The sequence below is a fragment of the Rhodococcus sp. BE178 genome, from assembly GCF_050433545.1.
In the GTDB taxonomy this organism is placed as follows: Bacteria; Actinomycetota; Actinomycetes; order Mycobacteriales; family Mycobacteriaceae; genus Prescottella.
The window spans coordinates 112,343-161,976 of the sequence record NZ_JBNPXA010000015.1 but is presented as its reverse complement, the minus strand read 5'-3'; the positions used below and the strand labels follow the sequence as shown (position 1 = coordinate 161,976).

47 protein-coding genes and 3 tRNA genes (1 of these 50 cut by a window edge) are annotated in these 49,634 nt (G+C 68.1%); 13 read left to right on the top strand and 37 right to left on the bottom strand.

The window, feature by feature from the left end; translation table 11 throughout:
* Window positions 1–338: HNH endonuclease (locus tag J2X34_RS23090; protein WP_429519885.1), on the top strand; the 338-nt coding region annotated here is incomplete at its 5' end.
* A 40-nt stretch (window positions 339–378) separates the two neighbouring features.
* Here the strand turns inward: J2X34_RS23090 and J2X34_RS23085 are convergent.
* The 9 genes from J2X34_RS23085 to J2X34_RS23045 all read right to left on the bottom strand — a co-directional run bounded on the left by J2X34_RS23085 (window position 379) and on the right by J2X34_RS23045 (window position 11,036).
* Window positions 379–813, bottom strand: a complete 435-nt coding sequence (locus tag J2X34_RS23085; protein ID WP_174911599.1) for an OsmC family protein — start codon at window positions 811–813, stop codon at window positions 379–381.
* Window positions 806–2,248 (bottom strand): alanine/glycine:cation symporter family protein, encoded by a 1,443-nt coding sequence (locus J2X34_RS23080; protein WP_429519884.1) that lies wholly within the window; start codon window positions 2,246–2,248, stop codon window positions 806–808. The genes J2X34_RS23085 and J2X34_RS23080 overlap by 8 nt, the downstream gene beginning before the upstream one ends.
* Window positions 2,249–2,305: 57 nt before the next feature.
* Window positions 2,306–2,986, bottom strand: a complete 681-nt coding sequence (locus J2X34_RS23075) for a response regulator (protein ID WP_114722475.1) — start codon at window positions 2,984–2,986, stop codon at window positions 2,306–2,308.
* Window positions 2,983–5,562: a DUF4118 domain-containing protein gene (locus J2X34_RS23070; protein ID WP_429519883.1), complete on the bottom strand. Its 2,580-nt coding sequence runs from the start codon at window positions 5,560–5,562 to the stop codon at window positions 2,983–2,985. The genes J2X34_RS23075 and J2X34_RS23070 overlap by 4 nt, the downstream gene beginning before the upstream one ends.
* A 7-nt stretch (window positions 5,563–5,569) precedes the next feature.
* Window positions 5,570–6,220, bottom strand: a complete 651-nt coding sequence (locus J2X34_RS23065) for a potassium-transporting ATPase subunit C (RefSeq protein ID WP_174911608.1) — start codon at window positions 6,218–6,220, stop codon at window positions 5,570–5,572.
* Between the two features lie 7 nt (window positions 6,221–6,227).
* Complete coding sequence (gene kdpB, locus J2X34_RS23060; RefSeq protein WP_114722478.1) at window positions 6,228–8,336, bottom strand: potassium-transporting ATPase subunit KdpB; 2,109 nt, start codon at window positions 8,334–8,336, stop codon at window positions 6,228–6,230.
* Window positions 8,337–8,350: 14 nt separating this feature from the next.
* Complete coding sequence (gene kdpA / locus J2X34_RS23055) at window positions 8,351–10,051, bottom strand: potassium-transporting ATPase subunit KdpA (RefSeq protein ID WP_114722479.1); 1,701 nt, start codon at window positions 10,049–10,051, stop codon at window positions 8,351–8,353.
* 21 nt (window positions 10,052–10,072) lie between these two features.
* On the bottom strand, window positions 10,073–10,171 hold the full coding sequence (kdpF, locus tag J2X34_RS23050) for a K(+)-transporting ATPase subunit F (protein ID WP_114722480.1): 99 nt from the start codon (window positions 10,169–10,171) through the stop codon (window positions 10,073–10,075).
* Between the two features lie 226 nt (window positions 10,172–10,397).
* The gene (locus tag J2X34_RS23045) at window positions 10,398–11,036 is read right to left on the bottom strand and encodes a pyridoxamine 5'-phosphate oxidase family protein (protein ID WP_174914842.1); all 639 of its coding nucleotides are present in this window, start codon (window positions 11,034–11,036) and stop codon (window positions 10,398–10,400) included.
* A 98-nt stretch (window positions 11,037–11,134) separates the two neighbouring features.
* On the opposite strand from J2X34_RS23045, the gene J2X34_RS23040 reads away from it, so the two are divergent.
* Complete coding sequence (locus J2X34_RS23040; RefSeq protein WP_174911613.1) at window positions 11,135–12,607, top strand: PLP-dependent aminotransferase family protein; 1,473 nt, start codon at window positions 11,135–11,137, stop codon at window positions 12,605–12,607.
* A gap of 56 nt (window positions 12,608–12,663) precedes the next feature.
* Here J2X34_RS23040 and J2X34_RS23035 read toward each other — a convergent pair whose 3' ends face one another.
* The 11 genes from J2X34_RS23035 to J2X34_RS22985 form a co-directional block, all read right to left on the bottom strand.
* Complete coding sequence (locus J2X34_RS23035) at window positions 12,664–13,116, bottom strand: hypothetical protein (RefSeq protein ID WP_147283535.1); 453 nt, start codon at window positions 13,114–13,116, stop codon at window positions 12,664–12,666.
* Between the two features lie 5 nt (window positions 13,117–13,121).
* Entirely contained in the window at window positions 13,122–13,988 is an 867-nt protein-coding gene (mutM, locus tag J2X34_RS23030) for a bifunctional DNA-formamidopyrimidine glycosylase/DNA-(apurinic or apyrimidinic site) lyase (protein WP_114722483.1), read from the bottom strand.
* Window positions 13,989–14,013: 25 nt separating this feature from the next.
* Window positions 14,014–14,808 (bottom strand): ribonuclease III, encoded by a 795-nt coding sequence (rnc, locus tag J2X34_RS23025; RefSeq protein ID WP_429519882.1) that lies wholly within the window; start codon window positions 14,806–14,808, stop codon window positions 14,014–14,016.
* 16 nt (window positions 14,809–14,824) lie between these two features.
* Window positions 14,825–15,007: a 50S ribosomal protein L32 gene (gene rpmF / locus J2X34_RS23020; RefSeq protein ID WP_081880878.1), complete on the bottom strand. Its 183-nt coding sequence runs from the start codon at window positions 15,005–15,007 to the stop codon at window positions 14,825–14,827.
* Window positions 15,008–15,009: 2 nt separating this feature from the next.
* Window positions 15,010–15,651 carry a YceD family protein gene (locus tag J2X34_RS23015; protein WP_114722599.1) on the bottom strand — a complete coding sequence of 214 codons (642 nt, stop codon included), beginning with the start codon at window positions 15,649–15,651 and terminating at the stop codon, window positions 15,010–15,012.
* Window positions 15,652–15,789: 138 nt separating this feature from the next.
* Window positions 15,790–16,545 carry a DivIVA domain-containing protein gene (locus J2X34_RS23010; protein ID WP_114722485.1) on the bottom strand — a complete coding sequence of 252 codons (756 nt, stop codon included), beginning with the start codon at window positions 16,543–16,545 and terminating at the stop codon, window positions 15,790–15,792.
* 149 nt (window positions 16,546–16,694) lie between these two features.
* Window positions 16,695–17,189: a pantetheine-phosphate adenylyltransferase gene (gene coaD / locus J2X34_RS23005; protein ID WP_114722486.1), complete on the bottom strand. Its 495-nt coding sequence runs from the start codon at window positions 17,187–17,189 to the stop codon at window positions 16,695–16,697.
* Window positions 17,186–17,752 (bottom strand): 16S rRNA (guanine(966)-N(2))-methyltransferase RsmD, encoded by a 567-nt coding sequence (gene rsmD / locus J2X34_RS23000; protein WP_114722487.1) that lies wholly within the window; start codon window positions 17,750–17,752, stop codon window positions 17,186–17,188. Before rsmD ends, coaD begins: the two co-directional genes overlap by 4 nt.
* Window positions 17,753–17,780: 28 nt before the next feature.
* A complete protein-coding gene (locus J2X34_RS22995; RefSeq protein ID WP_114722488.1) occupies window positions 17,781–21,188 on the bottom strand; it encodes a pyruvate carboxylase in 3,408 nt (1,135 codons plus the stop codon).
* Window positions 21,189–21,385: 197 nt separating this feature from the next.
* Window positions 21,386–23,641, bottom strand: coding sequence for an ATP-dependent DNA helicase RecG (gene recG, locus J2X34_RS22990; RefSeq protein WP_429519881.1), 2,256 nt, complete (start codon window positions 23,639–23,641; stop codon window positions 21,386–21,388).
* Window positions 23,642–23,732: 91 nt separating this feature from the next.
* Complete coding sequence (locus tag J2X34_RS22985) at window positions 23,733–25,376, bottom strand: DAK2 domain-containing protein (protein WP_258557956.1); 1,644 nt, start codon at window positions 25,374–25,376, stop codon at window positions 23,733–23,735.
* 313 nt (window positions 25,377–25,689) lie between these two features.
* On the opposite strand from J2X34_RS22985, the gene rpmB reads away from it, so the two are divergent.
* Both rpmB and J2X34_RS22975 read left to right on the top strand, forming a co-directional pair.
* Entirely contained in the window at window positions 25,690–25,881 is a 192-nt protein-coding gene (rpmB, locus tag J2X34_RS22980; RefSeq protein WP_031940602.1) for a 50S ribosomal protein L28, read from the top strand.
* 157 nt (window positions 25,882–26,038) lie between these two features.
* Window positions 26,039–26,833 carry an enoyl-CoA hydratase/isomerase family protein gene (locus J2X34_RS22975; protein WP_114722491.1) on the top strand — a complete coding sequence of 265 codons (795 nt, stop codon included), beginning with the start codon at window positions 26,039–26,041 and terminating at the stop codon, window positions 26,831–26,833.
* Window positions 26,834–26,860: 27 nt separating this feature from the next.
* On the opposite strand, the gene J2X34_RS22970 is transcribed toward J2X34_RS22975, so the two are convergent.
* Genes J2X34_RS22970 through J2X34_RS22955 form a run of 4 tightly spaced genes read right to left on the bottom strand, consistent with a single transcriptional unit; the run spans window position 26,861 to window position 29,851 of the window.
* Window positions 26,861–27,601, bottom strand: coding sequence for a hypothetical protein (locus J2X34_RS22970; protein WP_147283536.1), 741 nt, complete (start codon window positions 27,599–27,601; stop codon window positions 26,861–26,863).
* 28 nt (window positions 27,602–27,629) lie between these two features.
* Window positions 27,630–28,307 carry a uracil-DNA glycosylase gene (locus tag J2X34_RS22965; protein WP_429519880.1) on the bottom strand — a complete coding sequence of 226 codons (678 nt, stop codon included), beginning with the start codon at window positions 28,305–28,307 and terminating at the stop codon, window positions 27,630–27,632.
* Complete coding sequence (locus tag J2X34_RS22960; protein WP_114722494.1) at window positions 28,307–28,828, bottom strand: gamma carbonic anhydrase family protein; 522 nt, start codon at window positions 28,826–28,828, stop codon at window positions 28,307–28,309. Before J2X34_RS22960 ends, J2X34_RS22965 begins: the two co-directional genes overlap by 1 nt.
* A 9-nt stretch (window positions 28,829–28,837) precedes the next feature.
* Window positions 28,838–29,851, bottom strand: a complete 1,014-nt coding sequence (locus tag J2X34_RS22955) for a thiamine-phosphate kinase (RefSeq protein ID WP_114722600.1) — start codon at window positions 29,849–29,851, stop codon at window positions 28,838–28,840.
* A 201-nt stretch (window positions 29,852–30,052) separates the two neighbouring features.
* Here J2X34_RS22955 and J2X34_RS22950 point away from each other — a divergent pair, with 201 nt between their 5' ends.
* Window positions 30,053–30,298: an Lrp/AsnC ligand binding domain-containing protein gene (locus J2X34_RS22950; protein WP_114722495.1), complete on the top strand. Its 246-nt coding sequence runs from the start codon at window positions 30,053–30,055 to the stop codon at window positions 30,296–30,298.
* Between the two features lies 1 nt (window position 30,299).
* Window positions 30,300–30,902 carry a DUF3515 domain-containing protein gene (locus J2X34_RS22945; RefSeq protein WP_114722496.1) on the top strand — a complete coding sequence of 201 codons (603 nt, stop codon included), beginning with the start codon at window positions 30,300–30,302 and terminating at the stop codon, window positions 30,900–30,902.
* A gap of 72 nt (window positions 30,903–30,974) precedes the next feature.
* Here J2X34_RS22945 and J2X34_RS22940 read toward each other — a convergent pair whose 3' ends face one another.
* Both J2X34_RS22940 and J2X34_RS22935 read right to left on the bottom strand, forming a co-directional pair.
* Window positions 30,975–32,081 (bottom strand): D-alanine--D-alanine ligase family protein, encoded by a 1,107-nt coding sequence (locus J2X34_RS22940; protein WP_429519879.1) that lies wholly within the window; start codon window positions 32,079–32,081, stop codon window positions 30,975–30,977.
* Window positions 32,082–32,153: 72 nt separating this feature from the next.
* The gene (locus tag J2X34_RS22935; RefSeq protein WP_429519878.1) at window positions 32,154–33,152 is read right to left on the bottom strand and encodes an NAD(P)H-dependent glycerol-3-phosphate dehydrogenase; all 999 of its coding nucleotides are present in this window, start codon (window positions 33,150–33,152) and stop codon (window positions 32,154–32,156) included.
* Between the two features lie 165 nt (window positions 33,153–33,317).
* Here J2X34_RS22935 and cofC point away from each other — a divergent pair, with 165 nt between their 5' ends.
* The 3 genes from cofC to J2X34_RS22920 all read left to right on the top strand — a co-directional run bounded on the left by cofC (window position 33,318) and on the right by J2X34_RS22920 (window position 37,348).
* On the top strand, window positions 33,318–34,034 hold the full coding sequence (gene cofC / locus J2X34_RS22930; RefSeq protein ID WP_114722499.1) for a 2-phospho-L-lactate guanylyltransferase: 717 nt from the start codon (window positions 33,318–33,320) through the stop codon (window positions 34,032–34,034).
* 60 nt (window positions 34,035–34,094) lie between these two features.
* On the top strand, window positions 34,095–36,323 hold the full coding sequence (locus J2X34_RS22925) for an RNA degradosome polyphosphate kinase (protein WP_429519877.1): 2,229 nt from the start codon (window positions 34,095–34,097) through the stop codon (window positions 36,321–36,323).
* 62 nt (window positions 36,324–36,385) lie between these two features.
* Entirely contained in the window at window positions 36,386–37,348 is a 963-nt protein-coding gene (locus J2X34_RS22920) for a bifunctional NUDIX hydrolase/histidine phosphatase family protein (RefSeq protein WP_429519876.1), read from the top strand.
* 111 nt (window positions 37,349–37,459) lie between these two features.
* Here the strand turns inward: J2X34_RS22920 and J2X34_RS22915 are convergent, their stop codons facing one another.
* The 3 genes from J2X34_RS22915 to leuC all read right to left on the bottom strand — a co-directional run bounded on the left by J2X34_RS22915 (window position 37,460) and on the right by leuC (window position 40,419).
* Complete coding sequence (locus J2X34_RS22915) at window positions 37,460–38,191, bottom strand: HU family DNA-binding protein (protein ID WP_174911636.1); 732 nt, start codon at window positions 38,189–38,191, stop codon at window positions 37,460–37,462.
* Between the two features lie 156 nt (window positions 38,192–38,347).
* On the bottom strand, window positions 38,348–38,959 hold the full coding sequence (gene leuD, locus J2X34_RS22910; protein ID WP_114722503.1) for a 3-isopropylmalate dehydratase small subunit: 612 nt from the start codon (window positions 38,957–38,959) through the stop codon (window positions 38,348–38,350).
* A gap of 26 nt (window positions 38,960–38,985) precedes the next feature.
* Window positions 38,986–40,419, bottom strand: coding sequence for a 3-isopropylmalate dehydratase large subunit (gene leuC, locus J2X34_RS22905; RefSeq protein WP_429519875.1), 1,434 nt, complete (start codon window positions 40,417–40,419; stop codon window positions 38,986–38,988).
* 118 nt (window positions 40,420–40,537) lie between these two features.
* Between leuC and J2X34_RS22900 the strand changes: the two genes are divergently transcribed.
* From J2X34_RS22900 to J2X34_RS22890, 3 genes are all read left to right on the top strand, one after another.
* Window positions 40,538–41,239 carry an IclR family transcriptional regulator gene (locus J2X34_RS22900; protein WP_114722505.1) on the top strand — a complete coding sequence of 234 codons (702 nt, stop codon included), beginning with the start codon at window positions 40,538–40,540 and terminating at the stop codon, window positions 41,237–41,239.
* 90 nt (window positions 41,240–41,329) lie between these two features.
* Window positions 41,330–41,827, top strand: a complete 498-nt coding sequence (locus tag J2X34_RS22895; RefSeq protein WP_114722506.1) for a pyridoxamine 5'-phosphate oxidase family protein — start codon at window positions 41,330–41,332, stop codon at window positions 41,825–41,827.
* An 87-nt stretch (window positions 41,828–41,914) separates the two neighbouring features.
* Window positions 41,915–42,082, top strand: coding sequence for a DUF5302 domain-containing protein (locus J2X34_RS22890; RefSeq protein WP_429519874.1), 168 nt, complete (start codon window positions 41,915–41,917; stop codon window positions 42,080–42,082).
* Between the two features lie 94 nt (window positions 42,083–42,176).
* Here J2X34_RS22890 and J2X34_RS22885 read toward each other — a convergent pair.
* The 5 genes from J2X34_RS22885 to J2X34_RS22865 form a co-directional block, all read right to left on the bottom strand.
* Window positions 42,177–42,249 (bottom strand) — tRNA-Glu (locus J2X34_RS22885).
* Between the two features lie 89 nt (window positions 42,250–42,338).
* Window positions 42,339–42,414, bottom strand: a tRNA-Glu gene (locus J2X34_RS22880).
* Between the two features lie 147 nt (window positions 42,415–42,561).
* A tRNA-Gln gene (locus J2X34_RS22875) sits at window positions 42,562–42,633 on the bottom strand.
* A 137-nt stretch (window positions 42,634–42,770) separates the two neighbouring features.
* Window positions 42,771–44,246: a glutamate--tRNA ligase gene (gltX, locus tag J2X34_RS22870; protein WP_429519873.1), complete on the bottom strand. Its 1,476-nt coding sequence runs from the start codon at window positions 44,244–44,246 to the stop codon at window positions 42,771–42,773.
* A 92-nt stretch (window positions 44,247–44,338) separates the two neighbouring features.
* Window positions 44,339–45,112: a fumarylacetoacetate hydrolase family protein gene (locus J2X34_RS22865; protein ID WP_429519872.1), complete on the bottom strand. Its 774-nt coding sequence runs from the start codon at window positions 45,110–45,112 to the stop codon at window positions 44,339–44,341.
* A 181-nt stretch (window positions 45,113–45,293) separates the two neighbouring features.
* Here J2X34_RS22865 and J2X34_RS22860 point away from each other — a divergent pair, with 181 nt between their 5' ends.
* A complete protein-coding gene (locus J2X34_RS22860; RefSeq protein WP_429519890.1) occupies window positions 45,294–46,442 on the top strand; it encodes an MFS transporter in 1,149 nt (382 codons plus the stop codon).
* Between the two features lie 62 nt (window positions 46,443–46,504).
* Here J2X34_RS22860 and J2X34_RS22855 read toward each other — a convergent pair whose 3' ends face one another.
* The 3 genes from J2X34_RS22855 to ilvC form a co-directional block, all read right to left on the bottom strand.
* Window positions 46,505–47,518, bottom strand: coding sequence for a 3-isopropylmalate dehydrogenase (locus tag J2X34_RS22855; protein WP_114722602.1), 1,014 nt, complete (start codon window positions 47,516–47,518; stop codon window positions 46,505–46,507).
* Window positions 47,519–47,614: 96 nt separating this feature from the next.
* Window positions 47,615–49,207, bottom strand: a complete 1,593-nt coding sequence (gene serA / locus J2X34_RS22850) for a phosphoglycerate dehydrogenase (protein WP_114722603.1) — start codon at window positions 49,205–49,207, stop codon at window positions 47,615–47,617.
* A gap of 265 nt (window positions 49,208–49,472) precedes the next feature.
* Window positions 49,473–49,634, bottom strand: the final stretch of a protein-coding gene (gene ilvC, locus J2X34_RS22845) for a ketol-acid reductoisomerase (RefSeq protein WP_174914848.1). It continues 840 nt past the right edge of the window; only the last 162 of its 1,002 coding nucleotides appear in the window; the start codon falls outside the window, past its right edge — the gene reads right to left on this strand; the stop codon is at window positions 49,473–49,475.

Below are 49,634 nucleotides of genomic sequence, written 5' to 3'. Positions count from 1 at the left end.
ACGGGGTACCACTCGACCTCGGCCGCACCACCCGCACCGTCTCGAAGAAACAACGCCGAGCCCTCGTCGCCCGCGACAACGGCTGCGCCTTCCCCGGCTGCGGCGCACCACCCGCACACTGCGAAGGCCACCACGTCAAACACTGGGCCGACGGCGGACCCACCGACCTCGACAACCTGGTGCTGCTGTGCCGCTACCACCACCGACTACTCCACCACTCGCACTGGGACGTCGAGATCGGCCCCGACCGCCAACCGTGGTTCACCCCACCGAGTTCGGTCGACCCCTACAAGAAGCCCATCCCGGCACACAACCGGGCCGGACCACGCGCAGCATAGGCGCGTGTTTCCCGAGAGCCGTCCGTCAGGCGCGGAAGGTCTACTCCCGCGTGATCGACAGCGTCACCTTCGTGCCCGCCTTGAGCGTGCGGCCGACGGTGCAGACCTTGTCGACCGAACGCTCGACGAGTGCGATGAGGCGTTCCTGTGCCTCCGCGTCGAGTTCGCTGAGGTCGAGTTCGAGAACCTCGTCGAGCTGCGGGTAGACCTCGTTCTCGCGGTCCGCGGCACCGGAAACCCGGATGGTCGCATCGTAGTCGTCACCCAGTCGGCGGGAGAGCGGGAAGTCGGAGCTCATCCCGGAACAGGCCGCGAGCGCGATCTTCAGCAGCTCACCGGGGGTGAAGACCCCGTCCACGGATTCCGATCCGATGCGCACCTCGGCCCCGCGGGAACTGCGGCCCGTGTAGAGGCGGGTACCGGTGCGCTCCACCCACAGTTCGGTGGGCGCGGGGGCAGGAGTCTGTTCAGCCATGAGTGGAGATCCTGCCATCCGCCGGGGCCTCGTCCCACACCTGGATGCCCGAGATCTCGGGCAGATCGTCACGCTGGAAGGATGGATCCTTGCCGGCCGCACGCTGACTGGTGTAGTGCTTGAAGAGCAGGAACGCGATGCCCGAGAGCGGCAGCAGCGCCGCGAGATTGACGGTCGCCATCACGCCCATGACCAGATCGGCCAGCGCCCACACGAGCGGCAGCGAACCGATGGCGCCGGCGAACACGCACACGACGACCAGTGCGCGGAAGCCGTTGAGCACGCGCCGGGACCCGGTGAGGAACTCGATGTTGGTCTCGCCGTAGTAGTAGTTGCCGATCACCGAGGTGAACGCGAGGAAGAAGATCGCGACGGTGAGGAAGTGCACGGTCCAGCCGCCGAGCTGCGCGCTGAGGGCGTTCTGGGTCAGCGACGCACCCGCCTTGGTGCCGTACTCGGGATTCGACAGCAGGATGATGAACGCCGTCGCCGTGCACACCAGCAGCGTGTCGAAGTACACGCCGAGACTCTGAACCAGTCCCTGCTTGACCGGGTGCGACACCGCCGCGGTGGCGCCCGCGTTCGGCGCCGAGCCCATGCCCGCCTCGTTCGAGAACAGGCCACGACGGATGCCGTTCATGAAGGCTGCCGCGAACCCGCCACTGACCACCTCGCTGATGCCGAACGCGTTCTCGACGATGAGCCGGATCATCCCGGGCACCTCGGTGATGTTGAGCGCGACGACGACGAGCGCGAGCACCAGGTACCCGCCCGCCACCACCGGCACCACCACCTGCGAGACCGACGAGATCCGGCGCACGCCGCCGAAGATCACCGCCGCGGTGAGCGCGGCGACGACGAGTCCGACGGCCACCGCGATGCCGCGGCCGTCCGAGTCGAGCGAGGTCGACACCGCGTCGACGATCGAGTTGGTCTGCACCGCGTTGAAGACGAAGCCGTAGGTCACGGTGATCACGACCGCGAAGATGACACCCATCCATCGGCGGCGAAGTCCGTGCAGCATGTAGTAGGCCGGTCCGCCGTGGAATCCGCCGTCCTCGTCGCGGACCTTGTAGACCTGTGCGAGCGTCGACTCGATGAATGCGCTCGCGGCGCCGATGATCGCCATCACCCACATCCAGAACACCGCGCCGGGCCCACCGACGCTGATCGCAATCGCGACGCCGGCGATGTTTCCCGTCCCCACGCGGGACGCCGCGGAGATCGAGAAGGCGCGGAACGCCGAGATTCCCTTGCGCCCGTCGGGAAGCGTCTCAGCGGGTTCCGCCACCGACCGCAACATGTCCGGCAGCAGCCGCACCTGGACGAATCGGGAGCGAACGGTGAAGTACAGCCCCAACCCGACGAGCAGCGCGATGACGACGTACCAGTACGTGTCGTTGATGTCGGTGACGACGTCCACAAGAGAGTCCACTCCTGGGACTATGAAGGACGACCGTCCCCGACGCCAGTCCGAAACCGACCGGTAGCGCTACTCCTGGAACCGGTATCCCATCCCGGTCTCGGTGAGCAGATGCCGCGGCTTGGACGGGTCCACCTCAAGTTTGCGCCGCAACTGGGCAAGGTAAACCCGCAGGTAGTGGGTCTCGGTGGCGTACGCCGGACCCCACACCTCACGGAGCAACTCCTTCTGCCCCACGAGCTTGCCCTTGTTGCGGACGAGCATCTCGAGCATCCCCCATTCGGTGGGCGTCAAGTGCACCTCGGCCCCATCTCGCGTGACTTTCTTCGCTGCCAGGTCCACCGTGAACGAGTCGGTGACGACCACCGGCTCGCTGGTCTCCGCCGCTGCCGCACCACGCCGGACCGCGGCCCGCAGACGGGCGAGGAACTCGTCCATTCCGAACGGCTTGGTGACGTAGTCGTCGGCGCCGGCGTCGAGGGCCTCCACCTTGTCCGACGAGTCGGTCCGGGCCGACAACACGATGACCGGCGCCGTACACCAGCCCCGCAGTCCGGCGAGGACCTCGATGCCGTCCATGTCGGGCAGGCCGAGATCGAGCACCACCACCTCCGGGTGCCGCTCTGCCGCCGCCCGCAGGGCAGCCGCGCCGGTCGAGGCTGTCGTGACCTCGTAGCCGCGCACACTGAGGTTGATCCGCAGTGCGCGCAGAATCTGTGGTTCGTCGTCGACCACCAGTACCCGCGTCATCGAACGCCTCCCCCTTCATCGGCCGACTCCACCGAGTCTCCCGAGTCTGCCGCCAGTTCGACCACCATGGTCAGGCCGCCGCCCGGCGTGTCCGTCACACCGACCGTGCCCCCCATCGCCTCCACGAATCCCTTGACCACCGACAAACCGAGCCCCACTCCTATCGTGTTGTCCCGATCGCCCAACCGCTGGAAGGCGTCGAACACCTGATCCTCGGTGCCGCGTGCCAGGCCGGGCCCCGTGTCGGCGACGGTGATCGTCATCCGGTCCCCCACTCGGGCCGCACCGATCCGGACGGGTTCGTCGGGTGCATAGCGCAACGCGTTGTCGACGAGGTTCGCCAGGACTCGCTCGAGCAGGCCGGCGTCGGCCATCACCACGGCGTCCCCCACCTCGACCTTCACCTGGTCCCGTACACGTCGCGCCGAGGCTGGCCCGCCGAACCCGGCGCCGACGAGGGCCCGGTGAACCACCTCTTCGAGGTACACCCGCCGCAGCGTCGGCTTCACCACGCCGGCCGCGAGCCGCGACGAGTCGAGCAGGTTGCCGACGAGCGCGGTGAGCTGATCCGTCGACTCCTCGACGGTGGCCAACAGTTCGGCGGTGTCCTCGGGCGAGAACTCGATGTCGTCGCTGCGCAGGCTCGACACCGCCGCCTTCACTGCGGCGAGCGGGGTGCGCAGGTCGTGGCTGACTGCCGACAGGAGCGAGCGGCGCAGCCGATCGGCCTCCGCGAGGGCGTTCGCCTGGCTGGCCTCCTCCGCGAGCTGCCGCTGCCGGATCAGGCCGACAGCCTGGTTGGCCACGGCACCGAGCACCTTGCGGTCCCGGGCGCCGAGTTCACCGCCCGCGAGCAGCAGGGTGTACTCGCCGTCGCCCGCCTCGCACGCCGTTCCGGCCTCGTCGACGGTGCCCGGCGCCGACGTGCCCGCCGAGCTGATGACGCCCTCACCGCGCCGGATGACGCTGACACCGGTCTGCGAATAGGTTTCCCGCACCTTCTCGAGAAGCGCCGGAAGATCCGCGCCGCGCAGCACCGACCCCGCGAACAGTGCCAGCAGCTCGGCCTCCTGCGAGGCCCGACGCGCCTCCCGGGCGCGCTTGGCGGCGGCGTCGACCAGCACCGCGACGGCGACCGCCACCACCAGGAGCACGATCGTGGTGATGAAGTTGTCGGGCTGCGCGATCGTGAAGCTGTAGAGCGGTGCGGTGAAGAAGTAGTTGAGCAACAGCCCCGAGATGAGGGCCGACAGGATCGCCGGCCCCACACCGCCGAGCAGCGCCACCGCCAGCACGACGACGAAGAACAGCGCGTTCTGCCCGCCGACACCGGCCACCCTGTCGATCACGGCCATGAGCACGGCCGCGAGCGACGGCACGACGACGGCGGCCAGCCACGACATCAGCCTCCGTTCACCGCGACCCAGGATCGAGATGCGGTGTCGGGTCGCGGCCTCGTCGTGCGTGACCATGTGGACGTCGATCTTCCCGGACTGCTGGACGATCGACGCACCGATGCCCTCGTCGAGGATGCGGGCCCACCGGGAGCGCCGGGAGGTCCCGATCACCAACTGGGTCGCGTTGACCTCGCGGGCGAACTCGAGCAGCGTCGTGGGGACGTCGTCGCCGACGACGCTGTGCAGGCTCGCTCCGATGCTCCCCGCCAGTTTGCGGACCCTGCCCATCTCGGCTGCGGCGACGCCCTCGAGGCCGTCGCCGCGCACGACGTGCACGACCATCAGCTCGGCGCTGGCCTTGTTCGCGATGCGGCTCGCCCGCCGGACCAGGGTCTCCGATTCGGGGCCGCCGGTGACCGCCACGACCACCCGCTCGCGGGCCTCCCACGTGTCGGTGATCTTGTTCTCGGCACGGTACTTCGCGAGCGCGGCATCCACCTGGTCGGCCACCCACAGCAGCGCGAGTTCACGCAGGGCCGTGAGGTTTCCGCGCCGGAAGTAGTTCCCCAGCGCCGCATCCACCTTCTCCGCGGAGTAGACGTTTCCGTGAGAGAGCCTGCGTCGCAACGCTTCCGGCGTGATGTCCACGAGCTCGACCTGGGTGGCGGCACGCACCACCTCGTCGGGGACGGTCTCCTGCTGCACCACGCCGGTGATCTGCTGGACGACGTCGTTGAGGCTCTCGAGGTGCTGGACGTTGAGTGTCGAGAGCACATCGATGCCGGCGTCGAGCAACTCGTAGACGTCCTGCCAGCGCTTCTCGTTGCGGCTGCCCGGGGTGTTGGTGTGCGCGAGCTCGTCGACCAGGACCACCGCCGGGCGCCGGGCCAGCACGGCCTCGACGTCCAGTTCCGGCATCGCGGTGCCCCGATACTCGATGTACTTGGGTTCGATGACCTCGAGACCTGAGAGCTGCTCGGCGGTACGGGCGCGGCCGTGGGTTTCCACCACGGCCGCGACCACGTCTCCGCCGCGCTCGCGGCGTCGGTGCGCCTCGCCGAGCATCGCGTAGGTCTTGCCGACACCCGGCGCCGCACCGAGGTAGATCCTCAGCTCGCCTCGGCGACGACTTCGCCGCTCACTGAGGGGCGGCGCACCGGACTTCTCGGAACTGCTCACACCGCCATCATTCACCCGAGGACGCCGCACCGCATCCAGGCGCGGTGAGACCGAGCGCGAGGTTGAGTTCGAGCACGTTCACCCGTTCCACGCCGAGGAACCCCAGCTGGCGGCCCTCAGTGTACTGGGCGACGAGGTCACGGACGCGGTCCTCGCTCAGACCGTTGGCCGCGGCGACCCGTCGAACCTGCAGCGCCGCATACTGGGGCGAGATGTGCGGGTCGATACCGGACCCGGATCCCGTCACGGCGTCGACCGGCACGTCCTGCGGTGTCACGCCCTCGCGCTCGGCGACCGCGGCGCGCCGCTCCTCGACGAAGCGCGCGAGCACCTCGCTGCTCGGCCCCTGATTGCTCGGCAGGGCCGCGGCCGGGTCACCGGGCGCGAAGGGATCGTCGTTCGCGACCGAGCCGACGACCCGGTTGTGGAAGAACGGATCCGGCTCACCGGCCGCCACCTGCGGGTCGACCCCGATCCAGCGACTGCCCACGACGCAGCCTGACGCGTCGGACACCGGCGAGCCCTCCGACGATCCTGAACTGATTCGTCCGACGCCCCACACCGCGGCCGGATACAGCACACCGACGATCGCGGTCAACGCCAGCAGGACCAGCAGTCCCGCCCACACCTGCTTGAGAAATCCGATTGCGAATCTCATTGGTCGATCACCCGATTCCAGGAACGAGACGGACGAGAAGGTCGATCAGCCAGATGCCGACGAAGGGGGTAATGACACCGCCGAGACCGTATATCAACAGGTTTCGTCCGAGCAGCTTCGACGCCGCCGCCGGCCGGTAGCGAACTCCCCTGAGGGCCAGCGGGATCAGGCCGACGATGACGAGGGCATTGAAGATCACTGCCGACAGGATCGCGGACTGCGGGCTCGCGAGGTGCATGATGTTGAGCACCGCGAGCTGTGGGTAGATGCTGCTGAACAGCGCCGGCAGGATCGCGAAGTACTTCGCGAGGTCGTTGGCGAGGGAGAAGGTCGTCAGGGCGCCGCGGGTGATCAGCAACTGCTTGCCGATCTCGACGACCTCGATCAGCTTGGTGGGATCCGAGTCCAGATCCACCATGTTGCCGGCCTCCTTGGCCGCCGACGTCCCGGTGTTCATCGCGACACCGACGTCGGCCTGCGCCAGCGCCGGGGCGTCGTTGGTGCCGTCGCCGGTCATCGCGACCAGGCGCCCGCCCTCCTGTTCCGCGCGAATCCGTTCGAGCTTGTCCTCCGGCGTGGCCTCGGCCATGAAGTCGTCGACCCCGGCCTCCTCCGCGATCGCCCGAGCGGTGAGCGGGTTGTCACCGGTCACCATGACCGTGCGAATACCCATGGCCCGCAGTTCCGCGAACCGCTCCGCGATGCCCGGCTTGACCACATCGGTCAACGCGATCACGCCGAGAACCGTCGCGGTTCCCTGCTCGGCCACGGCGACGACGAGCGGCGTGCCGCCCCCGAGGGCCACCTTCTCCACGGAATCGGTGACAGCGGGATCGACCACGGCGCCGTAGCCGGCCACCCAGGCCAGCACCGCGTCGCCGGCGCCCTTGCGGATCTGCTGCGAACCGACCGGGGTCGCGAGATCCAGTCCGCTCATCCGGGTCTGCGCGGTGAAGGGCACGAACTCGCCCCCACGCTCGTCCTCCGACGAGTCGGCCGCGAGCCCGAACCGGTCGGCACACAGGTCGACGATGCTGCGCCCCTCGGGAGTTCCGTCGGCGAGACTCGACAGCCTTGCGGCCGAGGCCAGTTCGATGTCCGAACGGCCCGGTGCCGGGTACAGCGCCGTCGCGCGACGGTTGCCGAAGGTGATGGTGCCGGTCTTGTCCATCAGCAGCGTGTCGATGTCGCCGGCTGCCTCCACCGCCCGACCTGACATCGCCAGGACGTTGCGCTGCACGAGGCGATCCATGCCCGCGATACCGATCGCGGACAGCAGCGCACCGATCGTGGTGGGGATCAGGCACACCAGCAGGGCGATCAGCTTGATCGGATCCTGCTCCTGACCGGCGTACTGCCCCATCGGGCCGATCGCGACCACCGCGAGCAGGAAGATGATCGTGAGCGACGCCAGCAGGATGTTGAGCGCGATCTCGTTGGGCGTCTTCTTCCGGGACGCCCCCTCGACCAGTGCGATCATCCGGTCGACGAACGACTGGCCGGGCGCACACGTGATCCGTACGACGATCCGGTCCGAGAGGACCGTCGTGCCACCGGTCACCGCACACCGGTCACCTCCCGATTCCCGCACGACGGGAGCGGATTCGCCGGTGATGGCGGACTCGTCGACGGTCGCGATGCCCTCGACGACGTCCCCGTCGCCGGGGATCGACTGTCCGGCCTCGACGACGACGGTGTCGCCGATCGCGAGCTGGGTGGCGGATACCTCCTCGATCGCCCCGGACAGGGTCAGCCGTCGAGCAACCGTGTCCTGCTTCACCTTTCGTAGGCTCGCCGCCTGGGCCTTGCCGCGGCCCTCGGCCACCGACTCGGCGAGGTTGGCGAACAGCACGGTGAACCACAGCCAGGCGGTGATCAGCCACGAGAACAGCGTGGGCTGCGCGATCGCCATCACCGTGGTCACGACGGACCCGACCAGGACGACGAACATCACGGGGTTCCGTGCCTGATGGCGCGGATCGAGCTTGCGCACCGCACCCGGGAGCGACGTGATCAACTGGCGCGGGCTGAAGATTCCCGCCTTGACGGGCGAGCGTCCGTGAGCAGCGTCTTCGAGGGTCACGTCGGGTACGACGTCGATCGGTTTCACGTTCATGTCAGTCCGCAGACTCATTGCAGGGCCTCCGAGATGGGCCCGAGTGCCAGGGCCGGGAAGAAGGTGAGGGCCGCGACCAGCACGACGGTGCCGGTGAGCAGGCCCGCGAACATGGGGCCGGACGTGGGCAGGGTGCCGGCGCCGGCAGGTGTCTTGCGCTGTGCGGACAACGATCCCGCGAGCGCCAGGACGAAGAGGATCGGCAGGAAGCGGCCGAGCAGCATACACACACCGAGGGCCGACTGGAACCAGTCGCTGGTCACGGTGAGGCCACCGAAGGCACTGCCGTTGTTGTTCGACGCCGACGCGAACGCGTAGAGCACCTCGCTGAATCCGTGGATGGATCCCGGCGTGCCCGGATCGCCGCTGTTGCCGAGGTATCCGACGGTGGATCCGAGGATCACGGTGATCCCGGTGCCGATCAGCACCAGGGCGGGCATCACGAGCACGGACAACGCCGCGAGGGTGATCTCACGCTGTCCCAGCTTCTTGCCGAGGTACTCGGGCGTCCGGCCGACCAGCAGGCCACCGACGAACACCGCGATCAGTGCGAGCACGAGGATGCCGTAAAGACCCGTACCGACACCGCCGGGAGCGATCTCACCGAGCAGCATGTTGAGCAGCACGGCGCCGCCGCCGAGCGGCGACATACTGTCGTGCGCGGAGTTCACCGCGCCGGTGCTGGTTCCGGTCGTGGTGACCGCGAACAGCGCCGATCCGGGGATTCCGAACCGCACTTCCTTGCCCTCCATCATCGAACCGGCCGCGGTGGCCGCGACACCGCGCGCCCCGGACTCGGCGGCCAGGGTGACCGCGAGCAGTCCGAAGTACAGGGTCGACATGACAGCGAGCAGCGTCAGGCCCTGCCGGCGATCACCGACCATGGTGCCGAACGTGCGCGTCAGGCTCACCGGGATGAGGAGGATCGCGAGGATCTCGACGATGTTGGTGAGCGGGGTCGGGTTCTCGAACGGGTGCGCCGAGTTGGCTGCCAGGATGCCGCCGCCGTTGGTGCCGAGTTCCTTGATCGCTTCCTGTGACGCGACGGGCGCCAGCGCGTTGGTGACGCCGTTTCCGTCGAGCCCGGTCGACGCGAATCCGGTATGGAACGACTGGATCACGCCCTGGCTCAGCAGGATCAGCGCGATCACGAACGCAATGGGCAGCAGGATCCGCAGGCAGCCGCGGGTGAGGTCCACCCAGAAGTTGCCGATTTCACCGCCGCGCGAGACGCGGACGAATCCACGGATCAGGGCCGCGGCCACCGCCATACCGACCGCCGCGGAGACGAAGTTCTGCACCGCCAGGCCGGCGGACTGGGTGAGGTGGCTCATCGTCGTCTCGGGTACGTACGACTGCCAGTTGGTGTTCGCGACGAAGGATGCCGCCGTGTTGAAGGCCACGGCCGGACTCACACCTTCGAGCCCGCCGTTCAGCGGTAGTACTCCTTGCACGCGCTGCAGGAAGTAGAGGAACACGACGCTCGCGGCCGAGAACCCGAGCAGGCTTCCGGCGTAGCCGTACCAGGTCTGTTCGGCACGGGGGTTGATCCGGCAGAGCCGGTACAGCAGGGACTCGATGCGCAGATCGCCCGATCGGAGATCTGTGTCGGTGGTGTAGACCTTCGCCATGTAGTCACCGACGGGGACATACAGAATCGCAAGCACGGCCACGACCAGTGCTATCTGCAGTCCCGCTGCGAGAGCGGGATTCATGTGGGTATGACCTCTCGGAGACTAGAACCGCTCGGGGTTCAGGAGCGCGATGAGCAGGTAGATCACCAGGGCAGCGGCGATCACGACGACGGCTACGGTGACCGTCCCCGCGACGGTCACCGCATGCTCCGCGCCTGAAGACCTCGCAGCACGAGCGCGCAGACGGTGAAAACACCGATGATCAACCCGACGTAGGCCATATCAGCCATGGCGTTCCTCTTCGACTTCCTCATGGATCAGGGCGCCGCATCTCGACGCTCACTGTGGAGCGTGCACCCGTTTCTGCCATGCAGCCGTCGCTCTTACGCTCTACTGACGCCGCCATCCGAGGTCATTGACACGATCTTTACGCGCCCTCGTGCCTCGCTGTGAGCGCGCGCACCGACGCCGGGACCGGCACGTCGTCACGGACCCAGGTCGCCCGGACCGGCTCTGCCGCAATCGTTCGCATCGGAACCAGTCCCGCCCAGACGTCAGGATTCCCATCGCCCGGGCCGGGCGGGCCGGAACGGGCCTTGACCGTCCACTGCCCCGGATCGATCGGCAACGCAATCGTCAGGGTCGCCGCAAGCTCCTTGCGGGTGGATTCCCGGACCTCGCCGCTGCGCCCGGGTATGAGGGCGTCGGACAGCGCGACGAGGGCGGTCTCGGCCACGTCGTCGGGAACCCGCTCGAGGTTTCCCCGCACCACCGCCGACCTGTAGTTCGCCGAGGAGTTGAAAAGGTTGTCGGCCACCACGATCGCGTCGAGCAGCGTGATGCTCAGGGCGGCGGGTGCGCCGGCCGCGACATGCCTGAGTGCACCGGCACCGGTCGATCCGTGCAGCAGGATCCGGTCACCGACGCGCGCGTACAGCATCGGCACGGCCCACGGGAGGCCGTCGACGACCGTCGCGAGGGTGCCGACGGCCGCCGCGTCCAGCACGGCGTCCAGGTCGGCGCGGTCGGGGCGGGAGCGTTCGGGAAGTCGGCGGATTCGCCCCAGTTCGGGGGTAGTTGTAGTCACGGTTCCAGCCTGGCCCAATTCCGGTCTCGTATACAGAACCAGAATCGGCGATCATTGCAGACCAGTATTGTGACGGCATGGCCCGCACCTCGCGCGATGTACACCTGCATCTCGAACTCGCGCCGGCCGGCGAACCTCTGCGCCGGCGCGTCGCCGCCGCGATCGTGGAGGCCGTGCGCACGGGCGCCCTCGGCCCGGGAGACGTCCTCCCCGCCTCACGGTCCCTGGCCGCCGATCTCGGGATCTCACGGACGGTGGTCGTCGACGCCTACGACGAGTTGGCGGCCGCGGGCTACGTGGTCACCCGGGCCGGGTCCGATACCCGGATCGCTCCCGGCGCCGACGCCGCGGCCCGTGCCGGCGTCGGTTCGCACGTCGCGCCGACCGTCCTTCCCGACGAGAATGCGCCGAACGACCACCGGGACAACACGATCGATCTCTCCCCCGGATACCCCGACACCGGCCTCATCTCGGACCGGGACTGGCGCAGCGCGTGGCGCGGCGTGACCTCCGCACCCGTCCCCCACCGCGTTCCGGGGCCGGACGAACACCTGCTTCTGCGCGAGGCGCTCGCGGTGCACCTGCGTCGGACCCGCGGGATCGCCGTTCGTCCGGACGAACTCGTGATCGTGCCGGGAGTGCTGTCGGCACTTCGCGCCCTCGCCGCGGCCCGCGGACTGTCCGGCCGTCATCTCGCATTCGAGGAACCCGGATACTCGAGGGCGCGACACACCCTCGAATCCGCGGGCGCGCTCGTCCGCCCGGTCCCGGTCGACCACGACGGCCTGGACCCGGCGCTGATCCGGCAGACCGACGCTGCGGTGTACTGCACACCGGCACACCAGTATCCGATCGGTGCACGGATGCCGGCCGCACGCCGCGCACGACTCGTCTCCGATGCACTCACCGCGGATCGCCTCCTGATCGAGGACGACTACGACGGCGAATTCCGATACGGCGTTTCGACACTGCCGGCGCTGCGGTCGATCGACGGGGGCCACGACTGCGTGGCGTACGTCGGTACCGCATCGAAGATCCTGTCCCCCGCCCTACGGCTCGCGTGGCTCGTCCCGCCGAGACCGATGCTGACCGCGGTCCGCCAGGCGCTGCAGATCAGCGGGGAATCCGCCTCCACGATCACCTCCGCCGCTCTCGCACGGTTCATCGAATCCGGCTCGCTCAGCAGGCATCTGGCCCGTGCCGCGCGAACCTACTCGGCCCGCAGACGGTCGTTCGTCGACAGCCTGCGCAGACACCTGCCCGACGTCGAGCCGAGCGGCGTCGAGGCAGGATTGCACGTGGCGCTGCGCCTGCCCGACGGGGTCGACGATGCCGCGATCGCGGCGGAACTGGAACGACGGGGAGTGACGGTTCGGGGGCTGGGGGCGTATCGGATACGCGACGACGGCCCGCGCGGACTGTTGTGCGGCTACGCGCGGTTGCCCGAATCGCGGGCCGATGCCGCGGCGAGGGTGATCGCCGATGTCATCCGCGAATCGACCGGGGCCGCGGCCGGCACTTGGGACAGCTGCACGACGAACGGTTCGTGAACCTGCCCTGGTCGTACAGGTAGTCGCGTGCTCCCAGCGCATGCGTCCGCACTGCCCTACTCGGAGTCGAGTCCACTTGCCGGGGCCCGCACGACAATCGGTCGGGACGGTGTGCCCGCCTCCGTCATCGGCTCCCGAAGCCCGAGCCGCTCTTCCTCGGCAGCAGATTCGGTCACGGCGGATATCGCCTGTTGCAGCCGAAGGAAATCCGCCCATCCACCGTCGCACTCGATCGAGGGCAGCCCGAAGCTCTCCGCTCGTCGCGCCCAGGTCAAATGCACCTCGGTGAAGCGTTCGGGATCCTCCACGTGCTGGCAGAGAACGTCGTCGAAGGCGACATCGTGCGCTACCACCTCAACCGCCACCCCGAACAACGGATGCTCGGCTGACACTTCTACAGCGACTTCCTCTGCGATCCCCGAGTGCGACATGTCGCATTCTTCACTGGGCCGGGCAGTGGCGCACCAGCCTTCGGGCAATGCGGAGAGCTGTGACTCGGTCAGGGGCATGCGCTTCATCCGCGAACGAGGCGGGGCCGCGGCTGGCACTTGGGACAGCTGTACGACGAGCGGTTCATGAACTTCTCGCGCCGGATGGGCGCACCGCATCGCCGGCACGGCAGATTCTCCTGCCCGTATGCGGCGAGCGAGCGGTCGAAGTAGCCGGACTGCCCGTTCACGTTGACGTACAACGCGTCGAACGACGTGCCGCCCTGTGCGAGCGCCTCGGTCATGACGGATTCGACCGCCTCGAGGAGGCTGCGCAGTCGCGGTCCACTGATCTTGTCCGTCGGGCGATTACCGTGAATTTCGGCGCGCCACAGGGCCTCGTCGGCGTAGATGTTCCCCACGCCCGACACGACCGTCTGGTCAAGCAGGGCCCGCTTGATCTCGGTGTGCTTGCCCCGCAACACCTTCACGACCCGGTCGGGGTCGAATCGCGGATCCAGTGGGTCGCGGGCGATGTGCGCCACCGAATCCGGTAGTTCCGTGCCGTCGACCGTGACGAGATCGGCGAGCGCCCACCCACCGAATGTGCGCTGATCGACGAAGCGCAGGTCGGTTCCCGACGCGAGCCGGGCCCGGATCCGCAGGTGCTTCTCGTCGGCGGCCGAGGGTTCCTGCACGAGCATCTGGCCGCTCATCCCGAGGTGAACGACCAGCGCGACGTTGCTCGGCTCGAGGATCAGCCAGAGATACTTGCCGCGACGCTCAGCGGCGGCGATGGTCTCGCCCTCGATCCGACGGGCCATGTCGATCGAACCGGGCAGGTGCCGACGGACCGCACGGGGATGCAGCACGTCGACCCTGTCGACGGTGTGGCCGACGACGTGAGCCTCGAGGCCACGTCGGACGACCTCGACCTCGGGAAGTTCGGGCACGGTCCGTCTCGCTCGATTCGAAGGGTTACTTCTCGGCGACGGACTCGTCGGCCCCGGCAGGTCCCGAAGACTGGGAGGCCTCGGTGGACCCGGCCGCCTCGGACAGCGCACTCCAGGCCGTGCTGGCGGCCTTCTGCTCCGCTTCCTTCTTGGAACGACCCACACCCACACCGAGGGCACCACCGGCGACGACGACCGTCGCGGTGAATTCCTTGTCGTGGTCCGGACCGGTCGCGGTGATCTCGTACACCGGCACGCCGACTCCGCGTTCCGCGGTGAGTTCCTGGAGGCTGGTCTTCCAGTCCAGGCCGGCACCCAGTTTCGGAGCGCGGGCGAGCAGATCGGCGAACAGGTCGAGCACTACCCGACGGGCGGTGTCGATGCCGTGTTCCAGGTGGATCGCGCCGAGGAGCGACTCCATGCCGTCGGCGAGGATGCTGGGCTTGTCACGGCCGCCCGTCATCTCCTCACCCTTGCCGAGGAGTAGATGCGCACCGAGCCCGCCCGGGCCGAGACCACGCGCGACCTCGGCCAAGGCATGCATGTTCACGATGCTGGCGCGAATCTTCGCGAGTTCGCCCTCGGACTTCTCCGGGTGCGCGAGATAGAGCCGCTCGGTGATCGTCAGTCCGAGGACCGAGTCGCCGAGGAACTCGAGACGCTCGTTGGTGGGCAACCCGCCGTGCTCGTACGCGTACGAGCGGTGCGTGATCGCCAACGTCAACAGCGGCTCCTGCAGAGGCACGCCAAGAGCGGCGAGGAGCGATGCGTGATCCCCCTCGCCGCCGGCGGGTGCTGTATTGCTTTTTATGCTGGTCACAGCGCCACAGAACAGACTAGACCGCGGCGGTAACCTGACGGCCCTTGTAGGTGCCGCAAGACGGGCACGCGACGTGGGGCAGGGTCTTCTCGCCACAGCCACGGTTGGGGCAGGTGATGAGGGTGGGCGCAGTGGTCTTCCACTGGCTCCGTCGCGACCTCGTGTTGGACCGCGACATTCTGCGCTTGGGAACAGCCACGTCTACTTCTCCTCGTTGATCTTGCTGGCATCAGCATGTGCATTGCTGGCTTCGGATCCTGCACCGAATTTGGCTGCGAGCCCAGCCCAGCGAGGATCCATTGTCTCATGACTGTGTCCCGATTCGGCAATCGCCAGGCGAACGCCACATTCGGGGCACAGTCCCTCACAATCGTCGCTGCACAACGGCTGGAGCGGAAGCTCCAATCCGACGGCATCGACGATCACCGACTCGAGGTCGATCTCGTCGTCCACGATCCGGTAGACCTCATCCTCCTCGGTGGTCTCCTCGGTGGCGCTGTCCGGGTACGCGAACAGTTCCGTGAGGTGAAGATCCACCGTGTCGGTGAACGGCTCGAGGCACCGTGAGCACTCGCCCACCGTGTCCGCGTGAACGGACCCGGTGACGAGGACACCCTCGGACACCGACTCGAGCCGTAGGTCGAGCTCCACGTCCGTGCCCTTTTCGATCGCGACCAGGTCGAGACCGATCCGATTGGGAGCCGGTACCACCCGCGACACAGTGTGCATCGAACCTGGACGACGGCCCAGCGAGAGCGTGTCCAGCACGAAACCCGCGTCCCGAGTGGGGCGCGAGGAACTGCGATGATGGGAAGGCAACGAATTCTCTTTCAGGAAGCACATGGAACGGGCAACCATTCCACGGTACGCGATCAGGTGCCCAGGAAGGAAATCGGCCGGAAATCGGCCGGAAACCAGTAGAAAATCGGCCGGAAGACGGCCGGATTCGGGGTCGCCGGAAAGGCCGGTACTACGGGCCTACTACCGCCGACGTTCGCCGTAGCCGGCGTCGTAGTCCGGAACCCCGGTACCGGTCCGCAACTGCTGCCGACCCCGTCCGACCGACCGGATGGTGCCGTTCAGGAAGTCCTCGAACTCGGCGAGCTTGGTGTCGACGTACAGGTCGCACTCCGAACGCAGGCGATCCGATTCCGCGTGGGCCGCATCGATCACCCGCGCCGACTCGGCGTTGGCGGCCTGTACGACCTCGGCCTGCGAGACGAGCCGTTCCTGCTCGGCGACACCGTCGGCGACCGACCGCTCGTACGACGCCTTGCCGGACTCGATCATGCGGTCCGACTCGGCCCGCGCACGGCCTGTCACCGAGTCGTACTCGCGCTGGCCCTCGGCCACGGTGGCGTCCGCCTCGTCGCGGGCGTCGTGCACCAACTGTTCGGCGTGCGACCGCGCCTCGGCGACCATCCGGTCGGCCTGCGCCTTGGCATCGGCGAGGATGCGGTCCGCGTTCTCGCGGGCATCGGTGACCGTCTCGTGCGCCTGCGCGTTCGCGCTCGACACGGTCTGCTCCGCGTTCTGGCGTGCGTCGCCGACGAGCTTGTCCCGGTGGTCCAGGACGTCCTGCGCGTCGTCCAGCTCGCCAGGAATCGCGTCCCGCACGTCATCCAGTAGCTCGAGCACGTCGCCACGCGGAACGACGCACCCCGCGGTCATCGGAACTCCACGCGCCTCCTCGACGATCGCGACAAGCTCGTCGAGTGCCTCGAATACCCGGTACACGCACAACCCCAATCGTCAGTGCCATCGCTGGTGCTGGAATCCAGTCTGCCCCAGTTGCGGCGGCTCAGCCGCCGCGGCTGCCGGTGTGTCGGCCGTTGTGTTGCGCTCGACAGCCGGACGGCGCGGCCGAGCGGGACCGTCCGACCCGTTCAGGAGTTCTCGGCGGCCCGTTCGGCGATCCTGCTCATCAGCCGCGCATGCACCTTCTCGGGGACCATGTCCGCCACGTCGCCACCGAACGTCGCGACCTCCTTGACCAGCGAGCTGGACAGGAAACTGTAGGTGGGATTGGTCGGGATGAAGAGGGTGTCGACACCCGAGAGCTTCTGGTTCATCTGCGCCATCTGCAGCTCGTAGTCGAAGTCGTTGGCACCGCGCAGGCCCTTGACGATCGCCGAGATCCCTTGCGACTTGGCGTAATCCACCAGCAGTCCGTGCCACGACGCGACCCGCACGTTGGACAGGTGGCTGGTGGCGTCCTCGAGCATCTCGATGCGCTCGTCGACGGTGAACAGACCACGCTTGCTCTTGTTGATCATCACGGTCACGATGACTTCGTCGAACAGCGCCGCGGCGCGTCCGATCACGTCCAGGTGACCGTTCGTCACGGGGTCGAAGGATCCAGGGCACACAGCGCCAGTCATGAATCCAGACCGTAGCAGGTGGCGACCTCGATTCTGGTCTCGCCGTAGCGCTTGACGCGCTCGGCGCGCATGCCCTCGGGCCACGACGTCTCCGGCGAGCGCGACGACCGTTCGACGACAACGATCGATCCCTCCCCGACCCAGCCGTTGTCCAGCAGCGCGGCGAGGGCGGCAGTCACCGCGTCCTCGCTCACGGCGTACGGCGGATCGGCCAGTACGACGTCGTATTCACGTTCCGCCGTGCCGCCCACGACGGCCGCGACCGGTGCGGTCCGCACGACCGCACCGGACAGGCCGACGTCCGCCACGTTCTGCTTGATGACGGCGGCCGCCTTCGTATCCGACTCGACGAGCAACACGTGCTCGGCGCCGCGGGAGAGCGCCTCGAGCCCGAGGGCGCCGGAACCTGCGTACAGGTCGAGCACGGCGGCGCCCTCGAGGTCGATACGGCTGTCGAGCGAACTGAACAGGGCCTCGCGGACTCGTTCGGACGTCGGCCGGGTCCCGCTCGCGGGAACCTTCAAACGTCTGCCTCCGGCACGGCCGGCGACGATTCTTGTCACGCTGCAGTCCTGTTCACTCGCCTGGTCGTCAGTCGTTGCCGGCGGTCTCCCGTGTCGAGACGACCGCCAGGAGGTCGCCGCCCTCGACCTGCTGGACGCCGCCGATGGCAACGCGCGTGACGATACCGCTGCGGGGTGCTGTGATCGCCGCCTCCATCTTCATGGCCTCGATCGTCGCGACGGTGTCGCCCGCGGTGACGTGCTGCCCCTCGCCGACGACGAGGGTGACGACGCCGGCGAACGGCGCAGCGATGTGGGCGGGGTTGTTCTTGTCGGCCTTCTCCGCGGCCGGGACCTCGCTGGCGATGGAGCGGTCACGGACCGACACCGGGCGGAGTTGGCCGTTGAGGATGCACATGACGGTGCGGTAGCCGCGCTCGTCAGGTTCGGAGATGGCCTCGAGTCCGATGAGCAGTTCGACGCCCTTACCGAGCTTGACACGGTGTTCCTCGCTGCGGCGCAGGCCGTAGAAGAACTGGTTGGCCGAGAGCTGCGAGGTGTCGCCGTACTTGTCGCGGTGCTCCTCGAACTCCTTGGTGGGGCCGGGGAACAGCAGCCGGTTGAGCGTGGCCTGGCGTTCCTTCGACGACCCCGACAGACCCTTCTCGTCCTCCGCGGTCAGCGGGGTTTCCGGCTTCGCGGCGCCGCGGCCTTCGAGGGCCTTGCTGCGGAACGGTTCGGGCCAGCCGCCGGGCGGGGTGCCGAGTTCGCCGCGCAGGAATCCGACGACGGAGTCGGGGATGTCGAACTTGGCGGGGTCGGCGGCGAATTCGTCGGCCGCGACGTCGGCGCCGACGAGGTGCAGGGCGAGGTCGCCGACGACCTTGGACGACGGGGTGACCTTGACGAGGCGGCCGAGCATGCGGTCGGCGGCGGCGTACTTGGCCTCGACCTCCTCGAACCGGTCACCGAGCCCGAGGGCGATGGCCTGCTGGCGCAGGTTCGAGAGCTGCCCGCCGGGGATCTCGTGGGTGTAGACGCGTCCGGTCGGGGCCGGCAGGCCGGACTCGAACGGCGCGTACACCTTTCGCAGGGCCTCCCAGTAGGGCTCGAGGTCGCACACGGCCTGGAGGTCGATGCCGGTGTCGTGTTCGCTGTGCGCGGCGGCCGCGACGATCGCCGAGAGCGCGGGCTGGCTGGTGGTGCCGGCGAGCGGGGCGGCGGCGCCGTCGACGGCGTCCGCACCGGCCTGCCAGGCGGCGAGGTAGGTCGCGAGCTGGCCACCGGGGGTGTCGTGGGTGTGCACGTGCACGGGCAGGTCGAAGTTTGAACGCAGCGCGGACACGAGCTTCGCCGCGGCCGGGGCGCGCAGCAGTCCGGCCATGTCCTTGATCGCCAGGATGTGCGCACCCGCCTCGACGATCTCCTCGGCCAGGCGGAGGTAGTAGTCCAGGGTGTAGAGGTTCTCGTTCGGGTTCGACAGGTCGCCGGTGTACGAGAGCGCCACCTCGGCGACGGTGGTGCCGGTCTCGCGGACGGCCTCGATCGCCGGACGCATCTGGTCGACGTTGTTGAGGGCGTCGAAGATCCGGAAGATGTCGATACCGGTGTCGGCGGCCTCCTGCACGAAGGCGCGGGTCACCTTCTCCGGGTAGGGGGTGTAGCCGACGGTGTTGCGACCGCGCAGCAGCATCTGGAGGTTGATGTTCGGCACGGCCTCCCGCAGCGCGGCGAGGCGGTACCAGGGGTCCTCGTGCAGGAAGCGCAGCGCCACATCGTAGGTCGCGCCGCCCCACGCCTCGATCGAGAGCAGTTCGGGGGTCATCCGCGCGACGTGGCCGGCGACGTCGAGCAGACCGGAGGTACGAACGCGCGTCGCGAGCAGCGACTGGTGGGCATCGCGGAATGTGGTGTCGGTGACCGCGAGGGCCTTCTGCTCGCGCAGTGCCTTCGCGAACCCCTCGGGACCGAGCGCCAGCAGCCTCTGGCGGGAGCCGTCCGGGGCCGGAGCGGACAGGTCGATCGCCGGCAGTTTGTCCTGCGGGTACACGGTGGTCGGCCGGGCGCCGTGCGGCTTGTTGACCGTGACGTCCGCGAGGTAGTTGAGGATCTTGGTGCCGCGGTCAGCCGAGCTGCGCAGGGTCAGCAGCTCCGGGCGCTCCTCGATGAAGGAGGTCGTGACGCGTCCCGCGCGGAAGTCCGCGTCGTCCAGCACCGCCTGCAGGAACGGGATGTTCGTCGACACACCGCGAATACGGAACTCGGTGACGGCGCGACGGGCCCGCGCGACGGCGGCCTCTAGATCGCGGCCGCGGCAGGTGAGCTTGACGAGCATCGAGTCGAAGTAGGCGCCCACCTCGGCGCCCAGGTTCGCGCCGCCGTCGAGTCGGACGCCCGCGCCGCCCGGGGTGCGGTACGCGGTGATGCGGCCGGTGTCGGGACGGAATCCGTTGGCCGGGTCCTCGGTGGTGATGCGGCACTGCAGGGCCGCGCCGCGGATCGTGATCGCGTCCTGGGACAGGCCCAGATCTTCGAGGGTCTCGCCGGACGCGATGCGCAGCTGCGCCTGCACCAGGTCGACGTCGGTGATCTCCTCGGTGACCGTGTGCTCCACCTGGATCCGCGGATTCATCTCGATGAACACGTGATTGCCGCGGGTGTCGAGGAGGAACTCGACGGTGCCGGCGCACTGGTAGCCGATCTGCTTCGCGAACGCGACCGCGTCCGCGCAGATCCGATCCCGCAGTGCCGGATCGAGATTCGGTGCCGGCGCCAGCTCGATCACCTTCTGGTGACGGCGCTGGACCGAGCAGTCCCGCTCGAAGAGGTGGATCACCCCGCCCTGGCCGTCGGCGAGGATCTGCACCTCGATGTGGCGAGGGTCGATCACCGCCTGCTCGAGGAACACCGTCGGGTCACCGAACGCCGACTCGGCCTCACGCGAGGCGGCCTCGATCGATTCGCGCAACTGTGCCCGCTCGGCGACCCGGCGCATGCCGCGTCCGCCACCGCCGGCGACGGCCTTGACGAAGACCGGGAACTCCATGTCCTCCGCGGCCGCGAGCAACTCCTCGACATCCGCCGACGGCTCGGACGACGCCAGCACCGGCAGGCCCGCCGCCTTCGCCGCCGCGATCGCGCGCGCCTTGTTTCCGGTCAACTCGAGGATCTCCGCCGACGGGCCGACGAAGGTGATGCCCTTCGCCGCGCACGCCGCCGCGAGGTCCGGGTTCTCCGACAAGAACCCGTAGCCCGGGTAGATCGCGTCCGCGCCGGCCCGCTCGGCCGCCGACACGATCTCCTCGACCGACAGGTACGCGCGGACCGGGTGGCCGACCTCGCCGATCTGGTAGGCCTCGTCGGCCTTCAGACGGTGCACCGAGTTGCGGTCTTCGTACGGGAACACCGCGACCGTTCCGGCGCCCAGTTCGTAGGCGGCACGGAACGCGCGGATCGCGATTTCGCCGCGGTTGGCGACGAGAACTTTGGTGAACATGGGAAGAAAAGTACCGTGCCGCAGGCCACTCCGCGGAGGCACCCTCTCACGATGCGGGATGCTTCGCAAGCTTCACAAATCTCGCCCCTGACGTGCAAAATTGGCAAGTTTGCAAACAAGAGAAGAACCGTGCTGGACAGACACCCGCCAGACCGTTCGTGCGGTTCCGCGTGGCCGGATCCGGCACGGTTCTCCGGCTAGGACTTCTCCAGGAATTCGATCTTCTCGGCGTCCAGCGCGGACGTCACCATCGCCGCCAGTCCGGGATGCTCGGTGAGGTCCGGATCGGACTCGGTGACCCGGCGCGCAAATTCCTGCGCAGCGGCGATGACGTCCTCGTGCTCGAGGAGCGAGAGCAGTCGTAGTGTCGTGACACTGCCCGACTGCGCAGACCCCAGGATGTCGCCCTCGCGCCGCTGCCGCAGATCGAGCTGGGCCAGTTCGAATCCGTCGTTGGTGCCTGCGACGGCACTGAGCCGCTCGAAGGCAGGTGACCCCGGAAGCATCTCGGTGATGAGGATGCACAGCCCCTGATGGCCACCGCGGCCCACACGGCCACGCAACTGGTGCAACTGGCTCACGCCGAAGCGGTCCGCGTCGACGAGCACCATGACCGTGGCGTTGGGGACGTCGACACCGACCTCCACCACCGTGGTGCAGACCAGCACGTCGATCGCGCCTTCCGAGAAGTCGCGCATCACCGCGTCCTTCTCGTCCGACGGCAGCCGCCCGTGCAGCAGACCGACCCGCAGGTCGCGCATGGGACCGGACCTCAACTCGTCGAACAGCTCGACCGCGGACTTGGTGTCCGGCGGCTCCTTGCCCGCCTTGATCATGTCGACTTCGCTGTCGCCGTCACCGATCCGCGAGCACACGACATACGCCTGGCGGCCGTCCGCGACCTCCTCTCGGATCCGCTCCCACGCCCGGGCCACCCACTGCGGTTTCTCCCGCGCCGCGACGACATTGCTCACGATCGGCGAGCGGCCGCGCGGCAGCTGCCGGAGCGTCGACGTCTCGAGGTCACCGAGCACCGTCATCGCGATGGTGCGCGGAATCGGCGTCGCGGTCATCACCAGCAGGTGTGGGCTCAGCCCGTCACGGGCCCGGGAGCGCAGTTCGTCACGCTGTTCGACGCCGAACCGATGCTGCTCGTCGACCACGACGAACCCGAGGTTGAAGAACTGGACATTGTCCTGGATCAGCGCGTGCGTACCGATCACGATGCCGGCGTCGCCGGTCACGATGTCGAGCAGGGCGGCGCGCTTGACGGCCGTCGACATCGATCCCGTCAGCAGGGTGACTTTGGTGGCAAGGTCCTCGGCGCCGAGTTCACCCGCGATCCCGAGCGGTCCGAGCATCGCGCGCAGCGACCGGTCATGCTGCGCGGCGAGCACCTCGGTGGGTGCGAGCAGCGCGCACTGGTACCCGGCGTCGACGGCCTGCAGCATCGCCCGCAGCGCGACGATCGTCTTTCCCGAGCCCACCTCGCCCTGCAGCAACCGGTTCATCGGATGTGGGCAGGCCAGGTCGGCGGAAATCTCCTGCGCCACCTCCTTCTGCCCGTCGGTCAGCTCGAACGGCAACCGCCGGTCGAACTCCGCGGCCAGGCCGTCCGGCTTCGCCGGACACTGCGGCGCGACGCGGGCCGCGACGTCCCGCCGACGCCGGGCCAGGACCAGCTGCAGCGCCGCGGCTTCGTCGAACCGGAGACGCTCCTGCGCCCGCGCGATGTCGTCACGGGTGTCGGGGAGGTGGACCGTGCGCAACGCCTCGTCGAGCCCGATCAGCCCGTGCTCATCCCGGATCGATCGCGGCAGGGGATCTTCCACCTCGTCGAGCTGATCGAGCACCTGACGGACGCACCGCAGCAGGGTCCAGCTCTCGACCTCACGAGTGGCCGGGTAGAGCGGAATGAGTTCGCGATCGAAGATGGACATGTCCACCGCCGCCCCGGAATCCTGCGTGGCGCGCGCCAACCCGGCCAGCGCCCCGGCGCCCTGCACGTGTGCCATCGGCACGATCGGATCCTCGGACTCTTCCGGCTCCGGCAGGATCAGGTAGCTGGGATGGGTCAGGCTCCACTTGCCCCGGAAGTACTTGACGGTGCCCGAGAACATCGCGCGCACCCCCTTGCGGACCGCGTGCTTGACCTTGTGCGGATTGAAGAAGGTGACGTCGACGCTCTGCGACTCCGCGGCGAGTACGACCTTGAGCATCTGCCCGCGTCGGCTCTTCATGTTCACGACATCCGCGGACACGACGCGGGCGATGATCGTGACGTGGGAGCCCTCCTCGGGTTCCTTCTCCGTCAGTTCCCGACCCTGCGCCGCGTACCGGTGCGGATAGTGCCGCAGCAGGTCCTCGACCGAACGGATGTCGAACGCCTCACCGAGGGCGTCGGCGGTCTTCGCACCCAGCAGGTGGTCGAGCCGGTCGCTCAGCGTCGCCATGCCAAGTCCTCCTGACCGCGCGCATCCCGTTCCGTCGCCCATCGCATCCCCGTTGCCCATCGCATCGACACAGTCGCCATCCACTCGCCCTCTACTCGACCCCGAACTGCAACAGGTCGCGGCTCTGCCCGCCTGTATAAACCATGACCTCGACACCGGGGTGCCGGGACGTGATGTAGCCGGCGACCCGCTCCCCCAGCTCGTCGGTGGCCTTTGCGCCCAACAGAATGGTCACCAGTTCGCCGCCGGCACCCAGGACGAGATCCACGAGACGACATCCCGCCGCCGCGACGTCCCGCTCGATCACCACCACCTCGTGACCGACCAGCCCCAGCCCGTCGCCCGGCTCGCAGGTTCCGACGTAGGTGAGCGCGCGTTCGTCGGCGATCCGCAGCGAGCCCCACCTCGTGGCCGCAGCGGCCTCCGACATCGCGAATGCGTCGTCGACCGCGATCCGATCGGCGTCGTGGACCGCGATCGCCGCCAGCGCCTGGACCGTCGACGAGCTCGGCAGGAACACGACCTCCCGGTCGTCCGCACGCGCCTGGGCGCCGACCGCGACCAGGTCCTGGGCGGCGAGTGCGCCGTTGGGCAGCACCATCACCTCACCGTGACCGGTGGCGCGGATCGCGGCGAGCAGTTGCGCCCGCGTGATCGTGCCGTCGGACCGCAGCACGTGCGCACCCTCCTGCGCGAACAGTTCCGCCGCACCCTCACCCTCGACGACCGACAGCACGGCGCGCGGAGCCGCCCCCAGCTCACGCGGTCGTTCGGTGCGGGTGGCGTCGAGCACGAAACACGTGATCCGGACACCGCGCAGGCGGCCGGCGTCCAGCCCCGCCTCGACCGCGGCACCGGCGTCGCTGCAGTGCACGTGCACCGACCAGGTGGCCGAACCGTCGCTGCCGTCACTGACGATGACCACCGAGTCGCCCAGTTCGCACAGCCGCGCGCGCAGTCGCGCGATGTGGTCCGCGTCCGTCTCCGCGACCAGGTACATCACCTCGTAGTCCTGGCCCGACACGGCATGCGCGACGTGGTCGACGACGCAGGTGTTCTCGCCGTCTCGCTCGTCCGCGCCCGGAGTCCGGAACGGGGCACGCTCCGGGGCCTGCCCGGTGACGACCTCGACCAGGGCATCGAGGATGACGACCAGCCCGCGGCCGCCCGCATCGACCACACCGGCCGCACCGAGGACGTCCAACTGCGTCGGCGTGCGCATCAACGCTTCGGCGGCCGCGTCCGCGGCAAGCGTCGCGATCTCGGACAGCCGCGCGTCCGCGTGCCCCTGCTCGGCCGCGTCGGCGGCCGCCGCCAGAACGGTCACGATCGTGCCCTCCATCGGAACACTCACGGCCTCGAGCGCGAGGGCCGCGGCATGCCGCAACGCCGAGCGCAGTGTCCGGGCATCGATCAGATCGGTGTCCGCGGCCTCGGCCACCCCGCGCAGAACCTGGGAGAGGATCGCCCCCGAGTTTCCGCGGGCACCGGTCACCGCGCCGCGCGCGAGCGCCTTCGCGACGCCGGACGCGCTCGCCGCGGCACTGCCCAGAGAAGACAGTGCGTCGACCGCCGACCGCATGGTCGCCAACAGATTGGTTCCGGTGTCGGCGTCCGGCACGGGGAAGACATTGAGGTCGTTGATCTCGTCGCAGTGCTTCTCGATACCGGCGGCACAGGCGCGGGCCCATCGGTGCAGCGCCGTGCCGTCCACCGTCTCCAGGACCTCGAGCAATCGCCTGTCCTCTCCCTGCACCGGTTCCACACGCTGACGGGACGCGCTCCCTATAGAAGAGGTGGCCCCGGCAGCCAAGCCTAGCGGTGGGTCCGACATACCCGTGGTGGCCCGAGCGCGGCGACCGTGTACGTTCGTTCGCGTCCTTCGTTCTTGGGCCCGACGGTGTGTGTTTTCTCCGTGGGTCCGATGATTTGGCCAATCCGTGCAGATGCGGTTACCCTTGCAGGGTTGCCTCGCACGAGTGGTTCTACTTCGCGTGTTCGTAGGCAAGCACAAGACAATGTTTCACTATCACAAGGAGTTCGCGACTATGGCTGCCGTCTGCGACGTATGCGCCAAGGGGCCCGGCTTCGGTAAGTCGGTCTCGCACTCGCACCGGCGTACCAACCGTCGCTGGAACCCGAACATCCAGACCGTTCGCGCTCAGGTTGCCCCCGGCAACACCCAGAAGCTGAACGTCTGCACCTCCTGCCTCAAGGCAGGCAAGGTCGTCCGCGGCTGATTCGGCCACCAGGACAGTCTTCGACTGAACCCCCGACACCCTCGGTGTCGGGGGTTCAGTCGTCTTCGGGGCAGATCAGGCAGGTCGGGTACGGATCCGTCGCGGTAGGTGGGACCGAACTTCCGGTCGGTTCGGGTCCGGCGGCTACTGTGCTCACGTGACTGCAACTGACGCACCGAGCAATGTCCGCATCGAGGACGGTGTCCTGCGGGTGGCCGTGGCCACCTCCGCGAACGGAACCTCTCTCGACATCGACGGAATCACCGAAGCCACCACCGCCCTGCGCGAGGCCGGCAGCGAGATCGGCGCCGTGCTACTCGCCGGCGACGGCGCGAACTTCTGCGCCGGCGGCAACGTACGGGCATTCGCGTCGGCGGAGAAGCGTGGCGAGTTCGTCGGCGAGGTGGCGGCCGCGTTCCACGAGTTCGTCCGCGCGCTCGACGCGACGACCGTTCCGATCGTCGCGGCCGTCCACGGGTGGGCGGCCGGCGCCGGCATGAGCATCGTGTGCCTGTCCGACATCGCGATCGGTGGAACGTCGACCAAGCTGCGTCCGGCGTACCCGTCCATCGGGTTCACCCCGGACGGCGGCATGTCGTGGACGCTCCCCCGGGTCGTCGGCGCGTCCCGGGCCCGCGAGATCCTCCTCACCGACGCGGTGCTGAACGGCGAGGAAGCCGTGCGTCTCGGAATTCTCAGCCGCCTCGTCGAGGACGATCAGGTGTACGACGAGGCGCTGCGCGTGGCGCGCACCCTCGCCGCCGGACCGACCGCTGCATACTCGGGCATCAAGACACTGTTCACGAGCAGCCGCACCAACACGCTGTCCGAGCAGCTCGACGCCGAGACCGCGTCGATCTCCGCGGCCGCCGACGGCCCGACCGGACGCGAGGGCGTCGACGCGTTCGTCGAGAAGCGCCGCCCGGACTTCTCGTCCGTTCGCAACGCGTAGTTGCGATCTGCGGATCCCGGTCGCCCGTCAGGCCTCCACGGTCACGGCGACCGGGGTCCGGTCCGCACGAAGGTGCACCTTCGGCCAGTAGCCATCCATGAAGGCCTGCTCGAACAATCCCTCGTCGTCGGAGAGATCGATCCCGAAATCGCCCGAGTGGTAGACGGTGACGGCCTCCACGCCGAACCCGGCGACGAACCGCGCACGATCTTCGTCGGTGTCGCCTTCGTCACGCCCCCACTCCCACAGGTAGCCGACGGCCGCATCGTGAACCGCCGTCAGATCCGCCAGGATGTCACGCACCACCGGTAGCAACTCTTCGATCCGCGCGCGGCTCACGCCGTCGAACAGCACCCCGACGGGCCGACCGCCGAACCTGCCGGCCTCCGGGATCTCCGCCGTGTAGCCCATGACCGACGGCACTCGCACGACGATCTCACCCAACACCGGATCGCTCAGCGGCACGTCCGAACCCGACACCTCGATATCGGCGGCCGGAAGGTTCGGAGCATCGAGGAAGGCCCGCTCGTCCTGCTCCTCGTAGTGCGGATTTTCCTGGGCCGGCACGAGGTACGGGACGATGGACAACTGCCCGGGCGACGCGGCAAGGATCCGGCCGTCGTCGGAGTGCAGGTGCACTCGGTTCGCCTCGTGGGCGACCGTCGCGACCCGGAACCGGCGGGGAACCGGGCGCGACCGCCTGCCGATCTCGAGGACCTGACCGTCTTCTGTGTCCAGCACGCGGACGGATTCGACAGGTGTGGTCATGATCGGCACCCTGACGACGAACCGGTCCTCACGGCAGCCGCCAATCCACCGGGTCCGCACCGAGATCCGCGAGCAGTTCGTTGGCGCGACTGAACGGGCGCGACCCGAAGAATCCGCGCCGCGCCGACAGCGGCGACGGGTGCGCCGACTCGATGGTCGGGACGTCGCCGAGCATCGGCTTCAGCGTCGACGCATCGCGCCCCCACAGGATCGCCACCATTGGCGCCTGCCGTTCCACCAGTGCCCGGATTGCCTGTTCGGTCACCGTCTCCCAGCCCTTGCGACGGTGCGAGCCGGCGTCACCGGGCGCGACGGTGAGCACCCTGTTGAGTAACAGCACGCCGTGCTCGGTCCACGGCGTGAGGTCGCCGTTGGACGGGGTCGGGTAGCCGAGGTCCTCGGTGTACTCGGCGAAGATGTTGTTCAGGCTCCGCGGCACCGGCCGGACATCCGGCGCCACCGAGAAGCTCAGTCCCACAGCATGACCCGGAGTCGGGTACGGATCCTGACCCACGATCAGCACCCGCACGTCCTCGAACGGGTTCGTGAAAGCTCGCAGGACGTTCTCCCCGCTGGGAAGGTAGCTACGACCGTCCGCGATCTCCGCGCGCAGGAACTCCCCCATCTCGGCGATGCGACCCTCGACGGGCGCGAGGGCCTTCGCCCATCCGGGATCGACCAGATCGGCCAGCGCCTTGGCCGCCATCAGTCGAGCCTGCGCAGCGCGTCACGGTAAAACGCGGCATTGGCCTGGTACAGCTTGACGTTGAGGTCGAGGTGTCCCTCGGGAACCTCGTACCCCTCGCGGACCTTCGCCGGCACGCCCAGCGCCATGCTGCGCGGCGGCACCTCGAACTTGAACGGGACCACCGCTCCCGCACCGATGACCGAACCCGCGCCGACGACGGATCCATTGAGGACGACCGATCCGGACGCGATGAGGCAGTTGTCGCCGATCGTCGCACCCTCGATGTGCGCATTGTGTCCGACGACGCACCCGGCACCGATGATCGTGGCGTCGATCGACGTGCAGTGGACGATCGTGCCGTCCTGGATGTTGGTGCCCGCGCCGACACTGATGGTGCCGTAGTCGCCGCGCAGGACTGCCTGCGGCCAGATCGAGGCGCCCGACCCCAGCGTGACGGCGCCGATCACGACGGCGTCGGGATGGACGTATGCGTCCGGCGCGATGTCCGGCTCGCGATCACCGAGTGCGTAGATAGCCATGCCTGCAACCTATCCCGCGTCGAAGCTCTGCCAGCCGCCGGACACCGTCCACGGGTGTCCGTCGACGAGCACCGCGGGACCGTCCTCATCGCCGGCGACCTCGCCGATCACCGTCCACCCGTCGGGCGGGGCCGTCCCGGCGGGGAACGTCGCGGCGAGGGCGTGGTCCTCGCCGCCGGTCAGGACCCAGTCCCACGGATCGACCCCCACCCGCTGCGCCGCGGCGACCAGCATCCGATCGAGCTCGATCCGGTTCCGGTCGATCCGGATCCGGACTCCGGACGCCTCCGCGATGTGACCCAGATCCGCGACGAGTCCGTCGGAGATGTCGGTCATGGCCGACGCGCCACCGCGGGCGGCCTCGATGCCGGCGCGGTACGGCGGCGTCGGCACCCGGTGTGCGGCGACGAGCGCAGCAGACACCTCGTCGGTGTCCTCCCCCGGACGCGCGAGATCGGCGAGCAGCAGCGCGAGCCCCGCGGCCGACCGCCCGAGCGTGCCCGCAACCGCGACGACATCGCCCGGAACGGCTCCCGACCGGAGAACGGGCGCGCGCCCCTCGAGGTCCCCGAGCACCGTGATCGACACCACGACGTGGTCGGACTGCACCAGGTCGCCGCCCACCACTCCGGCACCCAGCGCCTCGGCCGCGAGCCCGATTCCTTCCGAGATCCCTGCAGCCACCGACACCGGGGTGTCGGAGGGGCAGCCCAGCGACACCAGAAAGGCCGTCGACCGGGCACCCATCGCGGCGATGTCCGCGCCGTTCTGCGCCACCGCTTTTCGACCCACCTCCTCGGGAGTGGACCAATCGAGGCGAAAGTGCCGGCCCTCGACCAGCATGTCCGCCGACACCGCGACCCTGCCGTCGGCCGCGCGCACCACCGCGGCGTCGTCCCCCGGCCCGAGGAGCGTGGTCGCCGGCTGCCGGCGGCCCTCGACCGCCCGTCCGATCACCGCGAACTCGCCGATGTCGGCGACCGTGCGATCGGCGTCGTCGCGCCTGGGTCCTGCGGTGTCGATGATCGGCCTCCCAGCGTCGGTCCCGGTGGTGGATGGGTCCAGCCGTGCCGGGTCACGGGTTCGAGTCCCGCGACTGCGGTACCTTTTAATTTGCGGCCGGTATCCCGGCACGGAATGCCGGAGGCGGCGTTCCGGGGTCCCGGATCTCTCGAGACTCTACCGAGATGCCGGCGCACGACGACGGGAAGGGACGGACCCGCGGTGCAGGCTTTCGTACTGATTCAGACCGAGGTCGGCAAAGCCGCTGCAGTCGCGGCCACGCTCTCGCGCATCCCGGGCGTCGACTCCGCCGAGGACGTGGTCGGACCCTACGACGTGATCGCCCGCGTGGGCGCACACGGCGAGAACGGACTGTCCGACGTCGTCGACGACATGAAGAAGGTTCAGGGCATCACCCGAATCCTGACCTGCCAGATCGCGGCACCGACCGCACCGACCGAGAACTGAGATGTCCGAACCCGAACACACCCCATCCGAGCAGACCGAACAGCACCGTGCGGAGCCGCAGGAGAAGGAGAAGCGCAGCCCCGCACTGATCGCGACAGCCATCGCGCTTCCCGTCGCCCTCGTCGTCGGCGTGATCGCCGCAGCTGCCATCGCCGGCCGCACACCGGTGACCGAGCCCGTCGGCCTCGGCCCCGTCCAGGCGCCCGCCGCGCAGTCGGCCGAGTGCAACGCATTGATGGAGAACCTGCCCGAGGACATGGGCGACTACACCCGTGCCGAGCTGCGCGATCCCGCACCCGAGGCCACCGCGGCGTGGCAGCCGTCCGAGGGCGAGCCCGTCGTGCTGCGGTGCGGTCTCGAGCGCCCGCCGGAGTTCCACCAGGCGTCCGTGCTCAACGTCGTCGACGGCGTGCAGTGGTTCGAGATCTCGGGCGCCGCGCAGGGCATCGACGCGAGCACGTGGTACGCCGTGGACCGCGGCGTCTACGTCGCGCTCACGGTTCCGAACGGATCCGGCCCGACGCCGCTGCAGGACGCCTCCGCCGCGATCTCCGCGTCGATGCCGCAGAAGCCGCTCGACCCCGCCCCGGTTCCCAACCCCTAGAAGTACTCTGCCAGGGCGAGTTCGGCTCGAGCTGAGCTCGGGCCGAACTCGCGTGTCGGTCGGGCGCCGGCCTCAGCGCAGTCCCGTCCCGCGGGCGAGTGCGGTGTCGACGAGGGTGGAGACCAGCGTCGCGTACTCGACGCCCGCGGCGTCCCACATCCGCGGGAACATCGAGATCGACGTGAAGCCGGGCATCGTGTTGATCTCGTTGATGACCGGCCCGTCGGCGGTGACGAAGAAGTCGACACGCGCCAGGCCCTGGCAATCGAGGGCGCGGAACGCGCGGACGGCGAGTTCTCGGATCTCCGCGCTCACGTCGTCGTCGAGCTTGGCCGGGACGTCGAACTCACAGATGTCGTCGAGGTACTTGGTGTCGAAGTCGTAGAACGCGGACTCGTCGCCGTCCGTGTCGGGCATACGGATCTCGGCCACGACGCTCGCACGCACGTCGCCGTTCGGGAACTCGAGGACACCGCACTCGACCTCGCGGCCGACGACACCGGATTCGACGATCACCTTGGGATCGTGCGAGCGCGCGTGCTCCACGGCGGCGTCCAGCTGCGACCAGTCGGCGACACGGGTGATCCCGATCGACGAGCCGCCCCGCGCCGGCTTGACGAACACGGGCAGACCGAGCCGCTCCTTCTGTTCCTCGGTGAGCGTCGGGGTGCCCGGGCGCAGCACCACCTGGAAGCCGACCGGCAGACCCTCGGCCGCGAGCAGCTTCTTGGTGAACTCCTTGTCCATGCCCGCCGCGCTGGCCAAGACGCCGGGGCCCACGTAGGGAATGCCAGCGAGCTCGAGCAGCCCCTGGATCGTGCCGTCCTCGCCGTACGCGCCGTGCAGGACGGGGAACACGACGTCGACAGAGGCGAGCGCCTGGCCGGCCTGCGTCTCGTCGAGGCTCACCAGCGCGCCCGCACGAGTGGGGTCCGCGGTCAGTGCCAGGGCGGTACCCTCCGCGTCGACCGTCGGCATCGACCGGTCCCGGATCGCGAGGTCCGCGGGATCCGTGGAGCCCAGGACCCAGGCGCCGTCCGTGGTTATGCCGATCGGTACCACTTCGTACCGGTCCGGGTCGAGGTTCCTCAGGACGCTGCCGGCGGAGACACAGGACACCGAATGCTCGTTACTGCGGCCACCGAAGACGACGGCGACCCTGGTACGCGGATTGTTCACGCCCCAAACCGTACCGTCGAGGGCGGCATCACATCGAACCGACCGAGTATGCCGATTGCGGTCGCCCGAGAGCTATTCGGGTTTGATGCGGCGACCGAGCAGGAGACCGACCGCGTCGTGCACGGACATCCCCTCGTGGCACACCCGGTGGACGGCGTCCGTCAGCGGCATCTCGACGCCGTGCGCGGCCGCCAGCGCACGCACCGAGGTGCAGGACTTGACGCCCTCGGCGATCTGCCCGTTGGTCGCGGCCTGCGCGCTCTCGAGGGAGCCGCCGAGCCCCAGGCGCTCACCGAACGAGCGGTTGCGCGACAGCGGCGATGCACACGTCGCGACCAGGTCGCCCACCCCGGCGAGTCCGGCCAGCGTCGCCGCGTTCGCGCCGAGCGCGACACCGAGACGGATGATCTCGGCGAGCCCCCGCGTGATGAGCGTCGCGATCGTGTTCTCGCCCAATCCGATTCCCGATGCCATCCCGCACGCCAGGGCGATGACGTTCTTGCACGCGCCGCCGATCTCGCAACCGATCACATCGGTGTTCGTATAGGGCCTGAAATACCCTGTAGCACAAGCCTTCTGAACTGCGAGTGCGCGAGCCTCGTCGGAACACGCGACAACCGTGGCGGCAGGCTGACCCAACGCGATCTCCCGCGCCAGATTGGGCCCCGACAGGACAGCGACGCGGGACGGATTCACCTGGGCGACCTGCGAGATGACCTCGCTCATCCGCAGCAGCGTCACGCTCTCGATGCCCTTCGCGAGGCTGAGCAGCGTGGCGTCCGAACCGATCGCCCCGGCCCAACCCTGCAGGTTGTCCCGCAGCGACTGCGACGGCACCGCCAGCACCACGATGTCGGCGCCGTCGAGAGCCGCCTCGTGATCGGCGGTCGCGGACAACGTCGACGGAAGGACGATCCCGGGCAGATAGTCGGGATTCTCGTGCCGGGACACGATCGCGTCGGCCACCTCGGGCCGCCTCGCCCACAGGGTCACGTCCGTGCCCGCGTCCGCGAGCACCTTCGCGAACGCCGTCCCCCACGACCCCGCCCCGAGTACCGCTGCTCTGCTCACGCCGTCCCCTCCGATCTGCGCTCACCGCTCGTGCCGTTCACTGCCCACACCGTTCCGCCACCGACCCTGCCCACGCCGCACACTGCTTTGGAACACGATATCTCCCCGGCTCCCCAGCTCGCCGGTCGCGAGCCACCCTCGACACGACTGGCAAGATTGCGTCCCATGAAGGCGGAGCACCGATCGCAGCGGCCGGTGCACACCCATGTCCTGATCGCGGTCAAGGAATTACGGCTCGCGAAGTCGCGGCTCGCCGAATCCCTGTCGGCCGCCGACCGCACCGACCTCGTCGTCGCCATGCTGCACGACACGTTGGCGACCCTCGTCGGCGCGGGCGTCGGCCCTGGACCCGACAACTCGTTCTCGGGAATCACGGTCGTGACGCCCGATCCGATGGTGGCGACGATCGCGGATCAGTACGGCGTGAGCCACCTCCCCGACCCTGTCCGGGCGGTCCCCGGGGAGTCGAGTCTCAATGCCGCGCTGGCCGCGGCGGAGTCCTCCGTGCAGACCGATCCCGACCGGACGGATCTGGTGGCGCTGCAAGCGGATCTGCCCGCGCTGCGCGCCGACGAGTTACTCGAAGCGCTCGCTGCCGCCCGGAAGGTGGGGCGCGCGATCGTCGTCGACCACACCGGCACCGGCACGGCAGCCCTCTTCGCGTGCGGGCCGGGCAACGCGCTGGATCCACGTTTCGGCACCGATTCCGCGGCCCGCCACATCGCCTCCGGCGCGTACGCACTCGACGGTGACTGGCCGGGATTGCGCCAGGACGTGGACACGGTCGCGGATCTCGCGGCGGCCGCGCGACTGGGGCTCGGGCCCGCTACACGCGCAGCGCTCGAGCACATGAGGTGTACGCCCGGTGTCCGGCGGCTCTGAATACTGTGAACTGCGCGTGATCGATTGTCGCGCCTGCAATTCTCGAGGGATGATCGGAGAGTGAGCAACGGGAGAGCACTCGAACGACGCACAGACTCCGATCGGGCGACCGAGGACGGCTCCGGCGCGGACCGCGGGGTTCCGGCCGGCGGCCCGGACAGCGGCCACCGGCCGAGCATCCCGACCGCGCCGCCGGCCGCGACGCCGGACGGCACAGAGGACGTCGGACTGCCCGTGGCTCGCTACCTCAATCGCGAGCTGAGCTGGCTCGACTTCAACTCTCGCGTGCTCGCGCTCGCCGAGGACACGTCGCTGCCGCTGCTCGAGCGCGCGAAGTTCCTCGCGATCTTCGCGTCCAATCTCGACGAGTTCTACATGGTCCGCGTCGCGGGCCTCAAGCGGCGGGACGAGACCGGCCTGTCCGTACGGTCCGCGGACGGACTCTCACCGCGCGAACAGTTGGCACTGATCGGAACCCGGACGCAGGAGATCTCGTCCAAGCACGCTCAGGTCTTCCTCGACTCGGTGCGTCCGGCGCTCGCCGAAGAGGGAATCTCGATCATCGGCTGGCCCGAACTCGACGCCGAGGAACGCGGACGGCTCTCGGATCATTTCCACGAGCAAGTCTTCCCGGTCCTCACCCCGCTGGCCGTCGATCCCGCGCACCCGTTCCCCTATATCAGCGGCCTGAGCCTGAATCTCGCGGTGACGGTGAAGGACGCCGCCACCGGTGGCGAACACTTCGCCCGTGTGAAGGTGCCCGACAACGTCGACCGCTTCGTACGCGTCAAGCGCACCAGCGACGCACCCGGTGCGATCGCGGCGTTCCTGCCCACCGAGGACCTCATCGCAGCGCACCTCGACGTGTTGTTCCCCGGCATGGAAGTGGTGGAGCACCACGCCTTCCGGGTCACGCGCAACGCGGATTTCGAGGTGGAGGAAGATCGCGACGAGGACCTCCTCCAGGCACTCGAACGCGAACTCGCACGCCGCAGGTTCGGCTCCCCCGTCCGACTCGAAGTCGCCGACGACATGACCGAGCACATGCTCGAACTGCTGTTGCGCGAGCTCGATGTCGACCCCGGAGATGTGATCCAAGTTCCTGGGCTACTTGATCTTTCGTCGCTGTGGCAGGTGTACGGCGTGGATCGCCCCAACCTCAAGGACGCCCCGTTCGTCCCGGCGACCCACCCCGCTTTCGGTGAGCGAGAGACACCGAAGAGCGTGTTCTCGACGCTGCGCGACGGCGACGTCCTGGTGCAGCACCCCTACGATTCGTTCTCGACCAGCGTCCAGCGGTTCATCGAGCAGGCCGCCGCCGACCCGCAGGTTCTCGCGATCAAACAGACGCTCTATCGCACCTCGGGTGACTCGCCGATCGTCAACGCGCTCGTCGCCGCGGCGGAGGCCGGCAAGCAGGTCGTCGCTCTCGTCGAGATCAAGGCCCGCTTCGACGAGCAGGCCAACATCAAGTGGGCACGCAAGCTCGAACAGGCCGGCGTCCATGTCGTGTACGGACTGGTCGGTCTCAAGACGCACTGCAAGACCTGCCTCGTGGTCCGCCGTGAAGGTTCGACGATCCGCCGGTACTGCCACATCGGCACGGGCAACTACAACCCCAAGACCGCGCGCCTGTACGAGGACGTGGGCCTGTTGACCGCCGCACCCGAGATCGGCGCCGACCTGACGGACCTGTTCAACTCGCTCACCGGCTACTCCCGAAAGTCGCAATACCGCAACCTCCTGGTCGCCCCGTACGGCGTCCGCTCCGGAATCATCGAGCGCATCGAAGCCGAGATCGAGCACAAGAACGCCGGACGGGAGTGCGGGGTCCGGCTCAAGGCCAACGCCCTGGTCGACGAACAGGTGATCGATGCGCTCTACCGCGCGTCCCAGGCCGGTGTTCCGGTACGCGTCGTCGTCCGCGGTATCTGCGCCCTCAAGCCGGGAGTTCCCGGGCTGAGCGAGAACATCGAGGTTCGCTCCATCCTCGGACGTTTCCTCGAACATTCCCGGATCATGCACTTCCGGGGCGCCAACGAATTCTGGATCGGCAGTGCCGACATGATGCACCGCAACCTCGATCGTCGCGTCGAGGTGATGGCACAGGTCAAGGACCCTCGACTCGCCCGACAGCTCGACGAGATCTTCGATTCCGCACTGGATCCCACCACCCGGTGCTGGGTTCTGCAGTCCGACGGAAGCTGGCTGGCAGCGCCTGCCCGCGGCGAGAAGGTCCGCGAACACCAGGAGGAGATGATGCGCCGTCGGCGGTCCTTCAGCTCCTGAGCAGGATCCACCACAGCCTCCGTGTGCCGCAAGAGCCGTGGCCGAAGGAAGGAACGAAGCCCTTGAGTCGCGAGAAGCCGAGTCCCGAGAAGCCCAACCCTGACAGACCGGTCAAGGCGAATATCTTCGCGGCGGGCGCAGTTTTGTGGCGTAAGTCTCCGACGAATCCGTATGAGATCGAAATCGCTCTCATACACCGGCCCAAATATGACGACTGGTCATTTCCCAAGGGCAAGCTCGACCCCGGCGAAACGTCGATTGTGGCAGCAGTTCGTGAGATCGGCGAAGAAACTGGCATAACAGCGCAATTGGGGCGACATCTATCACGTGTGACATATCCGATACCCGGTCATCGCAAGCTCAAGAGAGTCGAGTACTGGGCGGCGGAGGCCGCATCCGGCGAGTTCACCGCGAACGACGAGGTCGACGAACTTCGTTGGCTGCCACCCGATCGCGTTCCCGACCAGCTGTCCTACCCGATGGATCGGACGATCCTGAGGCGATTCATGCAGGTCCCGCCCGATACCACCACCGTCCTCCTGGTCCGGCACGCCAAGGCCGGCAGCAGCAAGAAGTACACCGGGGACGACACTGTCCGTCCACTCGATGCGAAGGGGCTGGTCCAGGCGGAAGCTCTTGTCCCTCAACTGCAAGCCTTCGGGGCCACCGAGATCTCCTCGGCCGACCGCACCCGGTGTACACAGACCATGGAGCCCCTCGCCGAAGCGCTCGGGACACCTATCCGCATCGAGCCGCTCCTCTCCGAGGAGGGCTACGCAGCCGATCCGGCGGGCGCGCGTGCCCGGGCCCGGAAGATCGCGGCGCTGGGGGGCGTCCAGGTGATCTGCAGCCAGGGCGGCGTCATCCCCGACCTCATGGAGTGGTGGGCGGAGCGGGACGGCATCCAGCTGCCGCCGGCTCGAAACCGTAAGGCGAGCACCTGGGTGTTGTCGCTGTCCGGCGGGCGTCTCGTGGCGGCCGATCACATCGACAGCCCCCTGCCGGTCATCCGTACGACCGACTGACGCGAACCCCGATCTGGTACAACCGAAAACACAACACGGCGGCCACGGGAAGATCCCGTGGCCGCCGTGTCAGTTACGGAGAATTCCGTGGGCGCCGAGGCGCCGGCGGTGTCACTTACGCGCAGTGCGCTTGGCCGGAGCCTTCTTGGCCGCAGTCTTCTTCGCCACGGTCTTCTTGGCGACGGTCTTGGCCGGAGCCTTGGCCGCCGTCTTCTTCGCGACAGTCTTCTTGGCGACGGTCTTGGCCGGAGCCTTGGCCGCCGTCTTCTTCGCGACAGTCTTCTTGGCGACGGTCTTGGCCGGAGCCTTGGCCGCAGTCTTCTTCGCGACAGTCTTCTTGGCGACGGTCTTGGCCGGAGCCTTGGCCGCCGTCTTCTTCGCCACGGTCTTGGCCGGAGCCTTGGCCGCAGTCTTCTTCGCCACGGTCTTGGCCGGAGCCTTGGCCGCAGTCTTCTTCGCCACGGTCTTCTTGGCTGCGGTCTTCTTGGCCGCAGTCTTCTTGGCCGCCTTCTTCACCGGCTCAGCAGCGCCACGCTTGACGGCCGGACCCGAAGCCGGAAGCTTCTGGCCACCGGCGATGAGCGCCTTGAACTGTGCACCCGGACGGAAAGCCGGAACCGAGGTCGGCTTGACCTTGACCGTCTCACCGGTGCGCGGGTTGCGTGCGACGCGGGCCGCACGGCGACGCTGCTCGAAAACGCCGAATCCGGTGATGGTGACGCTCTCACCGGAGTGCACGGCGCGCACGATGGTGTCGACGACATGCTCGACGGCCTCGGTGGCGGTACGCCTGTCCGAACCCAGTTTCTCGGTCAGAACATCGATGAGCTCTGCCTTGTTCATGGAAATTCCTCCGCAAACTAATGGTCCACCGTCGGACCGACTACGAACTACGGTAAACCCGAAATCGGCAAGAGTCTATGTGCCACGCCAATTCTCATCAAGCGCGGCCCCCCCATCTGTGGTAGATGAGGGGGCCGAACCAGTTATCAGATTGGGTCAATTGTCGTTCGCGACACGGGCCGGAAGCGTCTCAGGTTTCCAAGAAGGCCTTGACTTTTCGAACTCGGAAATCGCGTCTACCTGGCGCAATGTCAGCCCGATGTCGTCCAGGCCCTCCAGCAGACGCCACCGCGTGTAGTCATCAATCTCGAACGGCACCACCGTCGTTCCAGCGGTCACGGTCTTCTTCTCGAGGTCGACGACCAACTCGAGACCGGGCTGCTCGTCGAGCAGCTTCCACAGCAACTCGACGTCGCTCTGATCGACCTGCGCGGCCAACAGACCGGCCTTGCCGGCGTTCCCGCGGAAGATGTCCGCGAACCGCGACGCGATGACGACGCGGAAACCGTAGTCCGACAACGCCCACACAGCGTGCTCGCGTGACGAACCCGTGCCGAAGTCCGGTCCGGCGACCAGGACACTGCCCTTGTCGTACGGCGCGGTGTTGAGAATGAAGTCCGGATCGGTGCGCCAGGCCGCGAAGAGCCCATCCTCGAATCCGCTGCGGGTCACACGCTTCAGGTACACCGCGGGGATGATCTGATCGGTGTCCACGTTGGACCGGCGCAGCGGAACACCGATTCCCTTATGGGTGGTAAAGGCTTCCATCGTTTTTCTCCTAGTTCCCTTGCGCCCTATGCCAGATCTGCCGGTGCCGCCAGCGTGCCCCGCACGGCCGTGGCTGCGGCGACGGCCGGAGAGACGAGGTGCGTACGCCCGCCCTTGCCTTGGCGGCCTTCGAAATTGCGGTTGGACGTCGACGCGGAACGCTCACCGGGGGCGAGCTGATCCGGATTCATACCCAGGCACATCGAACATCCGGCCTGACGCCACTCGGCTCCCGCAGTGGTGAAGATCTCGCCCAAGCCTTCCTCTTCGGCCTGTGCGCGAACGCGCATCGAACCCGGGACGATCAGCATCCGGACGCCTTCGGCGACCCGACGGCCATTCAGGACATCCGCAACGGCACGCAGATCCTCGATGCGCCCGTTGGTGCACGAGCCGACGAAGACGGTGTCCACGGACACATCCCGCAGCGGCGTTCCGGCCTCCAAGCCCATGTACGCCAGCGCCTTCTCGGCCGCGTTCCGCGCGCTCTCGTCGGCGATCTCGGCCGGATTCGGGACCGAATCTCCCAGCGGAGCGCCCTGTCCGGGGTTGGTGCCCCACGTGACGAACGGGGTCAACGAGGCCGCGTCGATGTGCACCTCGGCGTCGAAGACGGCGTCGTCGTCGGTCTTCAACTGTTCCCAGGCCGCTACTGCGGCATCCCAGTCGGCACCCTGCGGCGCGTGCGGGCGACCGTTGATGTATTCGTAGGTGATCTCGTCCGGCGCGATCATTCCGGCGCGAGCGCCGGCCTCGATCGACATGTTGCAGATCGTCATCCGGGCATCCATCGACAGCTTGCGGATTGCCTCGCCGCGGTATTCGAGGACATACCCCTGTCCCCCACCGGTACCGATCTTCGCGATCACCGCGAGGATGAGGTCCTTGCTCGTGACACCGGACGGCAACTCACCGTCGACCGTGATCGCCATCGTCTTGAACGGCCGCAGCGAGAGCGTCTGCGTCGCCATGACGTGTTCGACCTCACTGGTACCGATTCCCATTGCGAGAGCACCGAAAGCGCCGTGCGTCGAGGTGTGGCTGTCACCACACACGACGGTCGTACCGGGCTGGGTCAGGCCGAGCTGCGGGCCCACCACGTGCACGATGCCCTGGTCGAGATCGCCCATCGGGTGCAGGCGGACGCCGAACTCCTCACAGTTCTTCCGGAGAGTGTCGACCTGTGTGCGGGAGACCAGGTCCGCGATGGGCTTGTCGATGTCGATCGTCGGGACGTTGTGGTCCTCGGTGGCGATCGTCAGATCCGGCCGACGCAGCTTGCGGCCCGCGAGCCGGAGCCCGTCGAATGCCTGCGGGCTGGTGACCTCGTGAACGAGATGCAGGTCGATGTAGATGAGGTCCGGCTGCCGCGCCGCACCCTCACCTTCGCCGCGCACGACTACGTGCTCGTCCCACACCTTCTCGGCCAGAGTGCGTCCTCTGTTCGCCATCTTCTCCACCTCTGTATCCGGATGTCGCGCCGCCGGGCTTCAGGGCCGGCCCGTGTCGCGTGATGTGCCGAACCGTCGCTCGCGAAATCGGCTATGATCCCAATATGCGAGAACGGAGTATCGACCTATGAGACAGCATAGCGGCATCGGAGTGCTCGACAAAGCAATGGGCGTCCTGCATGCAGTGGCCGAACAACCTTGCAGCCTCACCGAACTGTGCAACCGCACAGGACTCCCCCGCGCTACCGCCCACCGTCTCGCCGTCGGGCTCGAAGTGCATCGGCTCCTCACTCGCGACGCGGACGGGCTGTGGTGCACGGGCCCCGGTCTGGGCGAACTCGCTGCGAGCGCCAGCGACACCCTCGTCGATGCCGCCACGCTCGTCCTGCCACGGCTGCGCGAGATCACGGGCGAGAGCGTGCAGTTGTATCGACGCGAAGGCACGCACCGGGTGTGCGTCGCCTCGATGGAACCGCCCACCGGCCTGCGCGACACAGTCCTCGTGGGCGCGCGCCTGCCGATGACGGCCGGCTCGGGCGCCAAGGTCCTTCTCGCATGGGCGGACCCCCAGACGCAGCGGGCGATCCTGCCCGACGCCTCGTTCGGTGAACGCGTCCTCGTCGAGGTGCGCCGCCGCGGTTGGGCGCAGAGCGCGGCAGAACGAGAGCCGGGTGTCGCGAGCGTCGCCGCACCCGTCCGGGATGCCGCAGGCAACGTCGTCGCCGCAATCTCGGTGTCCGGGCCGATCGACCGGATGGGTCGCCGCCCGGGCGCACGCTGGGCCGCCGATCTCCTGGCGGCGGCGGACGCCTTGCACAAGCGCCTCTGAATTCCACGACGCACCCCACTCGGCGGTCCGTGTAGTGATTCGTGGCACAGTTCTCGCCAGAACGAATTCCAGCCGAGTGGAGGAACTGCAGTGGGAACCAACCAGCGCGGTCAGATCACGATGACGGATGCCGAGATCACCGAGTTCGTCGAGCGGAGCCGGGTGTCGACCATGGCAACGGTCGGACCGAACGGCATGCCGCATCTCGTGGCCATGTGGTACGCGGTGATCGACGGTGAATTGTGGTTCGAGACCAAGGCCAAGTCCCAGAAGGCCGTCAATCTTCGCCGCGACGGCCGGCTCACCATGATGATCGAGGACGGCGACACGTACGACACCCTGCGCGGAGTCTCGATCGAGGGTCGCGGCGAGATCGTCGACGATCCGGAGGCGCTGTTCAAGGTCGGCATCAGCATCTGGGAGCGCTACACCGGCCCCTACTCCGAGGACGTCAAGCCGGCCGTCGAGATGATGCTGCACAAGCGCGTCGCGGTCCGAGTGGTCCCGGAGCGGGTCCGGTCGTGGGATCACCGCAAGCTCGGCCTGCCCGCGATGCCCGTCGGCGGATCCACCGCCGCGTATCTGTAATCGCAGGGGAAAACCACGCGACGTCTCCCCCTCCTCGGCGGTAGATTCCGACAGACGAGTCACCACCGAGGCAGGGAGGAGGACGACGTGAGCGAGCCCCGCAACGACGAGATCAAGCGCAAGTTCCGCGAAGCACTCGATCGCAAGAATCATCAGCAGTCGAGTTCCGCAGCGCATCTGGACGGACAGTCGAAGGTCCACGACGCGCACGGCAGCGCCGAGCACAAGCGCGAGTTCCGCCGGAAGAGCGGCTAGGAACTCTGGACAACCCCCGAGAGCCCCAGAGAGCCCCAGAACTCCCAGCGAACGAAAAAGACCCTCCGATCAATGATCGGAGGGTCTTGCTTTGTAGCCCCGACGGGATTCGAACCCGCGCTACCGCCTTGAGAGGGCGGCGTCCTAGGCCGCTAGACGACGGGGCCAGGAACTTCGTTCTTTACATGCTGTGCACCAGGATAAATGCTCTCACCGAAAGAGAACTCCCTGATCCAGGATCGGAGGGTGCTTCCCTTGGTAGCCCCGACGGGATTCGAACCCGCGCTACCGCCTTGAGAGGGCGGCGTCCTAGGCCGCTAGACGACGGGGCCAGAACATTTTCAAGGTGTGCCGCCGCATGCGTGCGACACGATGGAACGCTTCCAATTTCGATCCGACCCTTTCGGATCCGATCTGCGATGGAAGCTCGGCCAGCTGAACTAACCGGAGTTCGGAGTGAAATTCACTCGAACTCTCCGCTGGGGTACCAGGACTCGAACCTAGAATGGCGGTACCAGAAACCGCTGTGTTGCCAATTACACCATACCCCAATGCTCTTCCGGGCTTCCCTGACCTTGCGGCCGGGGGCTTGCCTTTCGAACGAGGAGAACAATATCAAAGCCCCCCACTGTTTCTCCAAATCGGCTGGTCAGAGGGCTGAAATGGCCCTCTGACCGCCGACGGGAGGCTAGCTGCCGACCTGAGCGCGGGCGGAACGCAGGCGCGCGAGCGTCGCCTCCCGACCGAGCAGTTCCATCGACTCGTACAGCGGCGGGCTGATGTGCGAACCGGTGACCGCGACGCGCACCGGTGCGAACGCCTTACGCGGCTTCAGTTCCAACTTCTCGATCAGCGCGGCCTTGAGCGATTCCTCGATATCCGCGGTCACCCACTCCGACAGGGAGTCCAGCGCCTCGATCGTGGCATCCAGGACGGGCGCCGCGTCCGCACCGAGGTTCTTGGCCGCGGCAGCGGGGTCGATCGCGAAGTCCGTGTCGGACACCAGCAGGAACTTCAGCAGGTCCCACGCGTCCGACAGGACGACGATGCGCGTCTGGACCAGGTCGGCTGCAACAGCGAACTGATCGTCGGTCAGCGCGTCGACAGGATGCCCGTGCGTCGTGAGGAACTGGCGCAGCCGCGCAGCGAAGTCCGCCGGCTCGAGCAGACGGATGTGCTCGGCGTTGATCGCGTCGGCCTTCTTCTGGTCGAAGCGCGCGGGATTCGAGTTCACCTTGGAGATGTCGAATGCGGCGACCATCTCGTCGAGCGAGAAGACGTCGTGGTCGTCGGCGATGCTCCACCCCAGCAGCGCGAGGTAGTTGAGCAGGCCCTCCGGAATGAACCCGCGGTCCCGGTGGATGAACAGGTTCGACTCGGGGTCACGCTTGGAGAGCTTCTTGTTGCCCTGCCCCATGACGAAGGGGAGGTGTCCGAACTCCGGGGTGAAGTCGGCGACGCCGACGCGCTGGAGCGCCTCGTAGAGGGCCAACTGGCGCGGCGTGGACGACAGCAGGTCCTCGCCACGCAGGACGTGGGTGATCTTCATCAACGCGTCGTCGACCGGGTTCACCAGCGTGTAGAGCGGGATGCCGTTGCCGCGCGTGAGCGCGAAGTCCGGCACCGTGCCGGCCTTGAACGTGGTCTCGCCGCGCACCAGGTCGTTCCACGCCAGGTCGTGGTCGGGCATGCGCAGGCGGACAACGGGCTTACGTCCCTCGTCCAGGTACGCCTGACGCTGCTCGGGAGTGAGGTCCCGATCGAAGTTGTCGTAGCCCAGCTTGGGATCGCGTCCGGCCGCCTTGTGCCGCGCCTCGACCTCCTCGGGGGTCGAGAACGACTCGTAGGCCTCGCCCGCGTCGAGCAGCTTCCGCACGACGTCGAGGTGCAGGTCGCGCCGCTGCGACTGCCGGTACGGCTCGTACGGGCCGCCGACCTCGGGCCCCTCGTCCCACGACAGACCGAGCCAGCGCAGGGCATCAAGGATCGCCTGGTACGACTCCTCCGTGTCGCGGGCGGCATCGGTGTCCTCGATGCGGAACACGAACTTGCCACCGTGGTGCCGCGCGAAGGCCCAGTTGAACAGGGCAGTTCGGACGAGCCCGACGTGCGGGGTGCCGGTGGGTGACGGACAGAAACGGACGCGTACTTCGCTGGTGGTCATGGCTCACTTCGATACACGCTGCTAGGCGCTGGGAAAGGACCCCTACAGGCTAGTACCGCGCCGGTTCCGTGCACACCCGGAAGGCGATCCGATCAGCGCTTGGCGGCAACCGGATTGGTCAGTGTGCCGATCCCCTCGACGGTGACACTCACTGTCTGGCCGTCGACGATCGGCCCGACGCCCTCGGGCGTGCCGGCGAGAATCACGTCGCCCGGCAGGAGTGTCATGACACCGGAGATCCACTCGATGACCTTCGGGATGTCGTGGAGCAGCAGCGAAGTGCGGCTGCGCTGCTTGATCTCGCCGTCGACCTCGGTCCTGACCTCGACGTCCGAAACGTCGAGGTTCGTCTCGATCCACGGTCCCAGCGGGCAGAACGTGTCGTACCCCTTGGCCCGCGTCCACTGGCCGTCGTGACGCTGCTGATCGCGCGCCGTGACGTCGTTCGCGACGGTGTAGCCGAGGACCACGTCGAGGGCCTTCGCCGCGGGTACGTCCTTGCACGGACGGCCGATGACGACCGCGAGTTCGCCCTCGTAGTGGACCTCGTTCGACGACGGCGGCAACAGGATCGGCGCACCCGGCCCCACGATCGACGTGTTGGGCTTGATGAAGATGACCGGATCCTCCGGCGCCTCGCCGCCCATCTCCGCAGCATGCGCCGCGTAGTTCTTGCCGATGCAGATCACCTTGCTCGCCAGGATCGGCGCCAGCAGGCGAACGTCAGCCAGCGGCCAGCTGCGACCGGTGAAAGTCGGTGTGCCGAAAGGATGTTCGGCGATCTCCTTCGCGGTCTGCGCGTCGCCCTCCCCTTCGATCGACACGAAGGCAACTCCATCGGGACTGGCAATTCGACCAAGGCGCATGTGCCCGAGTCTATCCACCCATCGGACGCGATCGCGGGACACCCGGCACCGGCGGCCCCCGAAGAGGTCTACACTCCGAACGGTATCCACACTATAAGACTTTCATTTCACATACTGGGATGGCAACGTGAACCAGGCAGCACAGCAGGAAACGCAGGCGAGCACGCTGCACCGCTGGTCGATGCTGGCGCTCGGCGTACTCGCGCAGGCAGCAGGAGCCATGTTCGCCAACGCGCCCGCTTTCCTGATCCCGACCCTGCAGAGCGACTATGGCGTGAGCCTGAGTCGCGCCGGACTGATCGCCGCGGCCCCGACGCTGGGCTTCCTCGTGAGCCTCATGGCCTGGGGTGCCGTGGTCGACCGCATCGGCGAACGGCGTGTGCTGGTGATCGGTCTGTCCGTCACCGCGCTCGCGAGCGCCGGCGCGGCACTGAGTCAATCGTTCGCACTGCTGGGCGTATTCCTCGTGCTGGGCGGCATGGCCGCGTCGAGCGCCAACGCCGCGAGTGGACGCGTCGTCGTCGGATGGTTTCCGCCCGAGCGCCGCGGCCTGGCGATGGGCATCCGGCAGATGGCGCTGCCGCTCGGTGTCGCTTTCGCGGCACTGACCGTCCCGCAGATCGCCGAATCACACGGTGTGGGTTGGGCGTTGGCACTTCCGACCGCCGTGACCATCATCGCGGCGGCAGCGTGCCTGCTGATCGTCGACCCGCCCCGGCCGACGCGCGCAGCCGCGAAGGAGAGCGGGCTGCTCGACAACCCGTACCGCGGCCGCGGAATGCTCTGGCGGATCCACGGCGTCTCGGTGCTGCTGGTGGTCCCGCAATACCTGGTGTGGACGTTCATGCTGGTGTGGCTGATGACGGATCGGAACTGGTCCGCCGCGGCCGCCGGCATCCTCATCACCTTCACGCAACTCCTCGGCGCGGCCGGTCGGATCGGCGCAGGCTTCTGGTCCGACCGGGTCCGCAGCCGAATGGGCCCCATGCGGTGGGTTGCGGTGGCCGCCGCCGTCTCGATGCTCGCGGTCGCGCTCACCGACTGGCTGGACTCCCCCGCGGCGGTTGCGCTCATGGTGATCGCGTCCGTGATCACCACCGCCGACAACGGGTTGGCCTTCACGGCGGTCGCGGAGATCGCGGGGCCGTACTGGAGCGGTCGTGCACTGGGCGCCCAGAACACCACCCAGTATGTGGCCGCGACACTGGTCCCCCCGATCTTCGGCGGGTTGATCGGCCTCGTGAGCTTCCCTCTCACGTTCGCGATCGCGGCACTGTTCCCACTCGCTGCGGTACCGCTGGTGCCGGAGGACCCACCCGAACGTGTGTGAGAAACAACACGACCGCCGCCCGGCTACCGGGCGGCGGTCGTGTCGTGTGGAACTCGATGAACCTAGACGGCAGCCGCGATCCGGTCGCCCACCTCGGCGGTGACGATCGGGGCGTCGCCACGCGAAGCCAGATCAGCCTCGACGGCAGCCTCGATGCGGACGGCGTCGTCCTCACGGCCCAGGTGACGCAGCAGCATCGCGGCCGACAGGATCGCTGCCGTGGGATCGGCGATCCCCTGGCCGGCGATGTCGGGTGCGGAGCCGTGGACGGGCTCGAACATCGACGGGTTCGTGCCCGACGCATCGATGTTCGCGCTCGCGGCCAGGCCGATGCCACCGGTGACGGCACCCGCGAGGTCGGTGATGATGTCGCCGAACAGGTTGTCGGTGACGATCACGTCGAAGCGCGTCGGGTCGGTGACCATGTAGATGGTCGCCGCATCGATGTGGCAGTAGGCCGTCTCGACATCCGGGTACTCGGCGCCGATGGTCTCCATCGCGCGGGTCCAGATCCGGCCCGCGTTGGAGAGCACGTTCGTCTTGTGGATGAGCGTCAGGTGCTTGCGGCGGGTCCGCGCCAGCTCGTACGCGGCGCGGACGACGCGCTCGGCGCCGAACCACGTGTTGACCGAGACCTCGGTCGCAACCTCGTGCGGGGTGCCGACGCGGATCGACCCACCGTTGCCGGTGTACGGACCCTCGGTGCCCTCACGGACCACGATGAAGTCGATGTCCGGGTTCGCGGCCAGCGGCGAGCTCGACCCCGGGTAGGTGCGGGCCGGACGCAGGTTCACGTGGTGGTCGAGCAGGAACCGCATGTTCAGCAGGAGCCCGCGCTCGAGGATGCCCGGCGCGACGAACCGCGGATCGCCGATCGCGCCGAGCAGGATCGCGTCGTGCTGACGGATCGCGTCGAGCTCGGCCTCCGGCAGCAGGTCGCCGGTCTCGTTGTAGCGCTTGGCACCGAGGTCGAACTCGGTGGTCTCCACGTCGGGAACCAGCTTCCGCAGCACCTTCAGCGCTTCCGCGGTGACCTCGACACCGATGCCGTCACCGGGAATGACCGCAAGCTTCATGGACACACTCTCTTCTCGTAGAACCGACAGCGGGAGAATCCGACGGTGGCCGCGACCGTCCTCGACGATCGCGGCCACCGGTACAGACTGGGAAGATCAGGACAGGTCGACCTGCGCGACGCGGGCGTCGAGCTGCTCCACGATCTGGGCGACCTCGGCGTCACCGACGACCTGGTTGACGCGCAGGATGACGGTGGCACCGGTGCCCTCGACGTCCTGGCTCAGGGCGGCGGCCTGGATGTCGATGCCGGCGTTGCCGAGCACGGTGCCGAGCACACCGAGAACGCCCGGGCGGTCCGCGTAGTGCACGACGATGTTGTGGCCCTCGGCGCGCAGGTCGAAGCTGCGGCCGTTGACGTTGACGATCTTCTCGACCTGCTGCAGGCCGGTCAGGGCGCCCGCGACGGCGGTGACGGTGCCGTCTGCGGCAACCGCGCGGACCTCGACGGCGCTGCGGTGCGTCTGTGCCTCGCTGTGCTTCTCGACCTCGACGCTCACGCCGCGCTGCTCCGCGAGCTGCGGGGCGTTGACGAACGTGACGGCCTCGTCGCTGCTCGCGGAGAACAGGCCACGCAGGGCGGCCAGGCCCAGGATCTCGACGTTCTCGGCGGACAGCTCACCGCTGACGACGACCTGGACGTTCTGGACGGCCTCGGGCGACAGGGTGCCGGCGAGCAGACCCAGCTTGCGGACCAGCTCGAGCCACGGCGCGACCTCTTCACCGACCGGGCCGCCGGAGACGTTGACGGCGTCCGGCACGAACTCGCCGGCCAGGGCCAGCAGGACGCTCTTGGCGACGTCGGTGCCGGCGCGGTCCTGGGCCTCCGAGGTGGAGGCGCCGAGGTGCGGGGTGACGACGACGTTGTCGAGGTCGAACAGCTTGGAGTCGGTGCACGGCTCGGTGTTGAACACGTCGAGGCCGGCGGCGCGGACCTTGCCGGAGACGAGCGCGTCGTACAGCGCGTCCTCGTCGATCAGGCCACCGCGAGCGGCGTTGACAATGATGACGCCGTCCTTGGTCTTGGCCAGACGCTCGGCGTTCAGGAGGCCCGCGGTCTCCTTGGTCTTGGGCAGGTGCACCGAGATGAAGTCGGCGCGCTCGACGAGCTGGTCGATGTCGACGAGCTCGATGCCCAGCTGCGCGGCGCGAGCGGCCGGCAGGTACGGGTCGTACGCGATGATCTCGGTCTCGAACGCGGCGAGGCGCTGCGCGAACAGCTGACCGATGCGACCCAGGCCGACGACGCCGACGGTCTTGCCGAGGATCTCGGTGCCGTTGAAGCTCGAGCGCTTCCAGGTCTTCTCACGCAGCGTGCGGTCCGCGGCCGGGATCTGACGCGCGGTCGACAGCAGCAGCGAGACGGCGTGCTCGGCGGCCGAGTGGATGTTGGAGGTCGGTGCGTTGACGACCATGACGCCACGCTCGGTGGCGGCCGGGATGTCGACGTTGTCGAGGCCGACACCGGCGCGGCCGACGATCTTCAGCTTCGTCGCGGCGGCGAGCACCTCGGCGTCGACCGTGGTGGCGGAGCGGACGAGCAGCGCGTCGGCCTCGGGCACAGCCGCGAGCAGAGCGGGACGGTCGGGGCCGTCCACCCAGCGCACCTCGACACCGTCACCGAGCGCATCGACGGTCGATTGTGCGAGCTTGTCGGCGATCAGGACAACGGGACGGCCATTCTGGCTCACGAGGAACTCTCCTGTGTTGGGTGCGGGCTGTTTCAGGTCGAGCAAATGTCCACGGCCGGGCACCTCGAGGGCGCACACGGATGGCCGTAGTCGGGATCAGTTTAGTTGGCACGGCGCAGCTATTCCGCAGGGCGGGTATCCGCTACCACATAGTGGACACCGAAGGGAAGCATTTCGGAGATCCACGCCACAATCCGGAAACGACTTCGGCCCGAGGCCGTGCGCACAGAACGCACGGCCTCGGGCCGAAACTGTCAGCTGTGGATCAGGCCGTCTCGGTGATCGGGCGATCGACCCAGCTCATCAGGTCGCGCAGCTTCTTGCCGGTGACCTCGATGGGGTGCTCGGCGTTGGCCTTGCGCAGGCCCTCGAGCTCGGTGTTGCCGTTCTCGACGTTGGCGACCAGGCGACGGGTGAACTCACCCGA

Bases quoted from the DNA above. Each gene is read 5' to 3' on its own strand.
- J2X34_RS23085 (WP_174911599.1), bottom strand. From the start codon at position 813: ATGGCTGAACAGACTCCTGCCCCCGCGCCCACCGAACTGTGGGTGGAG.
- J2X34_RS23075 (WP_114722475.1), bottom strand. From the start codon at position 2,986: ATGACGCGGGTACTGGTGGTCGACGACGAACCACAGATTCTGCGCGCA.
- J2X34_RS23065 (WP_174911608.1), bottom strand. From the start codon at position 6,220: ATGAGATTCGCAATCGGATTTCTCAAGCAGGTGTGGGCGGGACTGCTG.
- kdpB (WP_114722478.1), bottom strand. From the start codon at position 8,336: ATGAACGTGAAACCGATCGACGTCGTACCCGACGTGACCCTCGAAGAC.
- kdpA (WP_114722479.1), bottom strand. From the start codon at position 10,051: ATGAATCCCGCTCTCGCAGCGGGACTGCAGATAGCACTGGTCGTGGCC.
- J2X34_RS23040 (WP_174911613.1), top strand. From the start codon at position 11,135: ATGGCCCGCACCTCGCGCGATGTACACCTGCATCTCGAACTCGCGCCG.
- J2X34_RS23035 (WP_147283535.1), bottom strand. From the start codon at position 13,116: ATGCCCCTGACCGAGTCACAGCTCTCCGCATTGCCCGAAGGCTGGTGC.
- J2X34_RS23015 (WP_114722599.1), bottom strand. From the start codon at position 15,651: ATGTGCTTCCTGAAAGAGAATTCGTTGCCTTCCCATCATCGCAGTTCC.
- coaD (WP_114722486.1), bottom strand. From the start codon at position 17,189: ATGACTGGCGCTGTGTGCCCTGGATCCTTCGACCCCGTGACGAACGGT.
- J2X34_RS22995 (WP_114722488.1), bottom strand. From the start codon at position 21,188: ATGTTCACCAAAGTTCTCGTCGCCAACCGCGGCGAAATCGCGATCCGC.
- recG (WP_429519881.1), bottom strand. From the start codon at position 23,641: ATGGCGACGCTGAGCGACCGGCTCGACCACCTGCTGGGTGCGAAGACC.
- rpmB (WP_031940602.1), top strand. From the start codon at position 25,690: ATGGCTGCCGTCTGCGACGTATGCGCCAAGGGGCCCGGCTTCGGTAAG.
- J2X34_RS22970 (WP_147283536.1), bottom strand. From the start codon at position 27,601: ATGACCACACCTGTCGAATCCGTCCGCGTGCTGGACACAGAAGACGGT.
- J2X34_RS22965 (WP_429519880.1), bottom strand. From the start codon at position 28,307: ATGGCGGCCAAGGCGCTGGCCGATCTGGTCGATCCCGGATGGGCGAAG.
- J2X34_RS22960 (WP_114722494.1), bottom strand. From the start codon at position 28,828: ATGGCTATCTACGCACTCGGTGATCGCGAGCCGGACATCGCGCCGGAC.
- J2X34_RS22945 (WP_114722496.1), top strand. From the start codon at position 30,300: ATGTCCGAACCCGAACACACCCCATCCGAGCAGACCGAACAGCACCGT.
- cofC (WP_114722499.1), top strand. From the start codon at position 33,318: ATGAAGGCGGAGCACCGATCGCAGCGGCCGGTGCACACCCATGTCCTG.
- J2X34_RS22915 (WP_174911636.1), bottom strand. From the start codon at position 38,191: ATGAACAAGGCAGAGCTCATCGATGTTCTGACCGAGAAACTGGGTTCG.
- leuD (WP_114722503.1), bottom strand. From the start codon at position 38,959: ATGGAAGCCTTTACCACCCATAAGGGAATCGGTGTTCCGCTGCGCCGG.
- J2X34_RS22900 (WP_114722505.1), top strand. From the start codon at position 40,538: ATGAGACAGCATAGCGGCATCGGAGTGCTCGACAAAGCAATGGGCGTC.
- gltX (WP_429519873.1), bottom strand. From the start codon at position 44,246: ATGACCACCAGCGAAGTACGCGTCCGTTTCTGTCCGTCACCCACCGGC.
- J2X34_RS22865 (WP_429519872.1), bottom strand. From the start codon at position 45,112: ATGCGCCTTGGTCGAATTGCCAGTCCCGATGGAGTTGCCTTCGTGTCG.
- J2X34_RS22860 (WP_429519890.1), top strand. From the start codon at position 45,294: ATGCTGGCGCTCGGCGTACTCGCGCAGGCAGCAGGAGCCATGTTCGCC.
- J2X34_RS22855 (WP_114722602.1), bottom strand. From the start codon at position 47,518: ATGAAGCTTGCGGTCATTCCCGGTGACGGCATCGGTGTCGAGGTCACC.